This window comes from Arthrobacter mangrovi (assembly GCF_026011795.1).
GTDB lineage: Bacteria > Actinomycetota > Actinomycetes > Actinomycetales > Micrococcaceae > Crystallibacter > Crystallibacter mangrovi.
On record NZ_BRVS01000009.1, the window covers coordinates 56,217 to 113,887 of the forward strand.

At 65.1% G+C, this 57,671-nt stretch carries 53 protein-coding genes (2 of these 53 cut by a window edge); 24 read left to right on the plus strand and 29 right to left on the minus strand.

From position 1 onward, the window contains the following. The 6 genes in view from AHIS1636_RS11520 to AHIS1636_RS11545 are tightly spaced (at most 27 nt apart) and all read right to left on the minus strand, a layout consistent with a single transcriptional unit that may run on beyond the window. Positions 1-617 carry the 5' portion of an aspartate/glutamate racemase family protein gene (locus AHIS1636_RS11520; RefSeq protein WP_264795972.1) on the minus strand. It extends 40 nt beyond the left edge of the window, so 617 of the gene's 657 nt are visible here — the first part of the coding sequence; the start codon lies at positions 615-617; the stop codon falls past the left edge of the window. A gap of 3 nt (positions 618-620) precedes the next feature. Beyond that, on the minus strand, positions 621-2,132 hold the full coding sequence (locus tag AHIS1636_RS11525) for a TRAP transporter large permease subunit (RefSeq protein ID WP_264795973.1): 1,512 nt from the start codon (positions 2,130-2,132) through the stop codon (positions 621-623). 27 nt (positions 2,133-2,159) lie between these two features. Beyond that, on the minus strand, positions 2,160-3,332 hold the full coding sequence (locus AHIS1636_RS11530) for an NAD(P)/FAD-dependent oxidoreductase (RefSeq protein WP_264795974.1): 1,173 nt from the start codon (positions 3,330-3,332) through the stop codon (positions 2,160-2,162). Then, positions 3,323-4,543 (minus strand): NAD(P)/FAD-dependent oxidoreductase, encoded by a 1,221-nt coding sequence (locus AHIS1636_RS11535; protein ID WP_264795975.1) that lies wholly within the window; start codon positions 4,541-4,543, stop codon positions 3,323-3,325. Before AHIS1636_RS11535 ends, AHIS1636_RS11530 begins: the two co-directional genes overlap by 10 nt. Then, positions 4,540-4,851, minus strand: coding sequence for a (2Fe-2S)-binding protein (locus AHIS1636_RS11540; RefSeq protein WP_264795976.1), 312 nt, complete (start codon positions 4,849-4,851; stop codon positions 4,540-4,542). Before AHIS1636_RS11540 ends, AHIS1636_RS11535 begins: the two co-directional genes overlap by 4 nt. After that, entirely contained in the window at positions 4,839-5,141 is a 303-nt protein-coding gene (locus AHIS1636_RS11545; RefSeq protein ID WP_264795977.1) for a (2Fe-2S)-binding protein, read from the minus strand. The genes AHIS1636_RS11540 and AHIS1636_RS11545 overlap by 13 nt, the downstream gene beginning before the upstream one ends. A 158-nt stretch (positions 5,142-5,299) precedes the next feature. Between AHIS1636_RS11545 and AHIS1636_RS11550 the strand changes: the two genes are divergently transcribed. Together AHIS1636_RS11550 and AHIS1636_RS11555 are read left to right on the plus strand one after the other, a co-directional pair. Further along, on the plus strand, positions 5,300-5,926 hold the full coding sequence (locus tag AHIS1636_RS11550) for a flavin reductase family protein (RefSeq protein ID WP_264795978.1): 627 nt from the start codon (positions 5,300-5,302) through the stop codon (positions 5,924-5,926). A gap of 269 nt (positions 5,927-6,195) precedes the next feature. Continuing rightward, positions 6,196-7,089 (plus strand): LamG-like jellyroll fold domain-containing protein, encoded by an 894-nt coding sequence (locus AHIS1636_RS11555; RefSeq protein ID WP_264795979.1) that lies wholly within the window; start codon positions 6,196-6,198, stop codon positions 7,087-7,089. A 90-nt stretch (positions 7,090-7,179) separates the two neighbouring features. On the opposite strand, the gene AHIS1636_RS11560 is transcribed toward AHIS1636_RS11555, so the two are convergent. Then, positions 7,180-8,709 (minus strand): SLC13 family permease, encoded by a 1,530-nt coding sequence (locus tag AHIS1636_RS11560; protein ID WP_264795980.1) that lies wholly within the window; start codon positions 8,707-8,709, stop codon positions 7,180-7,182. A gap of 257 nt (positions 8,710-8,966) precedes the next feature. On the opposite strand from AHIS1636_RS11560, the gene AHIS1636_RS11565 reads away from it, so the two are divergent. Next, positions 8,967-9,155 carry a hypothetical protein gene (locus tag AHIS1636_RS11565; protein WP_264795981.1) on the plus strand — a complete coding sequence of 63 codons (189 nt, stop codon included), beginning with the start codon at positions 8,967-8,969 and terminating at the stop codon, positions 9,153-9,155. 128 nt (positions 9,156-9,283) lie between these two features. Here AHIS1636_RS11565 and AHIS1636_RS11570 read toward each other — a convergent pair whose 3' ends face one another. The 4 genes from AHIS1636_RS11570 to AHIS1636_RS11585 form a co-directional block, all read right to left on the minus strand. Beyond that, positions 9,284-9,490 (minus strand): helix-turn-helix domain-containing protein, encoded by a 207-nt coding sequence (locus AHIS1636_RS11570; RefSeq protein WP_264795982.1) that lies wholly within the window; start codon positions 9,488-9,490, stop codon positions 9,284-9,286. Between the two features lie 46 nt (positions 9,491-9,536). After that, positions 9,537-10,496, minus strand: a complete 960-nt coding sequence (locus AHIS1636_RS11575; protein WP_264795983.1) for an AfsR/SARP family transcriptional regulator — start codon at positions 10,494-10,496, stop codon at positions 9,537-9,539. Positions 10,497-10,628: 132 nt separating this feature from the next. Continuing rightward, positions 10,629-11,144 carry a DUF2306 domain-containing protein gene (locus AHIS1636_RS11580; protein WP_264795984.1) on the minus strand — a complete coding sequence of 172 codons (516 nt, stop codon included), beginning with the start codon at positions 11,142-11,144 and terminating at the stop codon, positions 10,629-10,631. A 78-nt stretch (positions 11,145-11,222) separates the two neighbouring features. Then, positions 11,223-12,539, minus strand: a complete 1,317-nt coding sequence (locus tag AHIS1636_RS11585) for an ATP-binding protein (RefSeq protein WP_264795985.1) — start codon at positions 12,537-12,539, stop codon at positions 11,223-11,225. Positions 12,540-12,706: 167 nt separating this feature from the next. Here AHIS1636_RS11585 and AHIS1636_RS11590 point away from each other — a divergent pair, with 167 nt between their 5' ends. From AHIS1636_RS11590 to AHIS1636_RS11605, 4 genes are all read left to right on the plus strand, one after another. Beyond that, complete coding sequence (locus AHIS1636_RS11590) at positions 12,707-13,513, plus strand: hypothetical protein (RefSeq protein ID WP_264795986.1); 807 nt, start codon at positions 12,707-12,709, stop codon at positions 13,511-13,513. Between the two features lie 93 nt (positions 13,514-13,606). Beyond that, on the plus strand, positions 13,607-14,485 hold the full coding sequence (locus tag AHIS1636_RS11595; RefSeq protein WP_264795987.1) for an aldo/keto reductase: 879 nt from the start codon (positions 13,607-13,609) through the stop codon (positions 14,483-14,485). A gap of 109 nt (positions 14,486-14,594) precedes the next feature. Then, positions 14,595-15,011, plus strand: coding sequence for an ester cyclase (locus AHIS1636_RS11600; RefSeq protein WP_264795988.1), 417 nt, complete (start codon positions 14,595-14,597; stop codon positions 15,009-15,011). A 511-nt stretch (positions 15,012-15,522) separates the two neighbouring features. Next, positions 15,523-17,439 carry an Rv1352/Rv1906c domain-containing protein gene (locus AHIS1636_RS11605; RefSeq protein WP_264795989.1) on the plus strand — a complete coding sequence of 639 codons (1,917 nt, stop codon included), beginning with the start codon at positions 15,523-15,525 and terminating at the stop codon, positions 17,437-17,439. 69 nt (positions 17,440-17,508) lie between these two features. On the opposite strand, the gene AHIS1636_RS11610 is transcribed toward AHIS1636_RS11605, so the two are convergent. Then, positions 17,509-18,432 carry an Lrp/AsnC family transcriptional regulator gene (locus AHIS1636_RS11610; RefSeq protein ID WP_264795990.1) on the minus strand — a complete coding sequence of 308 codons (924 nt, stop codon included), beginning with the start codon at positions 18,430-18,432 and terminating at the stop codon, positions 17,509-17,511. 238 nt (positions 18,433-18,670) lie between these two features. Between AHIS1636_RS11610 and AHIS1636_RS11615 the strand changes: the two genes are divergently transcribed. From AHIS1636_RS11615 to AHIS1636_RS11645, 7 genes are read left to right on the plus strand one after another with little or no spacing between them, the layout of a single operon-like run. Next, a complete protein-coding gene (locus AHIS1636_RS11615) occupies positions 18,671-19,519 on the plus strand; it encodes an ABC transporter substrate-binding protein (RefSeq protein WP_264795991.1) in 849 nt (282 codons plus the stop codon). A gap of 60 nt (positions 19,520-19,579) precedes the next feature. Then, positions 19,580-20,314, plus strand: coding sequence for an amino acid ABC transporter permease (locus AHIS1636_RS11620; protein ID WP_264795992.1), 735 nt, complete (start codon positions 19,580-19,582; stop codon positions 20,312-20,314). After that, entirely contained in the window at positions 20,311-21,114 is an 804-nt protein-coding gene (locus AHIS1636_RS11625; protein ID WP_275116377.1) for an amino acid ABC transporter ATP-binding protein, read from the plus strand. The genes AHIS1636_RS11620 and AHIS1636_RS11625 overlap by 4 nt, the downstream gene beginning before the upstream one ends. Continuing rightward, complete coding sequence (locus AHIS1636_RS11630) at positions 21,104-22,117, plus strand: C-terminal binding protein (protein ID WP_264795993.1); 1,014 nt, start codon at positions 21,104-21,106, stop codon at positions 22,115-22,117. Before AHIS1636_RS11625 ends, AHIS1636_RS11630 begins: the two co-directional genes overlap by 11 nt. A 36-nt stretch (positions 22,118-22,153) precedes the next feature. Further along, a complete protein-coding gene (locus tag AHIS1636_RS11635) occupies positions 22,154-23,875 on the plus strand; it encodes an amidohydrolase (protein ID WP_264795994.1) in 1,722 nt (573 codons plus the stop codon). A gap of 9 nt (positions 23,876-23,884) precedes the next feature. Further along, a complete protein-coding gene (locus AHIS1636_RS11640; RefSeq protein ID WP_264795995.1) occupies positions 23,885-25,519 on the plus strand; it encodes a thiamine pyrophosphate-binding protein in 1,635 nt (544 codons plus the stop codon). A gap of 33 nt (positions 25,520-25,552) precedes the next feature. After that, positions 25,553-27,163, plus strand: coding sequence for a zinc-binding metallopeptidase family protein (locus tag AHIS1636_RS11645; RefSeq protein ID WP_264795996.1), 1,611 nt, complete (start codon positions 25,553-25,555; stop codon positions 27,161-27,163). A gap of 108 nt (positions 27,164-27,271) precedes the next feature. Here AHIS1636_RS11645 and AHIS1636_RS11650 read toward each other — a convergent pair whose 3' ends face one another. From AHIS1636_RS11650 to mfd, 3 genes are all read right to left on the minus strand, one after another. Continuing rightward, entirely contained in the window at positions 27,272-28,192 is a 921-nt protein-coding gene (locus AHIS1636_RS11650) for a hypothetical protein (protein WP_264795997.1), read from the minus strand. Beyond that, complete coding sequence (locus AHIS1636_RS11655) at positions 28,189-29,403, minus strand: AAA family ATPase (RefSeq protein ID WP_264795998.1); 1,215 nt, start codon at positions 29,401-29,403, stop codon at positions 28,189-28,191. Before AHIS1636_RS11655 ends, AHIS1636_RS11650 begins: the two co-directional genes overlap by 4 nt. 146 nt (positions 29,404-29,549) lie before the next feature. Next, positions 29,550-33,149, minus strand: a complete 3,600-nt coding sequence (gene mfd / locus AHIS1636_RS11660) for a transcription-repair coupling factor (protein WP_264795999.1) — start codon at positions 33,147-33,149, stop codon at positions 29,550-29,552. 696 nt (positions 33,150-33,845) lie between these two features. Between mfd and AHIS1636_RS11665 the strand changes: the two genes are divergently transcribed. From AHIS1636_RS11665 to AHIS1636_RS11695, 7 genes are all read left to right on the plus strand, one after another. Further along, positions 33,846-34,868, plus strand: a complete 1,023-nt coding sequence (locus AHIS1636_RS11665; RefSeq protein ID WP_264796000.1) for a UDP-glucuronic acid decarboxylase family protein — start codon at positions 33,846-33,848, stop codon at positions 34,866-34,868. A 69-nt stretch (positions 34,869-34,937) separates the two neighbouring features. Then, a complete protein-coding gene (locus tag AHIS1636_RS11670; protein WP_264796001.1) occupies positions 34,938-36,257 on the plus strand; it encodes a UDP-glucose dehydrogenase family protein in 1,320 nt (439 codons plus the stop codon). A 45-nt stretch (positions 36,258-36,302) separates the two neighbouring features. After that, positions 36,303-37,352 (plus strand): UDP-glucose 4-epimerase GalE, encoded by a 1,050-nt coding sequence (gene galE, locus AHIS1636_RS11675; RefSeq protein ID WP_264796002.1) that lies wholly within the window; start codon positions 36,303-36,305, stop codon positions 37,350-37,352. Next, the gene (locus AHIS1636_RS11680; RefSeq protein WP_264796003.1) at positions 37,349-39,181 is read left to right on the plus strand and encodes a glycosyltransferase family 2 protein; all 1,833 of its coding nucleotides are present in this window, start codon (positions 37,349-37,351) and stop codon (positions 39,179-39,181) included. The genes galE and AHIS1636_RS11680 overlap by 4 nt, the downstream gene beginning before the upstream one ends. A gap of 27 nt (positions 39,182-39,208) precedes the next feature. Beyond that, positions 39,209-39,823 (plus strand): PIG-L deacetylase family protein, encoded by a 615-nt coding sequence (locus tag AHIS1636_RS11685; protein ID WP_264796004.1) that lies wholly within the window; start codon positions 39,209-39,211, stop codon positions 39,821-39,823. Further along, a complete protein-coding gene (locus AHIS1636_RS11690) occupies positions 39,820-41,019 on the plus strand; it encodes a glycoside hydrolase family 53 protein (RefSeq protein WP_264796005.1) in 1,200 nt (399 codons plus the stop codon). Before AHIS1636_RS11685 ends, AHIS1636_RS11690 begins: the two co-directional genes overlap by 4 nt. Positions 41,020-41,134: 115 nt before the next feature. Then, entirely contained in the window at positions 41,135-42,391 is a 1,257-nt protein-coding gene (locus AHIS1636_RS11695; RefSeq protein WP_264796006.1) for a nucleotide sugar dehydrogenase, read from the plus strand. A 54-nt stretch (positions 42,392-42,445) separates the two neighbouring features. On the opposite strand, the gene AHIS1636_RS11700 is transcribed toward AHIS1636_RS11695, so the two are convergent. The 8 genes from AHIS1636_RS11700 to AHIS1636_RS11735 form a co-directional block, all read right to left on the minus strand. Beyond that, a complete protein-coding gene (locus tag AHIS1636_RS11700; protein ID WP_264796007.1) occupies positions 42,446-43,318 on the minus strand; it encodes an LssY C-terminal domain-containing protein in 873 nt (290 codons plus the stop codon). Positions 43,319-43,365: 47 nt separating this feature from the next. After that, positions 43,366-43,812, minus strand: coding sequence for a hypothetical protein (locus AHIS1636_RS11705; protein WP_264796008.1), 447 nt, complete (start codon positions 43,810-43,812; stop codon positions 43,366-43,368). Positions 43,813-43,872: 60 nt separating this feature from the next. Further along, on the minus strand, positions 43,873-44,448 hold the full coding sequence (locus AHIS1636_RS11710; RefSeq protein WP_264796009.1) for a hypothetical protein: 576 nt from the start codon (positions 44,446-44,448) through the stop codon (positions 43,873-43,875). Between the two features lie 86 nt (positions 44,449-44,534). Further along, a complete protein-coding gene (locus tag AHIS1636_RS11715; RefSeq protein WP_264796010.1) occupies positions 44,535-44,978 on the minus strand; it encodes a hypothetical protein in 444 nt (147 codons plus the stop codon). A 92-nt stretch (positions 44,979-45,070) separates the two neighbouring features. Beyond that, positions 45,071-45,439 (minus strand): hypothetical protein, encoded by a 369-nt coding sequence (locus AHIS1636_RS11720; protein WP_264796011.1) that lies wholly within the window; start codon positions 45,437-45,439, stop codon positions 45,071-45,073. Further along, positions 45,432-46,127, minus strand: coding sequence for a signal peptidase I (locus tag AHIS1636_RS11725; RefSeq protein ID WP_264796012.1), 696 nt, complete (start codon positions 46,125-46,127; stop codon positions 45,432-45,434). Before AHIS1636_RS11725 ends, AHIS1636_RS11720 begins: the two co-directional genes overlap by 8 nt. Before the next feature lie 100 nt (positions 46,128-46,227). After that, entirely contained in the window at positions 46,228-46,839 is a 612-nt protein-coding gene (locus tag AHIS1636_RS11730) for a TasA family protein (RefSeq protein ID WP_264796013.1), read from the minus strand. Between the two features lie 186 nt (positions 46,840-47,025). After that, complete coding sequence (locus AHIS1636_RS11735; protein WP_264796014.1) at positions 47,026-47,451, minus strand: hypothetical protein; 426 nt, start codon at positions 47,449-47,451, stop codon at positions 47,026-47,028. Between the two features lie 193 nt (positions 47,452-47,644). On the opposite strand from AHIS1636_RS11735, the gene AHIS1636_RS11740 reads away from it, so the two are divergent. Beyond that, positions 47,645-49,366: a sensor histidine kinase gene (locus AHIS1636_RS11740; protein WP_264796015.1), complete on the plus strand. Its 1,722-nt coding sequence runs from the start codon at positions 47,645-47,647 to the stop codon at positions 49,364-49,366. On the opposite strand, the gene AHIS1636_RS11745 is transcribed toward AHIS1636_RS11740, so the two are convergent. After that, the gene (locus AHIS1636_RS11745) at positions 49,359-49,853 is read right to left on the minus strand and encodes a PepSY domain-containing protein (RefSeq protein WP_264796016.1); all 495 of its coding nucleotides are present in this window, start codon (positions 49,851-49,853) and stop codon (positions 49,359-49,361) included. The genes AHIS1636_RS11740 and AHIS1636_RS11745 overlap by 8 nt on opposite strands. A gap of 290 nt (positions 49,854-50,143) precedes the next feature. Here AHIS1636_RS11745 and AHIS1636_RS11750 point away from each other — a divergent pair, with 290 nt between their 5' ends. After that, positions 50,144-50,428 (plus strand): DUF1540 domain-containing protein, encoded by a 285-nt coding sequence (locus AHIS1636_RS11750; RefSeq protein WP_264796031.1) that lies wholly within the window; start codon positions 50,144-50,146, stop codon positions 50,426-50,428. 14 nt (positions 50,429-50,442) lie between these two features. On the opposite strand, the gene AHIS1636_RS11755 is transcribed toward AHIS1636_RS11750, so the two are convergent. From AHIS1636_RS11755 to AHIS1636_RS11765, 3 genes are read right to left on the minus strand one after another with little or no spacing between them, the layout of a single operon-like run. Beyond that, positions 50,443-52,587: an iron ABC transporter permease gene (locus AHIS1636_RS11755; RefSeq protein ID WP_264796017.1), complete on the minus strand. Its 2,145-nt coding sequence runs from the start codon at positions 52,585-52,587 to the stop codon at positions 50,443-50,445. Between the two features lie 11 nt (positions 52,588-52,598). Further along, a complete protein-coding gene (locus AHIS1636_RS11760; RefSeq protein ID WP_264796018.1) occupies positions 52,599-53,567 on the minus strand; it encodes an ABC transporter substrate-binding protein in 969 nt (322 codons plus the stop codon). Then, a complete protein-coding gene (locus AHIS1636_RS11765) occupies positions 53,564-54,421 on the minus strand; it encodes an ABC transporter ATP-binding protein (protein ID WP_264796019.1) in 858 nt (285 codons plus the stop codon). Before AHIS1636_RS11765 ends, AHIS1636_RS11760 begins: the two co-directional genes overlap by 4 nt. A gap of 177 nt (positions 54,422-54,598) precedes the next feature. On the opposite strand from AHIS1636_RS11765, the gene AHIS1636_RS11770 reads away from it, so the two are divergent. Beyond that, positions 54,599-55,366, plus strand: a complete 768-nt coding sequence (locus tag AHIS1636_RS11770) for an SGNH/GDSL hydrolase family protein (protein ID WP_264796020.1) — start codon at positions 54,599-54,601, stop codon at positions 55,364-55,366. Positions 55,367-55,652: 286 nt separating this feature from the next. Here AHIS1636_RS11770 and speB read toward each other — a convergent pair whose 3' ends face one another. Further along, positions 55,653-56,651, minus strand: coding sequence for an agmatinase (gene speB, locus AHIS1636_RS11775; protein ID WP_264796021.1), 999 nt, complete (start codon positions 56,649-56,651; stop codon positions 55,653-55,655). A gap of 43 nt (positions 56,652-56,694) precedes the next feature. After that, on the minus strand, positions 56,695-57,671 hold the 3' portion of the coding sequence (locus AHIS1636_RS11780; RefSeq protein ID WP_264796022.1) for an MFS transporter. Its footprint extends 397 nt past the window's final position; the window shows 977 of its 1,374 coding nt (coding positions 398-1,374); its start codon lies off the right edge, out of view; it ends in the stop codon at positions 56,695-56,697.

Sequence of the window (57,671 nt, forward strand, 5' to 3'; positions counted from 1 at the left end):
GAGTCGTAGACAGGCAGGCCCGAGACCTCGCGCACCATCGCCGCATAGGGCGGCAGGTTAGTGCATTCCAGCACGATGGCGCCCAGCCCTCGATGTTCGCGCAGCAGCGATGACGCCACCTCCGCCACTTCCCGCTCCACCGCCTGCTCGTCCAGGTCAGCGGTCCCTTCGACAATCGCGGAAGTGAAGGCCGGACTCGTGTCCATACCCGCGACGGCGGCAGGAAGACCACGGCAGCCGGCACCCAGGAAGTGGGCCCCGGTCAGGCTGGCCCTGCGGGCCGTCAGCACTCCGACCTGGCCGTGCCGCCGCTCCGCCTCCGGGACTTGCAGGAGGCTCGACGCGGCGAAGGGCACCGAGAGCTGCGCCTGGATCTCGGACTGGAAGAGTGCCAGGAAGCCGCAGCTGGTGGAGATGGCCTTCGCGCCGCGGCGCTCCAAGAGGCGGCCCGCCGCCACGAACTCGTTGATGAGCAGGCGGTCGGGTTCCTTGACGACCCTGTGCACAGAGGCTTTTGGCACCGTTTCGTAGAGGACGGGGAACGGAAAGGTCAGCGGGTTGCCGATATCCCCCACCGGGCGCCGGAACGACGTTGCCAGCATGAGTACGCCGAGCATGGGTCAGATAAACCAGACCAGCAGGCCAACGGCGAGGAAGTACAGCGAATTGGGCAAGGCCAGGATCATCACCCTGACCGGATCCACCTTGGTGTTCAGGGCGGAACCGACGAGGCCACAGACTACGAATGCGGTCAGCCCGACGGGCGGCATGTTCTGGCCTGCCGCAGCGATATGCGAGGCGCCCAAGGCAGCGTTGACCGGGTCCATGCCGAGGTTGACGAGGATAGGTCCGAGGAAGGTGACCAGGACGGTCTGCGCCGCGGTCTGGGATCCGGTCAGCATGCCGATCGCGACGATGCCGGCCGCTCCGCCGAGCTTGAGTCCGGGCCCCGACAATGATTCCGCGGCCGCCGCGACGATGTCGATCGCCCCCACTGCATAGAAGATGCCGATCATGGCCGCGGCGCAGAGCTGGATCTGGACGGTGCCACTGACCTTGCCGAGCCCTGTGGTGACCGTTCCCCGGGAATCCCGCCTCACGCTCTTGAAGAAGAAGCTCACCAGGATGGCAACGATGATCGCAAGCACCACGGGGAAGGCGATGCCTTTCAGCACCGGCACCGACCCCATCCAGGCAACGGCGGAGCCGAGCACGGGAGTTTCCGTGAAGACGTCGAAACCGAACCCTGCCTTTGCAAGCACGATCACCACCAGCACCGCCAGGGGGATCAGGGTCTTCCACCGCTCGCGCATGAGTCCGGCGAACGCTTTGAATCCGGTGGCATCCAGCGGCGCAGCGTCCGGCCCCGCCGGACCGCTTCCGAATCCGGCCTGGCCATCCGTGTTCCCGGCCCGGCCTGACGGAGTGCTGACTTTCCCGGCACGGCCGGACGGCGCACCCGCCGTGGGTCCACCGGCCGTCTGGACTGCCGGAACCAGGCTGCTGCCCAGACCGCGCTTGGCCCTGACAAACCGGAAAGATTCCAAGATGGCGAAGACTGCACCAACGCCCACGGTCAGGTAGGCAAGACTGGTGACGGGCGTCGGATCAATACCTACGAGGGAAGCCGACAGGAAGACGCCCTGCGAGATGGGCGGCATGATCGAGCCGATCGACGCACCGAGGAGGATCATCATGCCTATTTGGACAGGCTTGATCCGCAGTTCGCTCAGCGCGTGGATCACCAGGAAGCCGATGACCGTCGCGGCGGCGATGGCATCTCCGAGCAGCGACCCGGCAAGGATCAGGGTCACGAAGACGGCGGCAATCAAGCCTTTCGGCGACTTGCCGAACAGCGCACGCAGTCCGAAGAGCGTTGTTTCCATAGCACCCAGGCGGACCTGGGCTTCGGCGTAGATACTGCCGAACAGCGATAGGGCAATGACCCAGGCCAGGCGATCCACGCCGTCGACAATCGCCAGGGCCCACTCCGCCGGAGCCAGGCCGCCGATCAGGCCGGCGGAGACGGCAGCGGCCAGCAGCGCGGCGCGGATGTCACCGCCGATCCAAGGGATCTTCTTGATGAGGGCGATGGCGAACAGCAGCACCAGGGGGACGATAACTACCAGCATGTGTTGGACTCCTCGGCCTGAGTGATCTTACGCGGGGATGGGCACGGCAAAGCGGTTGACGGTCAGCGCGTGCAGGAACGGGCCGGTTTTTCCGTCCACCAGGTCGCGGACCAGTATGCCGGTGATGGGTGCCAGCGCGATCCCGTCGCCTTCATGTCCAGCCGCAATGACGTAACCCCCAAGCTCCGGGGCGCGGTCGATGATGGGCAGGCCGTCGCCGGTGTACGGGCGGAAGCCGGTCATGGAACGGATGATCCGTATCTTGGCCAGCGCCGGCACGATACGAATGGCGTGCCCGGCAATCGCGGCCATGACGTCCGGCCCGGAAGCCTTCTCGAAGCCGGCGAACTCCCTGCTGCCGCCGATGAGCAGGTTGCCCGACTCGGTCTGCCCCAGCGAGAGGCCGATTCCGTACGGCGGCACGTTCCCGGAGCCGACGGCGGCAAGGTGCTTGGCGGCAATGTACTGGGCGCACAGCATGCTCCCGTTGACCATCGGCTCCACGGCCTCGGAAATCAGGATGGTGCCCCGGCGCGGCTTGACCGGCACGTGCACACCGGCCAGCTGGCCGACCTGTCCTGCGAAGGGACCGGCGGCGTTGATCACCAGCGGCGTGGAGATGCTGCCGCGGCGTGTTTCCACAGCGGTGACCCGACCGGCGGAGGCGCGGATGCCTGTGACCTCGCAGTGCGTCATTGTCTGTGCTCCGTGCCGCGCCGCCGCGCGGAACAGGGCCGTATTGAGGGCCAGCGGGTTGACCTCGGCGTCGTCGGGGCTGAAGGAAGCGCCGAGCACGTGCGGGGACAGGCACGGCTGGCGCCTTCTGGCCTCGTTCCCGTCCAACAGCTCAACCGCAATGCCGGCGTCCCGCTGCTTGCGGACGAAATCCCGCATGAAATCCAGATGTTCCGGCGTCTCGATGGCGACCATTCCGCCGTCGTTCTTCAGTTCCAGGTCCGCTTCCAGTTCCGCCTCGAGCGTGTCGTACATGCGCCGGCTAGCGAGCGCCAACTCCATGTGGATGCCGGGGCGCTTCGACTGCAGGAAGATTGCCTTGTCGCACGAGCCGGAGGCGCCTGCCCCGGGGCCGGCCTTCTCGACGAGGACGACCTTCCGCCCCTGCTCGGCCAGCCGGAAGGCGATCGATGAGCCGATCACGCCGGCACCGATGACCACCGCGTCCGCTGTTTTTATGCCCATGCCTGTGCCTCCGCCTGCTGGTGGGTGCCCGCCGCGGCCCACAGCTCCCCTGCCTTGCGCCGGCCTTCGCCGACGTTCGGCAGGAAGGTGATCGGGCTGGTGCGGCGCACGTCGTCGACGGAGGCGATGGCGTCCCTGAGCCGCGCCGGTTCGGCCAAACCCAGCCGTGCCGCCACGGCCAGCCCGGCGACCGTCCCCTGTGCCATCGCGACCTTCGCGCCCTCGATACCGGTCACGTTGCCGGCCACGAACACGTTCTTCAGGGTGGTTTCCATTTCCTCGCTGTGCAGCGGCACCTGTCCCCCCAGTTCATCGATCCGGGCCGCGGCGCACCCTCCCGTCAGCTCCTGCACCGGATAGAGACCACCGGAGAGGCAAACGCAATCCACCTCCAGCAAACGGGTACGGCCTTTCGGCCGGCCCTGCGCGTCGATGTCGGTCACTTCGACCGCCCGGACGCGTTCATCGCCCTCGATGGCGGTGATGCTCTGCTTCAGCTTGAGCGGGACGCCGAGCACGGGAACGCCCGATTCCGGATACAGCCGGGCCGCTGCCTTCCGGGCGACGGGGTTCCGGACGAGGCCGGCAGCCGCGCGCAGGAACGCATTGGGAGCCAGACTGGCCAGGCCCGACAGGTAGCCGAGGTTGTGGCCGGGATGGCCGCCTTGCCCGCTCAACTTACTGAGCGGCGGCAGGAAAATGCCCACGACGTCCGCACCTGCCATCTTCAGCTCATGCGCGACGGTGAGCGACAGCGGGTCCACCCCGACGACGGCGATCCTCTGCCCGGGGCGCACCCGGTAGAAATTCGTGAGGGTCTGCGCAGCGCCGACGGTCATCACGCCGGGGAGCGTCCAGCCCGGAATAGGCATGGCCCGCTCGGCAGCGCCGGAAGCCAGCACGACATGCGGCGCCGAGATAGTGTCTCCTCCGTCCAGGGCCAGGAACCACCCGGGGTGCATACCCCACACTTCCCGTCCGCAGAACAGCTCCACTCCGGCAGCGGCAGCCCTCTCCCCCAACCCCGCGGCGACCTTTTGGCCGATCCACCAACTGTCCTTGGACTCCTGGTGCAGCTGGCCGAGGAGGCGGCCTCCAGGCACGCGGTTCTCGTCAACGACGGCAACGCGTCCACCGGCTTCTGCCGCCGCGATCGCCGCGGACAGACCCGCCGGCCCGGCCCCGACGATGGCAACGTCGAACGCCGTCACGGGCGTGCCTCCGCCGGGGCCGGCCCCGGCTTCACCACCATGCCGTCCGCCACCGGCGTGATACAGGCCCGGACGCTGGACTTCCCGTCCACGGTGACCCGGCACTCGTAGCAGTGGCCGATGCCGCAGTAGATGCCCCGGGGTTCGCCTGCCTGCTTGGAACGGCGCAGGGTGCGGATACCGCAGGCCAACAGGGCGGAGGCAACGGAGTCACCCTCGATTGCGGGATAGACGATGCCGTCGAACTCGAAGGAGATCGGTTGCCCGCCAAGCGGACCCAGGACGGGATGTTCGGTCAGCCGCTGCACCGGGTTGCCTCCCCTCCGCCATTGGACGCGAAGCGGGCCAAGTCTGCCAGGACAAGGGGCCGGACCGGCTGGTTCCTCACCAGGCCTGCGTCCTGCGGCAGTCCGCGGCCGGTGGAATCGACGAGGGCTGCCAGCAGGGGCAGGCAGGTACGGCCTTGGCAGATCCCCATCCCGGCACGGGTCTGCAGCTTCACTTCCCGCAAGGACACCTCGGTGCCGCCGGCCGCGAGGCAGTCTTCGAGCTGGCGGAGGGTCACGTCCTCGCACCTGCAGATCGTCGGATTGTTCATCGGGTCTACCGTTCCAAGAAGTTGAATTGCTCCAACACATTTCCAGCATTCAACATGTGCGGACAATAGCCCGAGTTACAGAACCCGTTCACTCCCCATCCAGCAAAACTATTGCTCGGCTGCTTTGGCCTGACCACCTTTGATGGTGCGCTATAACCATGTCCCGTCCAGCCACACCGAACCCCGAGGACCCCGCCGGCAGTTTCGGCGAGCGCGTGGAGCTCGGTCCCGGCGACTGGCTCGCTGTAACCAGGCCGACGTCTGCGCTTTCCATCGTCACGACCGTCGATGCCGATGGCCGTCCTAACGCCGCTCCCTTCGCCACCGTCGTCCGCGTTAGCCAAGAGCCCCTGCAGCTTGCCTTCACCTGCACCGAGGGCAGCGATACCTGCGCCAACGTCCAGGCAACCGGGCAGTTCATGCTGAATCTCGTGTCCCACGGCGAGGACCTGCTTCGGCGCGTCGTCATCACCGCAGAGCCCCTGCCCTCCGGAATCGACGAAGCCGCCCACGCCGGTCTGACGCCCTTGCCCGCAATCAGGATCCGGCCGCCCCGCCTGCTTGAGTGCTATGCGCATCTGGAACTGGAAACGGAATGGCTCAAGTCCTGGTCCGGCCGCTGCATGGTCGTCGGCCGGGTCGTCGCTGCCTCCGCCCGCCGTGACTGCCTCGGCCCGGACAACGAACTCGTCTGGAAAGAGGCCCGGCCAGTGCACTACTGGGGCGGTACCGGGGGCCATTCCTTCACGCCGTTGGGCACACCGATGCCGGTCGTTGCGGATTGACCGGTCGCTCTTTCGACCTTCATGCACCAGGCAAAGGGCCGGGCAGGCCCCGCCTGAACACTCGCGCCACTGCTGTCAACGCCTAGATTGGGGTGTTGGAGCCGTTTTTTGCTCGTCCTTAAAATGTCATTACCGCATCACATCTGATGGTGCGTGGGGCGAGCTTGGGGAAGCTAAATCCAGAAAACTGGAATCAATAAACAACGTTCATAGTTCATGCTCCCGAACTATCGCATCTGGTTCTTTTGGGTTCCCTAAGGATGACTGAGATGACACGTCGTCAAGGCAGTACGCAATCGTCGCTCCTCAAGGGAACGAAACCAATCCTCTTATCCGCCCTCGCACTGGGCCTCCTAGGGATCCCCACAACAGCACCAGCCGAGGGCTTTCAAAATGAACGGGCAGCCGAACCAACGGCAACCTACGACAGCGCCGTCCTGGCCGACAAACCGTCGGCCTATTGGACGATGGGCAGCCCGTTCCGATCCACCGAAAAGGACCGCACCGGGCGTGGCCACACCGGAACCTATTTCGGGCGCCCGAGTGCAGCGAAGCTGCCGAACGGCGACACCGCAGCCGACTTCGACGGCGGCCGGGAGTATCTACAGGTCGCAGACTCCGCTGCACTCAGCCCGGCCACCAGGGGTCTGCTTACGCTCGAAGCCTGGATGCGGCCGGACACTGTGACCTTCCCGGGCGAGGGCGGCAGCAGCCACTATGTGCACTGGATGGGAAAAGGCGAGCCCGGCAACCACGAGTACGTGGCACGGTTCTACTCAAAGGATGATCCGGACCGCCCCAACCGCATCTCCGGCTATCTGTTCAACTCCTCTGGAGGCAAGGGTGCAGGGGCCTACTTCCAGGAGAAAGTCAGCGCCGGCAAGTGGATCCATTACGTCTTCGTGATCAATGCAAACGCAAAGTCCGACACGTATCCGAACGGCTACAGCAAGATCTATCGGGACGGAGTGCTCAAGAAGACCGTGGATCTCAGTTACCGCGGCAGCGCGGTAGTGCCGACGAAAGGCAACGCGCCGCTTCGGGTAGCCACCAGGGACGGCGGTTCATTCTTCAACGGTGCGATCGGAAAGGTTGCCGTCTACACCAAGGAGCTGTCAGGCAAGCGCATCGCTGCCCACTACGATGCGATGACCCGGAAATAGGGTGCCGGCCGGAGGGCCGGACACCAACTGCGGGTGGCCGCGTTACGCAGCCACCCGCCGTCGTCGTTCTACTCCTGGGGATCAAGCAGGCTACAGCCCCACGCCGAAGACCAGCGGCACCAGCGTCATCAGGACCACCGGGATGGTGACGATGCTGATGATGTTCAGCCACAGGCCGCCGCGCATCATGTTCCGCATCGAGACGTCGCCCACCGCGAAGGCCACGGCGTTCGACGGCGTGCCCACCGGCAGCATGTAGGAACCGGAGACCGCCAGCGTCACGGCGATGGCCATGACCAGCGGGTCGATGCCCAGGCCTACGCCCACCGCGGTCATGATCGGCAGGAACGCCGCCGCCGTCGCGGTGTTGCTGGTGAGTTCGGTCAGGATGACCAGCAGGATGATCGCGATGACCATCAGCAGGAGGGTCGGCACGCCGGCGAGGCCGCCCACGCTGTCGCCGATCCACTCGCTCAGTCCGGTGGAGGTGAACTGGTCGGACAGAGAGAGGCCGCCGCCGAAGAGGATCAGCAGGCCCCACGGGACCTCCTTGGTCGCGCTCCACTCGAGCAGCGGCCCGTTGGCGACCTTGTCGCCCGGCACGATAAAGCAGAGCAGCGCCGCCGTGATGGCGATGGACGTGTCGTTGAAGTTGACCAGGAACGGCGCCGCCGCGGCCACGGCCGGGATTTCGGCGATGAACGGCAGGAAGATCCAGCAGAACGCCGCGCCGAGGAAGATCGCGATGACCCGCTTCTCCTGCGTGGTCAGCCCGCCCAGCTTGGCCAGTTCCGTGCGCATGATCTCCTTGCCGCCCGGGATCTCTGCGACCTCGGACCGGAAGACCAGCTTGGTCAGCACCAGCCAGCTGGCGAACATCATGAACGCGGCGAACGGAACGCCCACCAGCATCCACTGGCCGAAGCCGATCTCGACGTTGTAGTTGTCGCCCAGGTAGGCCTTCATCAAAGCCATCGGCGGCTGGCCGATCAGTGTCGCCATCGAGCCGATCGTCACGGAGTAGGCGATGCCGAGGAGCATCGAGGCCGCCAGCTTCGGCGTGACCTTGCTGCCCTCGAGCGAGTTGATCAGCGCGAGGATGGCGCCGCCGATCGGCACCATGATGACGGCCGTCGCGGTGTTGCTGACCCACATGGTGATGAACGCGCTGGCCAGCATCAGTCCGAAGACAATCTGGCTCGGCTTGGTGCCGACCGCCAGGATGATCAGCAGCGCCACCCGCCGGTGCAGGTTCCACCGCTGCGTCGCCAGCCCGAGGACGATGCCGCCGAGCACCAGGTAGATCACCGAGTTGGCGTACGGCGCGGCCGCCTCGCTGATCGGGGCGATCCCCGTGACCGGGAACAGGATCAGCGGCAGCAGCGACGTGGCCTCGATCGGCACCGCCTCCGTCATCCACCAGAACGCCATAACGACGCCGATGCCGACTACCCCGCGGCCCTCCAGCGAGAGCGAATCCGGGAACAGGAAGAAGGCGGCCAGCCCCAGGATGATGCCTGCGGCGACCATGGACCATTTGATCCTGGTGACCTTGGCGGTCTTCTCCTGCGGCTGCACCTCCATCGGGGCAGCAGTCTGGGCACGGTTTTCCACCGTCATGAAATCTCCTTTGGGGGGCCCGCGGCGCGGGGTGCGCGCACGCTGCAACTCATCAAAGGCCCGCGAGTGATCGGGCGAGCCGAGTCACAACGGTATGTAACTTGAGCCACCCTTGGGAAATACAGAACGGCCATTTATTTATATGCGCTCGATATGGAATGCGCCGCGATCGGATCCCGCCGCGGCCGTAGACAGTCCTCCGGCGGAGGTGTTTAGCTGAACGCATCCGGCTCTGCTGCCCCACGAAGGAGACCACCATGAGCACCGGCAATGACTACACCGACCCGTCCGAAGAGGAATCGGTCCACCCCCGGGAACCGGAACCGGCGGAGGAGCCGGAGGCGGAGAATCCCATCCCGTCCGGCGCGGACGGTCCCGACTCCAAGGACGTGAAGGGCGAGGCCGAAGCGGAGAACGCCAAGGAGACCGGGGGCTACGGCTACTGATCCGGGTTCCCCTTTAACTGCCCCAGTGAACGACGGCGGCGGCCGGCTGAGTGCCGGCCGCCGCCGCGCTGTTTCTGGTCACCGCCCGTTATTCCGGCGCGAGGCGTCGGGGCGTCCGAATGCGGCCGCTATTGGGCATCCGCCTGGACCGCCCCTTCTTCCAGGTACCGGGTCATGGCGTCTTCGGCCACCCGGTATGTGTGCCCGATCCGTACACACGGCAGCTGCCCCGTGTGGACCAGGCGGTAGATGGTCATTTTCGATACGTTCAGATGTTCGGCGACCTGTGCGACAGACAGAAATGCGTGGTCCCGGTCGGTGCGGTTCTCCTCCATGAGAATCGTCCTCCTGTGCCTTGTTCGAGAAGTGTCCGGTTGCGGATCAGGCGACGGTCTGCGCCTTGTCGAGGAAGGAATGGATGACCCGGCGTGCCGTGGTCGTCCGTGACGGCGAAGCCTGCGGCCGCTTGCCCGGTGCATGGATGCCCGGATGCCGCGACTGGCCGCGCAAACGGTCGTTCAGGTAGAACAGCGCCTCCAGGACCTCGTACAGCTCGCCGTCGTCCTGTGCGGTCTTCTGCAGCAGCCGCATATGGGCGGCCCGCAGGTCCGGCGCCGGAGCGCAGCCAAGTTCGCGATCCAGCACGCGCCTGCACTTGTCATAGGACTGCAGCGCCTCCACGTAGCGGCCCGCGGACTCCAAGGCGAGGACCTGGGTGCACCAGGCCCGGTCGTTCAACGGTGCTGACGTCACAGCCTGCCCGGCCCAGTCGAGCGCCTCCTGCGTCCGGCCCAGCTGCTCCGCAATTTCGGCCGCCCGGATCTGCACCGACGTGACCGTGGACGAGTGCTGCGCACGCGCTTCCTCGGCCCAGGCGGTATCCAGTTCCTCCGCCAGCAGCGGCGCCGAACCCAGCTTCAGCGCCTCCACCAGCAGCGGGTAGGCCTCCTCCGGAGCGGCCCCTTCGGACTCCGCGACGAGGCCGTTGAAGCGGACCAGGTCCACCTCCACCAGGTCGGGATCGAGCAGGTAGCTCCCGGTAGCGGTCCGCAGCGGGCCCGTCTTGGCGACCCCCGGCTGGAGGCTGCGCCGCAGCACGCTGACGTAGCTTTCCAAGGTGGCCTGCGCCTTCAGCGGCGGCCTGCCATCCCAGAGCAGCTCGATGAGCTCGCTCTTGGAGACCCGCGCCCCCAACCGCAGCAGCAGGATTCCAAAAATCTGCCGCACCTTCGGGCTGCCCAAGGCTTCCGAGGTCATGACGGTGTCGCCACGGCGCACTTCGAGGTTGCCGATCATCCGAACGGAAATGGGCTCGGCGTACCCGGCTGTTAATTGCTTCATACATCCCCCTTGCATCTCACGTTCCCCAAAAGGCATCCCCCATAAATGCTTCCTTTCATCATGAGGGGTTACTCGCGGGTTTCGCGGTGGCGGGATGGCATGTCGGCACCCCAAACTTGGGGGTTGCCGCCGTCACACTACAGGCGTAGAGGCCTTTGTTGCTGCGGGCCCGTTGGGCCTTCGCGCCCGTCCAAGCAGCACTGTTCCGGCGACGGCGAACCCCGCGGTCAGCAGGATGCAACCCGCCCAGAGAGCCAATCCCGGCAGGTCGTTCACGGCCATCTGCGGGATCCTCCGGTCCGGCACCGCGACGACGCCGACGAACGCGCCGAGGACACCGAAGTAGCTGCCGGCCATGTAGGACCGGTGCGCGGGGATCCTTGCGGTGCGGGCGGCCCAGAGCCCGATACTGACGGTGAAGAACGTGAAGACCGAAAGGCCGTGCAGCCAGGTAAAGCCGCCGTTGAGCGTGCGGATGCCGAAGGAGGTCAGGATGACCACGTACATCGCCGCCACCCAGATCCGCCCCACCACCCGGTGGATGGCCCCGCCCTTCGTCCGCCGCAGCAGCTGGAAGGCGCCGAAGAGGATCGAGTACGCCGCGGCCATGGCGTGCACGGCGATGAGGACTGGCCATTCAGGATGCACGGAAGCAGTCTAGCCGCAGGTCAGGCGCTTCTTGGGCCACTTGCGACGGCGGGCGCTGACCTCGCGCGACCGCGGTGCCTACACGCGGCCCAGCACGTCGATGTCGTCGAGGAACTCCCGGTACACGTCCTCGCTGACCGTGGTTCGGGTGTCGCCGACCGCGTCGAGGTAGTCCTGGGTGGACGGTCCCCTGCGCTCCCCCGCACCGAAGATGCCGGCGTCCGCGTGGCCGGTCCCGCCGTCGTCGTACACCGCCTTCTCCAGCGCCCGCTGGGACGCACTCCGCGCCGCGAACTCGATGTCCGCCGGCGAAAAGCCCTCGGTCCGCTCCACCAGCAGCGCGATGTCCACGTCCCCCACTACCGCCTCCGGGATGAAGCGCCGCCACATCGCCTCGCGCGCCTCGCGGTCCGGCAGCCCGATCGGGATGACGTAGTCGAACCGGCCGTGCCGCAGGAACGCCGAGTCCAGGGCGCGGATGAAGTTGGTGGCGCAGACCAGCAGCCGGCCGGGCTGCTCGCGGAAGGCCGGGATGATCTTGAGCAGTTCGTTGGTCACGCCCTGCAGCGGCGACGGCGGATCCCCGGCCCGCTGCGAGGCGATCTCCTCCACCTCGTCGATAAACACCACGGCGTGCTCCAGCTCCGCGATCTCCAGGAACGTCTCGCGCAGCGCACCGGCCAGCCCCTTCGGGTCCGAGGCCAGCCGCGAGGGGAAGACCTCCACGAACGGCCACTCCAGCCGGGACGCGATCGCCTTCGCGAACGTGGTCTTGCCGGTGCCGGGAGGCCCGAACAGCACGACGGCGCGCGGCGGCACCACGCCGTATTCGTCCGCGAGGTCCGACTCGGCCAGCGGCAGGACCAGGCGCCGCTCCAGCAGCTCCTTCTCGCGCCGCATGCCGGCCACGTTCTCCCACAGGTCGCGGGCCAGGATCCGGCCGCCGAGCAGCCCCAGCGGCTCCAGCTCCTGGCGCTGGATCGGGATGGTCCGCTCGAAGTAGCGCAAGTTCTTCTTCAGCACGAAGCCGCGGTCCAGGAAGGCGTCCATCCGCGTCTCGGACTCCGGCATCAGCGCGGAGAGCTTGTTCAGCCCGTGCGGCGCCATCCGGTTTTCGACGGCGGCGAGCAGCGAGGTGCCGATCCCCCGGTTCCTGTACTCGGGCAGCGTGGCCAGGAAGACGATCCAGCCCTGGTCATGCGCGGCCCGGCCGACGGCGGCGCCCACCACCTGATCGCCCATCACCGCCACCACCGCATGGTCCTTCTCGCAGGAAGCCATCACCTCGGACAGCGCGTACACCGGTTCGACGTTCGTGGCCTTCAGCGACTCCCAGAGGTGCAGGATGCCGTCCAGGTCGGTCGAATGGAAATCGCGGATCCGCCAGTGCGTCACGAACTGCCTCCTGTGCTCCGGGCCACGCGTCTGCGCCGCCTGCTCCCAAGATAGCGGCCTTCGCCCGAGCGGCCGCTTCCGTGACAGCGCGTGAATGCGGGAGAGCGCTGTCCGGTCCGTCTTGAGACCTTCAGCCCGTAGCTGCCGGGGCGCGCGCCGAGTAGTCTGTGGCGGAGATCAAGCACTCCGTCCCCTTGCGGGATCGCGACTACACAAGGGTGGGAGCGAGGATGTCGCCGACCGGGTATCCCGTGGAAGGCAAAGTGAACGTGGCGGGGCCCCCGGAGGACGCATTGTCGGCTCTAGGGCTTACCGGCGGATTGGAACGCAGTATCTGGTTCTTCGAGGACCTGACCCCCGGCATCGAGCCGGACCTGCCTCTGCTGTCGGGTGGAGTGGTGCTCCGGGCACGCAGCGGCAAATCCGGCGACTTTACGCTCAAGCTGCGGCCCTGCCGGCGAACGCAGTTGACTCCCGAATGGGCCGCTGGATTCACGGACGGCAACGGCTTCGAGTACCGCGTTGAGCAAGACTGGACCGGGCAACGGCGGACGCTGGCCGCCTCATCCGTTATCGAATTGGACCCCGATCTGATTGCCAGCGTGGTCTCGGAGGGGGCCGACGCCGACACTCTCCTAGCCGGTAAACAGCGGGAATTCCTTCATGATTGCGGCACTCTTCGGATAGCTTTCGCCGGGCTGACCCCGCTCGGTCCGATCCGGGCAACCAAATGGAAGAACGTCCCGGTCGGGAAATTCGACACGAACATCGAGCGGTGGGAGGTCGCCGATTTGGACTTCCTCGAAGTCTCCATCCGTTCTGAGACCGACGCCGAACGCCGGCAGCAGGGCCTCGAGACCGCGGTCCGAGCCTTGGGGCTCTCGATCGACGACGACCAGGAATCCAAGACGCGCCGCGTCCTGGCCAAACTGGCCCGTTTGGCCTCGGAGGATGCCGCACCGGGCAGTTCCTAGCAGGTGCCATATCCTTTGACTGGGTCGGCCATGTAGGTCAGGGCCTAAGGGGGAATAATGAAACAGCGAGCGCTCGGACAAACCGGGCTATCAGTGTCAGAGATCAGCTTCGGTGCCGGCGGATACTGGGGCATGAAGGCCTTCGACGAACGTCAGGCTGCACGGCTGGTGGAACAGGCGCTCGACGGCGGGATCAACCTTTTCGACACCGGCCCCAATTACAGCCGTGGCAACGCCGAAGCACGGCTGGGCCGGATCCTCCGCGGGCGTGCCAAGCACCTGGTCATTTCCACCAAGGTGGGCTCGCTCTGGTCAGGAGGGCGGAATGCAAAGGACTATTCGCCGGCTTCGATCGAACACAGTCTGCGCAACAGCTTGCGGCGACTGCACCTTGACCATATGCCGCTGCTGCACTTTCACGGCTATCCCAGCCCCGCCGACCCGGCGGTTGAAACCGTGCTCAGGCTCAAGGAGAAGGGCATGGTCGGCGCCCTGGGCATATCGACCGGGCCGGGTGGCGCAAAGCGCGCCCTGAAGCTGGGGATCTTCGACTGCCTCATGGTCGAGTACAACCTGGTGGACCGCTCGCTGGCGCCGGTCATTGCGGCCGCGGGGAAGGCCGGGACGGGCATCATAGTCAAATCGCCGCTGGCACAGACTCTCTACTCGCGCGACATCTTCAAGATCTCCGCCCCGAGCGACGTCTGGTACCTGCTGCGCGCCCTGAAGAACCACCGGCACAAGTTCATCCAGGGCCGTAAATTCCGTTTCATCAACGACGTCGAAGGGCTCAAGGCCAGCCAGGTCGCCCTTGCCTACGTGCTCAACAACCCGCATGTCACCAGTGCCGTGGTCGGCACTGTGCGGCCGGAGCACCTGCAGACGAACCTCGAAACCTCGGCCATCAGGCTGCCGGCAGACCTGCTGCACCGGATCGAGCAGGCCGGAACCGCAATAAAGACAGCCGTCTGAGCACAATCCAGTTGGCGGTAGAACACAGAACCCGGAGAGGCGGCGTGTCGCGATACCGGCGGTGGGAGCATCGAGTGTGGGGGCATCTGTGCAGGGGAAGGAGCCGGAGATGGCTGGTGGAGCGGGAATCATCGAGCGGTTCTACCGGGAAGTCATGGAGGGAGGCAACCTGGACCTGATCAACGAGCTGGGCAGCGAAAGCTACACGGAACACGAGGAGCCGATGCCCGGGCAGCCACCCGGCCTGGACGGGATCCGGTTCTACGTCAACACATTCAGATCAGCCTTCCCGGACATCAAGGCGAAGGCAATCGAGCCGGTTATCAGCGCCGGGGACATGGAAACAACCCGGGTCGTCCTCACCGGTACGCACGATGGCGAATTCCTAGGCATCGCACCCACGGGAAAGACTGTCGAGTTCAACACGATGGACATGATCCGCGTAGAGAACGGAAAGGCGGTCGAACACTGGGGCGTGACCGACTTGCTGAAGTTGATGCAGCAGATCGGAGCCGTTCGAACCTGAGTCACATACACCGAAGCCCCGTCCAACGCCGGACGGGTTTCCTGCCAATTCGGCACTGGTCGCCAGAGCAGAGATTGCGTTTGTCCATCATTTGGATAAACGTTTCTTCCATACCGTTGAAGCCCTAAGATATTCGCGGCCGGAAGCACCGGCCGTCAGTTGGGGGAGGGCATTTTTCGTGTCTCTTGATTTCATTTCCGCAGAGCCACCGCGCGTCCGTGCGCGCGGCTTCCGCTCTGCCGCAGTCATGTTCGGCGCCGGGGCACTTGTTCTCGGCCTTTTCTCCGGGCCGGCGGCAACCGCCGCCCCCATTGAGCCGCCACCATCGCCGGAAACTTCCGCTCCGGCGACGGCGGAGATTCCTGACAGCGACTTCACCGCTACCTGGGACGGTGTCGTCGCCGGAAAGCCGACGGTCGGACAGAAGCTGTCCGTAGCAACCCCGGTGCTATCCCCCTCGGGAACTGTCGCATACCAGTGGTATCGCGGCACCTCCGCGATTAGCGGCGCGGTGTCTTCCAGCTACACTCTGACTCCGGCCGACGCGGCGCAGACACTCTCCGTCACCGTCACTGCAACGGGGACCGGCATGAACCCGCTCACCCTGGCGTCCAAGTCGATTGTTGTCGCCAAGGGCACGTTTACCGCTGCTCCTGCCCCCGCCATCGCCGGGACTGCCAAGGTCGGGTCCAAGCTGACGGCAAACCCGGGCACCTGGTCCCCGAGCGGTGCCACCCTTGCCTACCAGTGGTACCGGGGCAGCAGCGCGATCGGCGGCGCCACCGCACGCACCTACACCCCGGCTGCGGCGGACAACGGTCAGTACCTGAAGGTGCGGGTCCGCGCCACCCGGACCGGATACACAACCCTGGACCGCTGGTCGGTCTCCCGCAAGGTTGCCGCGGGCTCCATCGTCGCGACGAAGACCTTGTCCATCTCCGGAAGCGCCCGCTACGGGCAGACCTTGAAGGTCAGCCAAGGCTGGACCGCCGGTTCGAAGATCGCCTACCAGTGGTACAGCAACGGCAAGGCCGTCAAGGGCGCCACGAAGAGCTCGCTCTACCTCGGCTCCGGCTATGTCGGCACCAAAATCACCGTGCGGGTCACGGTCAGCAAGGCCGGCTACATCACCCGCAAAGCCACATCGCCGACCGTTACGGTAGGCAAGGCCTCCATGGCTACCAAGTCCGTGCCCACCATCAGCGGCACCAAGAAGGCCGGTTACACGCTGACCGCCAGCAAGGGCACCTACTCCGCCACGCCGTCGTCGTACACCTACCAGTGGTACCGCAACGGCGCCGCAATCAGCGGAGCCAAATACCGTACCTACAAGCTGACCACCGCCGACAACGGCAAGAAGATCACGGTCCGCGTCACGGCCCGCAAGACCGGCTACCACAACCGGGCCGCCACCAGCGCTGCCGTGGAAATCCCCGCTCCGCCGCGCACCGTGATCAGCAGGGACGGCACCTACCGGGTGGGCACCGACATCAAGCCCGGCCTGTACAAGGCCACCGGCACCGGCAATGGATGTTATTGGACGACCATGAGCGGTTTCTCAGGCAGTTACGACGACGTCAACGGTAGCTACTACGGGTCGGCACGGACCTACGTGCAGATCACCTCGGCGGACCGCGGCTTCGAAACCAGCGGGTGCGGCAAATGGACCACGGTGCCGAAGACGGGGGCCAACGCATCCAAGATCACTGCCGACGGAACCTACCGCGTTGGCATTGATATCAAGCCCGGCCTCTACAAGGCGACGGGATCCGGCGACGACTGCTCGTGGACAACCCTCACCGGCTTCACCGGCCATTCCGACGAAATGAAAAACCTCTACTACGGACCCGCTCGGACCTATGTACATATCACTTCGGCGGACCGCGGCTTCGAAACCAGCGGCTGCGGCACGTGGATTCTTGCACCGGCAACCGGCGCCAACGCATCCAAGATCACTGCCGACGGAACGTATCGCGTTGGCATTGATATCAAGCCTGGTCTCTATAAGGCGACGGGATCCGGCGACGACTGCTCGTGGACAACCCTCACCGGCTTCGCCGGCCATTCCGACGAAATGAAAAACTTCTACTACGGACCCGCTCGGACCTACGTACATATCACTTCGGCGGACCGCGGCTTCGAAACCAGCGGCTGCGGCACGTGGATTCTTGCACCGGCAACGGGCGTCAACGCATCCAAGATCACTGCCGACGGAACGTATCGCGTCGGTGTCGATATCCGTCCGGGTCTGTATCAGGCCTCCGGTACCGGGAACAGCTGCTACTGGACCACTCTGAGCGGCTTCACCGGTGATTTCGATGACGTCATCGAGAACTACTACGGTTCCGCCCGGACTTACGTGGAGATTCCTTCCGTGGCCAAGGGCTTCGAGGTGGAGGACTGCGGGACGCTGACGCGTGTCTCATAGCAACTGCCGAACCCTGAACCGCGTTTCCTAGCGCCGGCCAAATGAGGTCGTCCGGTTCTCCGGGCGCCCTCAGCCGTCCCTGTCGGCGATGGAGTCGACCAGGGTATCGAGGGATTTCTCGTAACGCTCCCTGACAATTTCGGCGTGGAGCCAGGTGTCGACGGTGTTCACTGAGTCCAGTTGGCGGAGCCCCGAAGTGACGCGGTTGTACTCCCCGACGGAGGCGACTCCGACCGTTGCGATGAGGTTGTAGCGGCCCAGGCATTTGGCGATGAACTCGGTGCCGGCGACCTGCTGGAGGTAATCCACCGCCTGGTCGACGTTCCCTGAGGTGCTGATACCGAAGCCGAAGGCCATTGCCTGTGACGTTTCCGCGCGGCGCCGAATGGCTCCGATCTGCATGACGTTGGCGTCGATCAGCCGGAGAACCCTCGTCCGGCAGGCGCTCACGGACAGACCGACTTCTGTCGCCATCTCGGCGAAGGATGCGCGCCCGTCGCGCTGGAGAAGCTTCATCAGGCGCAGGTCTGCGTCGTCGAACTCCAGGCCCGGCAAGCTCGGTTCCGTTCCGAGGAAAAAGCTTCGAATCACTCGCTCGTACATGGTCACGTTGACGGACGCGACCTGGGGCAGCGCGCGGATGAGCTCGGTCTGCTCGTACATCGACGCCATGGTCGGCATGCGCAGTTCCGCGGCCAGGTGATAACGGCCTGTGGTCTGCGAGATGAAAACGGGGCTCTCCATGGACTCCATCGCAGCGAGCACGGGGGTGGGGTCGCCGGCCAGTTCGACGGCGACGTGCGCCAGGCAGTTCAGCCCCAGGATGCGGGGATGGACGGCGGCGACGATGCGCAGCTGGCCCGATTCGAGCAGAGCGTTCACGTGTGCGGCGACGGTAGCCCGGGACGTGTTGAGCCCTTTGGCCAGTTCGCTGTACGGAGCCCGTCCGTCCTGCTGGAGGTGCCGCACCAGACGTTCTTCAAAATCGTTCATGCCCTTGTTTATACCAAGTTGCACCTCGGCTTTGCATCAATTTTGCTGTTGCATCCCGCACAGAAGGCGCTGGATGGAACGATAAGCAGCCATAGTTCTACAGATCGTTCGTGAAATAAAGTTGTAACGAAAAAATTGCTTGACGGGCCGTGAAACGTCCCACAGAATCGTCTCCATACCGTTCAGCGGGTGGCAGTGTCAGCTACAGCCGCCCACGACGCGCATTCAGGAGACTTCCATGTATAAAGGAATCAAGCTCACCGTGGCAGCATCGGCCGCCGTGTTGGCCCTTGCAGGCTGCGGTTCATCCGCGGCCAGCGGCGAAGAAGCCGCGGGCTCGGGGAAGGCCCCCGCCGGCCTGGTCAACGACGGGCAGGCGACGCTTTGCATCGACCCGGAGTACCCGCCGCTTGAGTACTACAAGGACGGCTCCGGGGGCGACATCATCGGTTTTGACGCCGACGCCGGCCGGGCGCTGGCCGAGCACTGGGGCGTCGAGGTCAAGTTCGAAGTCACGGCCTTCGACGGCCTGATGCCGGGGCTGCAGAGCCGCCGCTGCGACATGATCCTCGGCGGCCTCTACATGAGCGAAGAACGCCTCCAGGTCGCGGACGCCGCACCCATCATGAACGCCGGTCCGGCGATCCTCGCTTCCCCGGCCAAGGCCGAAGGGTTCAAGACCCCCACCGACCTGTGCGGCCTGAACGTGGCGGCCCAAGCGGCCTCCAGCAACGCGGCGCGGATCAAGGCACTCGCCGAGGAATGCTCGGCGGCGGGCAAGGAAGCCCCCAAGCTGACCGAGTACCCGAAGACGGCGGAAACCGTCCTCGCCGTGCTCAACGGCAAGGCGGACGCCCTGATCGAAACGAATGTGGCGGCGTCGTACATGGAGACCCAGAACGCGGGCAAACTCCAGGTGGCCCCCGGAGTCTTCGAGACGGACACCCAGTTCGGCGTCTTCACCCGCAAGGGCGACGACCTGAGCCCCGCGGTCGCCGAGGCCTTCAAGGCACTCCAGGCGGACGGAACCCTCAAGACCATCGCCGAGAAGTACAACCTCGATCCGGAAATCCTGGAAGTCAACTAAGGCCAAGGCAGGGGCGCCGTCTCCGTTCAGGCGGCGCCCCTGCTCCTAGGAAGTGAATCCATGCTGTTTGATCCCGAGATCTTTTTCCAGCAACTTGTCAGCCCCGAGTACATGTGGGGCGCGCTCATCTCCGTGGCGGTCGCCGTCCTGTCGCTGATCCTCGCCACGCTCATCGGCTTCTTCGTGGCCCTGGGCCGGACCTCGCGGAAGAGGTCGTTCCAGGCGCCGGCCAACGTTTACGTCTGGTTCTTCCGCGCCATCCCGGCGCTGCTGGTCCTGCTCATCATGTGGAACGCGCTGCCCCAGCTGATCCCCATCTTCAGCCAGGACTGGTTCACGCCCTTCATTGCCGCCTTCATCGGCCTGGGCCTCGTGGAGGCCGCCTTCATGGCCGAAATCATCCGCTCAGCCCTGCTGAGCGTGGACGAGGGCCAGTCGCTGGCCGGCCGGGCGCTGGGTATGTCGCCGACCAAGGTGATGCTCAAGATCACCCTGCCGCAGGCCATCCGTATCGCCCTGCCGCCCACAGGCAACGAGTTCATCGGCCTGGTGAAGTACTCCTCACTGGCGTCCGTGATCTCGCTGCGGGAGCTGCTGACCACTGCCCAGGTCGGCGTGAACATCACCTTCCGCTACGCCGAGTACTACGCCGCCGCCATCATCTACTACCTGATCATCGTCACGATCCTGACCCTGCTGCAGAGCATGATCGAGAAGAAGTTCGCCTGGACGTCCAGGGCGACCGTGAAGAAGAGCCGGGCGCTGGCTCCCGCCGCGAAAGCAGGACTGTCATGACCCAGAGTGCAGCTGTAGCCCAGGAGGCTCCCGCCGTGAACCAGCCGATCCTGCATGTCGAAAACCTGCAGAAGGCCTACCATGGCCAGGAAGTCCTCAAGAGCGTCGACTTCGAAATCCGCAAGGGCCAGGTCAAGGCAGTACTGGGACCGTCGGGTTCGGGGAAGTCTACAATGCTCAGGCTGATGGCGCTGCTGGAACCCTCGGACGGCGGCAGCATCAAGCTGCGCGGCGAGACCATCGGCACCAAGGAGCACCGCGGACGCACGGTCCATCTTCCGGAACGCCTGCTGGCCAGGCAGCGCCAGGACATCGGCATGGTCTTCCAGAAGTTCAACCTGTTCCCCCACCTGCCGGCGGTGCGGAACGTCATGCTCGGGCTCACGTCGGTCAAGGGCGTGTCCCATCATGAGGCCCGGGAACTGGCCATGGAGATGCTGCAGCGCGTGGGCCTGGAGAACCGGGCCGAACACTATCCGTCGGAGCTCTCCGGCGGCCAGCAGCAGCGCGTCGCCATCGCCCGGGCGCTGGTGCTGAACCCTTCGGTCATGCTCTTCGACGAACCCACCTCCGCCCTGGACCCGGAACTGGTTGGCGAGGTCCTGGACGTGATGGAGAACCTCGCCGCGGACGGCATGACCATGATCGTGGTGACCCACGAGGTCCGCTTCGCGAGCCGGGTTGCCAGCGAGGTGAGCCTGTTCGACGGCGGCGTGATCGTGGAGCAGGCCGCCCCGGACCAGTTCTTCAACAATCCCAAGCATGAACGCACGAAGAGGTTCCTCAGCCATGTCCACTAACATCCCGAGCCGGGACCGGCCCCTTGCGGTCTACACGGACATGGACGACACGGACTTCGCTCCCGGCGTCGCCCTGCTCGAATCCGCCGGGTTCGAGGTCCGCTACCTGGACAGCCAGGACCCGGAGGTCATCGCCCGGGAGTCGGCCGGTGCCGAAGCACTCCTGGCCGGCTACGCGCAGATCACCGCTGAGGTCATCGCGGTGCTGCCGCACCTGCGGATCATCGCCCTGATGTCGGTCGGCTTCAACAACGTGGACATCGAGGCCGCCCGAAACCGCGGAATCTGGGTGACCAACATCCCCGCGGCAGCGACCGAGGAGGTGGCCACGCACGCGTTCGCGCTGGCACTGGCCGTCACCCGCGACATGCCCTTTTACGCCGGGCAGGTCCGCCGCGGAAACTGGAACGTCCGCAACGGCATCCTCCCGCCGCGGCTCAGCGAACGGCGCCTCGGGCTGGTCGGCCTCGGCCGGATCGGGCGCAAGCTCGGCACGCTGGCAGCTGCCACCTTTGGCGAAGTCGTCGGCTACGACCCGATGCTGCCGGACACCACAGAGACCGCCGCTGACCTGCGGGCTGCCGGTATCCGCCGGGCGGACCTGGACGAGGTGCTCCGGACTGCGGACGTCCTCTCGCTCCACGTGCCGCTGACTCCCGAGACCGAGCACTTCATCGACGCAGACGCGATCCGCAGGATGCCCGCGGGCAGCTACCTGGTCAACGTCAGCCGCGGGCAGCTCCTCCATGTCCCGGCCGTCGTCGAGGCCCTCGACAGCGGGCACCTCGCCGGCGTAGCCGTGGACGTCCTCGACCAGGAGCCGCCGGCCGCGGACCACCCGCTCGTCGCCCATCCGCGAGCTTTGGTCACACCGCACGTGGCCTACCTGTCGGACCGCACGGATTCCGAATACGTGCGCCAGCAGGCCCAGAACGTCGTCAGCTGGCTCCGGCACGGAACGCCGGACACTCCCCTGTTCCCGCTGGAATCCGTCCAGGCCTGATCCCCTTCCTCCGCACCACTTTCCCAGGAGCACGACTTGCGCAAACTCCAGAGCTTCCACCGGCAGTCCTTCGGCCACGTGCCCGTGATTGTCACCGCCCGGACCATCCATACCCTGTCCGACGGCGATCCCTCCCCCGAGGCCTTCCTCACCTTTGGTCCGGACATCGTCGCCACGGGGACCGTGGCCCAGTGCCGCGGGGCGGCCGCCCGCCTGACCATGGCGGAACCGCAGCTGCAGGACTTCGGCGATGCCGCCGTCGTTCCCGGATTCGTTGACCCGCACGCCCACCCGCTGATGCTGGGCCAGATGATGAGCTGGGTGGACTGCGGCCCGGGCAAGGCTGCGAGCATCCCCGAGATCGTCGCGCTGCTGAAGGCGGCGGCGGAAACGACGCCGCAGGGGCTGCCGGTGCGCGGCTACGGCTACGAGCACCGCAACCTTGCCGAAGGGCGCCATCCGACCCGGCAGGAACTGGACCAGGTCGCGACTGACCGCGAGGTCTACCTGATGAACGCGTCGGGCCACGGCGGCGTAGTGAATTCCTTCACCTTCACTTTGCACGGCGTCACCCGGGACACGCCGGACCCGCAGGGCGGTGTCTTCTTCCGTGACGCGGACGGCGAACTCACCGGCGAACTCTCGGACGCCGCCTGCAACATCCTCACCGGACTCGACGGGGTCAAGGTCGGCCACCACGGCCCGAACTTCCACTTGGCGGACGAGCCGGACGAGCACCTGCGGCAGCTGCAGGCCGCGCAGGAGAATTTCCTGGCCGGCGGCGTCAGCACCATCGGCGACTGCCAGGTGTCCAGGCGCGAGTTCGACATGTACCTGCGGCTGGCCGAGCAGGACCAGCTCAAGACCCGGGTCAGCATGTACCTGCTCTCCCACCTGCTCGACGACGCGCTGGAGATGGGCCTGCACGGCCAGTTCGGCAACGCGCACCTGAGCTTCGCCGGCATCAAGTTCTACGCCGACGGCACCCTCGGCGGCTGGACCGCGTACTTCCCCGACGGCTACGTCGGTGATCCCTGCCGCACCGGCCAGCTCTACCACGAGCCGGCGGACTATGCGGGGCTGATCCGCAAGGCCCACCTCGCCGGGCTGCAGACCGCCACGCACGCCCAGTCCCCCACCGCGCTCGAAATGGTCATCTCCGCGATAGAAGCAGCGCAGGCTGAACGCCCGGATCCGGACGCCCGCCACCGCATCGAGCACTGCGGCCTCCCGACCCCGGAGCAGATCCGGCGCATGGCCGCCGCAGGCATCTACCCGGTCAACCAGCCGCAGCACTACTACAACTGGGGCGAGGGCGTCACCGCGGCCATCGGTACCCCCGGCGAGCGCTTCAACCCGCTGGGCGAATTCGTTGCCGAGGGCGTGACCGTGACGCTGAGCTCGGACGCTCCGGTTGCCGAACCGCGTCCGCTGGAGGCCATCCAGGCCGCCGTCACCCGCGTCACCCGGCTGGGCCACCGGCTCGGGTCGGACAACCTGCGCATCTCGGCCCGCGAGGCACTGATCGGCCACACCCTCAACGGGGCCAAGGCTCTTGGCCGCGAGCACGAGCTCGGCTCCCTGGAACCGGGCAAGCGCGCCGACTTCGCCGTCCTGGCCGCGGACCCGCTCGCCGCAGCCCCTGAGGAGATCGGCAGCATCCGCGTCCTGCAGACCTGGATCGACGGCGCCTGCCGGTTCACTGCGGACCAGACCACCGAACCGGCGGCCGCCTTGTCCGCCGCGAGCGCGCGTTAGGAGCCCGGCATGGAAACACTCGGCCACGTCGAGGCCCCGCCCGTCCTCATCCCGACGGACAACGCGGGCCTCGCCATCATGACGGTGCTGCGCAACTACGGCATCGACACCATCTTCGGCATCCCCGGCACCCACAACTTGGAGTTCTACCGCCATCTGCAGCCGCTGGGCATCCGCCCGGTCACCACCCGGCACGAGCAGGGCGCCGGCTACGCGGCGGACGGCTGGTCGCAGCAGACCGGCCTGCCCGGCGTCGTCATCACCACCTCCGGGCCCGGCCTGCTCAACGCGCTCTCCGCCGCCGGCACCGCCTACTGCGAATCGCGGCCGCTGATCGTGCTCTCCCCTGGCGCCCCGGAGGGCGAGGAGTTCGCGGACATCGGCGCCCTGCACGAAACCAAGGACGCCACTGCAGCCGCCGGCGCCATCGTGGAGTGGAGCCGCCGCGTGCACAGCGCCCGCGAAGCGGTGGAGGCGGTTCACGACGCGTTCGAGCTGTTCCGCTACGGCCGGCCCCGCCCGGTCCACATCGAGGTCCCGCTCAACGTGCTGGAGACTTCGCACGGCTGCCCGGCCGAGCTGCTCGATGACCGTCACCGCCGGGCACCCGCAGGGGCGGACGACGGCGGCGTGCTGGCCGCCGCGGACATCCTGCGTTCCGCTGAGCGGCCGGTGATCCTGGCCGGCGGCGGTGCGCTCCCGGCCGATGCCGGCGTGCGGCGGCTGGCAGAAATCCTGCAGGCCCCGGTCGTCACCTCGCTCAACGGCAAGGCCGCGATTCCGGAAGACCACCCGCTGTCCCTCGGCTCCAACATCCGGCTCCCCGGCGCGCAGGAACTCTGCAACGGGGCTGACGTGCTGCTCATCATCGGTTCCAAGGTCGGCGAGGCGGAAATGTGGGGCGGCGCCGTTACCCCGAGGGGCACCGTCGTCCGGATCGACATCCTCGAATCCCAGCTGCGGAAGAATGTACAGGCGGACCTTGGGCTGGTAGGCGACGCCGCCGCCGTCGTACCCCAACTGGTGACGGCACTGGACGGGCACCAGGCCCCGGCCATAGACCTCGCTGACCTGCGCGCCGGGCTGGAGCAGCAGGCCCGCGCGCTCTCGCCCGAGCTCGCCGCCATCGCGGAGACCATTGGCCAGGCGGTCGCGCCGGAGACCATTATCGGCGGCGACTCCTCGCAGATCACCTACTTCGGCACGTCCACGTTCATCCCGCAGCGCCAGCCGCACAGCCTGCTGTACACACCGGCCTACGCCACGCTCGGTTACGGCCTGCCCGCGTCCATCGGCGCCAAGATCGCCGCCCCGGAACGGCCGGTGGTCTGCGTCGCCGGCGACGGCGCCCTGATGTTCGCTATCCAGGAGCTGGCCACCGCCGTCGAACAGAGCCTGGACCTGACCGTGGTCTGCGTGGACAACGGCGGCTACGCCGAAATCCGGCAGAACGAACGCGACCGCGGCATGCCCGAAGTCGGCGTCAACCTCCACCAGCCCGACTGGGCCGCCCTCGCCACCGCCTTCGGCGGGCACGGCCGCCGCATCGAAACGCACCAGCAGCTGGCCGACGCCCTGCGGGACGCCCAGTCCGCCGGCGGCCTGCAGCTCATCCACGTCCCCCTCGCCCGGCTCGCCAGCTGAACCGGCACCGCAAGATTCCAAGGAGCACTCCCCATGACCGACGTCCTGCCCGACGCCGCCACCGCCGGCCTGACCGGCGCAGCCAAGTCCACCGCACGCGCCTGGATCGAAGCGAACATGCCGCGCCTGTCCGAGTGGCACCGGCACATCTGGGAACTGGCCGAACCGGCCTGGCGCGAGTACCAGTCCGCGGCCTGGTACGTGGCCAAGCTGCGCGAGGAAGGCTTCGAGGTCGAGGCCGGCAGCGGCGGCATGCCCACCGCCTTCAGCGCCAGCTGGAGCAACGGCGACGGCGGCCCCGTCCTGCTCACCTACGCCGAGTACGACGCGGTGCCCGGCAACTGCCAGGCCGCAGGCCATCAGGAGGAACCGCGCCAAGGGCTCAGCGAGTTCGCTCCCGGGCATACGGACCCGCACTCGGCGCTGGGTATGTCCACCCTCGCCGGCCTGCTCGCCACCAAGCATGCCATGGAGGTCCACGGCATCGCCGGCACCCTGAAGTACACCGGCGAACCAGCCGAGAAGGTGCAGGGCTCCAAGGTGGTGCACGGCCTGTGCGGCTATTACGACGACGTGGACGCGATCGTCAGCTTCCACCCCTTCTACATGCTGCCGCTGTGCAACACCGCCCGCTGGGACACCCAGTGCGGCAGCTACTACAGCAAGGTCTACACCTTCGTCTGCGACCAGCCCGAGACCTGGCAGCTGTCGGCCAACCCCAACTCACCCATCCCGGCCTCGCACTCCGCCGCCCGGGCGCCCGGAGCCAACGTCGCGCTGATGAGCATGTACAGCTCGTCCCGCATCATGCAGGACGCCATGTTGCCGAGCTTCGGCGGCTGGTCCCTGTCGGATGCCATCTTCACCCACGGCCAAGCTACCGCGGACAACCTGCCGGCGCGGATCGCGCAGATCCAGTACTCCTGGCGCTGCCCCACCATCGAGATGGCCGAGCACGTCCTCGCCGTCCTCGACCGCAACGCTGAGCACGCAGCCGCCATGGCGCACTGCCGGCTCGAAACCACCTGGGTCGCCCGCAACCGGCCCGGCCGCACCAACCACGTCCTCGCGCAGAAGCTCTACGACAACCTCGCCGACGTCGGCGCGCCCGTCTATGGCCCTGAAGCTATTGCCGCCGCCCGGAACATCCAGCGGAACCTCGGGCTCGAGCCCATGGACAAGCCCTTCCTTGACGAGTGCCAGCAGCTCATCACGCCGCAGGATGCCGAGGCAGCACTGCGCGAGCACATGGCCCCCTGGCAGAAGAACTGGACCAGCGACGACTACGTCGAAATGACGCACTACGCCCCGACCGTCCGCTTCTACGTCTCCCGGCCCGCGCTCAAACCCGCCCCCGGCAACGGCGCCTACCCTGGCTGGGTCATGAACGCCCTCGGCGGCATCCCCGCGACCATCGACCCCACCATCGAAACCGCTGGCAAAACCATCGCCGGCACCTTCGTCGACCTGCTCACCCAACCCGACGTCCTAGCCGAAGCCCGCACCGAATACGATCGCCGCGTTTCGGAAGATCCCATGCCACCACTCCTCGACCCGGACTTCATGCCGCCCACCGAACTCGCCTGGCCCGACTACGCCACGGACCAGACCGGCTCCCGCACGTGGCACCCCAAGTCAATCTGACATGCAATGAGGAGCATAGCGGTCTACGTCCATTCCATAAGTTGAGCGCGGGCAGAATCCCGCCCAGAACTACACAGTGGCGTCGATTTACTGCAGTCTCTAAGTCAGCTACTTGATAATAGACTGCACTGCTCGAACATAATGATCAGTCCACGCGCCTGAATAAGAGAGGGTTTCCAAGCACGACGCAATTATCTCGCGGTCAGAAGTACCAGATTTTATGATTTCTTCGGCCAAATGCACACGCACTAGATGCTTTAAGTACCCGGCGATCCATTTCCCGTGTAAAAGGCTGGCAGCCTCGCCATTCTCAAGCCTGTGCCCGATATACTGCTCAGCTAAAGACCATTCAGATGCCCAGTTATCGGCGCCAACATGCGAGATCACGGCTTCTTTCAATTCCTGTAGACTCGACTCATCGAGCGCCCCATAGGTGTCCTCATTAATCTGAGAGACGGAAGCAAATCGCGGGCTCGATGGCAAACCAGTCCGAGCCGCTACCAGTCGCAAGAGAATCCACTCACGCCATAACATGGCTAGTGAACTGAGCGGGTCACCCAAGGCGCGGAAAAGAGGCCGCAGATGCTCGCGCCCTAGCCCATGAGAGGATCCCAGGGCACGCATAAGGTCTCCATTTGCGAGTATCTCTGACTCCACGTCCATATTTTTCGTGTAAACCACGTGGACGTCATTCTCGCAGGTGCCAAGGAAGTCATCGATGTCGCGATCTAAGAAGAATGCAGCAGCGACTGCCCCCTTCCGGTTCCTGTGAGTCAGGGCATCTTCTGACTTCAAATAATGGAAAATCTTAAGAAGGTGCTTCTTTCCTCCAGCACTGATTCCATCAACTGACAACTGCTCGGCAAGTCGAATAGAAACAGATGCGTGCTCAAGTTCTGGAACAGTCTCAAGAAGCCTTTCATAGAAGGCTCGATCGTAGTCTCTGCCTTCTACCATCACCCATAGTCGCGTCCGCCCCATCTGCATACGTCGACGAAAAGCTTGTATGTCTTGTGGAATCTTGGTCATAGCTCAAAAACGTATCTGTCCTGGATGTCCATCATCACTTCCGGCGAATGCGTCGCCAGTAGGAGTTGAGCTTCGGGATTGACTCTCTGCATGGACAAAATGAGCGACTGCTGCCAATCAACGTGAAGGGATAGTTCTGGTTCGTCGATCATTATAGTTGAAGGACCTATGGCCAAGACCTCCAATAATACGTGGAGCAACTGCTTTTCACCTGAAGAAAGCGAGCTAAGAGGAATTACTTTGTCTGCAATGCGCACTTCCAATTGAGAGGAAAATCCACGCTCGCGCTTATCAAGGAATAGATGTTTATTCCCAAGATACATTTCACCTATGACCGATTGGAGTTCAAGTTGGGGCCCCAACGCCTCCTCCACTTCACGGCGAACCTGCTTTATCTCCGCAACAACTCGGCGATGCTCCTCCGAAAGATTGTACTTTTCCATGAAGTCTCGTTTAGATACTCGCAGAGACAGCCTCTGCTCGCTCAAGAAAGTACGAACTAATTCATAGGCTTCTTCCGCCGAGCCGTGCTCCATACCCTCTGGACGGTTCACACCTCCCGCACCGAACGCTCCACCGAAAAGCATTGCGAGGACAGATGCTAAGCCTTGTTGCTGAATCTCACGAATTCGTGAACTGCTCAACGCACTATAGTGCAGCCAAACATTCTTCACTTGCTGAACGAAGCGTTCATCGGCAGAGACCTGCTCTTTTATTGCAGCAGCCGAATTGGACCGGCCAGAAGTGATTAGTCGCCTAGCAACCACACGAGAGATGGGTAGGTATGTGTGTGCATACCGCGCTGAATAAGCACGGTCAGGAATTTCCCCTTGCATCTCTATCGTTGTTGACCACGATTCTTCTTTATGAGAGAACCAGTCCGTGTCGTCTAAAGTTGACACCTCGGTAACAAAAGAAAATTCGACGGGGTCCTCTTCCTCGATTTCGAAATCTGATTCCTTTTTCGAAAAGACCCGACGAATGACAGCATTGTGCTTCTCGCTGTAAAAAACAACGTCAGCGTGATCGAATGGAAGCTGCTTAAGGGGGGCTGTTGAGTTACTCAATGCGCAGTCCAAGATCTGAAGGAGGGTAGTCTTTCCCGATCCATTCAATCCCCAAAAAACGTTTACGTAGCGATCGAGTTTTCGGCTTATCACGTCGCCGCGACCCGCCAAGTTGGTTACGGTAAATTCAATTATATAGGTCACGGTCGTCCTCATTGAAAGATTTGCTGCGAGTTAGCTTATCTCATGTGGTACATCGCGCTGCAGTACTTCAGGAGTTCACTCTATTGAATGCTCAGGCGTGTGCACACCAAACCATGCATCGCGTTTATAGAAAAAAGCTACAGTGCTTACTCCTTGAAAATCGCGTCGATGACCTGCTGCGCCCAGTCGAGGATGGCCTGATCCGCGAGATCCTTGCCGCCGATGCGGGCGGTTTTGGGCTTCGGGATGAGGATGAAGTCCAGGGCCGGCTTGACCTGCGAGCCGGGGTACATCCTGTTCAAGCGCATGACCTTCGATTCGGGCAGCGCCGCCGGGGCGAACTTGATGAAGTTGCCCTGGACGGCCACGTCGGTAAGGCCGGCGGCCCGGGCACCGACCCGGAACCGGGCGACCGAGATGAGGTTGGTGACCGGCTCGGGCGGGGTGCCATAGCGGTCGTTGAGTTCCTCGACGACCTCGTCGATCGCCTCGTTGGTCAGCGCGGAGGCGAGCTTGCGGTAGGCCTCGAGCCGCAGCCGCTCCCCCGGGACGTAGTCGTGCGGCAGGTGGGCGTTGACCGGCAGCTCGATCTTCATCTCGGCGGCCTTCTCCTCGGCCTCGCCGCGGAAGTCAGCCACAGCCTCGCCGACCAGCCGGATGTACAGGTCGAAGCCGACGCCCTGGATGTGCCCGGACTGCTCGCCGCCCAGCAGGTTGCCGGCACCGCGGATCTCAAGATCCTTCATGGCCAGCTGCATGCCGGCGCCGAGCTCGTTGTGCGAGGCCACGGCCTTCAGCCGCTCCAGTGCGACCTCGCCCAGCGGCTTCTCCGCCGGGTAGAGGAAGTAGGCGTAGGCGCGTTCCCGCCCGCGGCCCACGCGGCCGCGCAGCTGGTGCAGCTGGGAAAGCCCATAGTTGTCCGCCCGGTCCACGATCAGCGTATTGGCGTTGGAGATGTCCAGGCCGGTCTCGATGATGGTGGTGCAGACCAGCACGTCGAACTTCTTCTCCCAGAAGTCCACGATGATCTGTTCCAGCCGCGCCTCGGACATCTGCCCGTGCGCCACCTCCACCCGGGCCTCCGGCACCAGCTCGCGGATGTGCGCGGCCTGCCGGTCGATCGAGGACACCCGGTTGTGCACGAAGAACACCTGGCCCTCGCGCATCAGCTCGCGCCGGATCGCGGCCGAGGTCTGCTGGTCCGTATACGGGCCCACGTAGGTCAGCACCGGGTGCCGCTCCTCCGGCGGCGTCGCCAGCGTGGAGGTCTCCCGGATCCCGGTCAGCGACATCTCCAGCGTGCGGGGAATCGGTGTCGCCGACATCGCCAGCACGTCCACGTTGGTGCGCATCTTCTTCAGCGCTTCCTTGTGCTCCACGCCGAACCGCTGTTCCTCGTCCACGATGACCAGGCCGAGGTCCTTGAACTCCATCTCCTTGGACAGCAGCCGGTGCGTGCCGATCACCACGTCCACCGAGCCGTTCTTCACGCCCTCGAGCGTCTCCTTGGCTTCCTTCGACGTCTGGAACCGGGACAGCGGCTGCACCCGCACCGGGAATCCGGAGAACCGTTCCGAGAACGTCTCGTAGTGCTGCTGCGAGAGCAGCGTCGTCGGCACCAGCACGGCCACCTGCTTGCCGTCCTGCACCGCCTTGAACGCCGCGCGCACCGCGATCTCCGTCTTGCCGTAGCCGACGTCGCCGGAGACCAGCCGGTCCATCGGCACTTCGCGCTCCATGTCCGCCTTGACCTCGTTGATCGTGGTCAGCTGGTCCGGCGTTTCGATGTACGGGAACGCCTCCTCCAGCTCGCGCTGCCATGGCGTGTCCGGTGCGAACGCGTGCCCCTTCGATGCCATCCGCGCCGAGTACAGCCGGATCAGCTCGCCGGCGATCTCCTTGACCGCCTTGCGCGCCTGGCTCTTGGTCTTCGCCCAGTCCGAGCCGCCCATCTTGGACAGCGCCGGCGTATCGCCGCCCACGTACCGGGTGACCTGGTCCAGCTGGTCCGTCGGCACGAACAGCCGGTCCCCCGGCGCCCCGCGCTTGCTCGGCGCGTACTCCAGCACAAGGTATTCGCGCATCGTCTTGGTCGGTCCGGCACCGGACGAGCGCTGCACCAGCTCCTTGAACTTCGCCACGCCGTGCTGTTCGTGCACCACGTAGTCGCCCTCGGTGAGCTGCAGGGGGTCGACGGCGTTGCGCCGCTTGGAGGGCATCTTGCGCATGTCGCGGGTGCCGGCCGCGGTGGTCCGGCCCAGCAGGTCCGCCTCCGTGAGCAGCCCGAGCTTCAGCCCGTCGAACACGAATCCCTTGCCCGCGGTCGCCGTCGTAATTTCGATGATTCCGGGCTGCGGCTCCTTCTCCAGCGACTCCACGCGCGCGGCGGGAATGTTGTTGTCGTGGAAGAGCTCGGCCAGGCGCGAGGCCGGGCCGGGGCCCTCGGTCGCCACCACCACGCGCCACTGGTCCCGCACGCGCGAGCCGATGAAGTCCATCATTTCGGCCACGTCGCCCTGGTAGCCCCGCGGTTCGCGGGCCGCGAGCGTCAGCGTGTCGATGTCCAGCACGGTCTCGTCGTCCGGGTTGAAGGACGTGATGGACCACCAGGAGACGCGGTGCTCGAGCGCCGTGCTGCGCGTGTCCGCGAGCGAGCGGAACCCCGCGGTCTCCAGGTCCCCCTGCAGCGCCAGGTCCAAAGGCGCGCTCCCGCCGTCGGACGCGGTGGCCCACGCCGCGGCGAGGAACTCCGCGTTGGTCGCCTCCAGGTCGTGCGCGCGGGCGCGCACCTTTTCCGGTTCAATAACGACGGCGATGCTCGCCTCGGGCAGTTCGCCCAGGAACGGGACCATCGCCTCCACGAGCACCGGCGCGAGGGACTCCATGCCTTCGACCGCGATGCCGCCGGCGATCTTCTCCAGCATGTCCGCCGCGGCCGGCATCTGCGCCTTCAGCTTCGCGGCCTTGCTCATCACGCCCGGGGTGATCAGCAGCTCGCGGCACGGCGGGGCATACAGCGCCTCCGGATGCTTGATGTGCTCGCCCGAGAGGGAGCGCTGGTCGGCCACCGCGAACCAGCGCATCTGGTCCACCTCGTCGCCGAAGAAGTCGATGCGGATCGGGTGGTCCTCGGTGGGCGGGAAGACGTCCAGGATGCCGCCGCGGACCGCGAACTCGCCGCGTCGGGACACCATGTCCACCCGCGCGTAGGCCGCCGCGGCCAGATGCTTCACCACGTCGGTGAACTCGACCTCGTCGCCGACCTTCAGCGAGACCGGCATCAGGTCGCCCAGGTCCTTCACCAGCGGCTGCAGCACCGCGCGCACGGGAGCGACGACGACGTGCAGCGGCACCGTGCCTTCCGAGCCGTGCTTCAGGCGGCGCAGCACCGAGAGCCGCCGGCCCACCGTGTCCGAGCGCGGGGACAGCCGCTCGTGCGGCAGCGTCTCCCAGCTCGGGAACTCCTCGATCGACTCCGCCGGCAGGTAGCAGCGCAGCCCCGCCGCCAGGTCCTCCGCCTCGCGGCCGGTCGCGGTCACCGCCAGCACCACGGGTGCCTGCCCGCCGTCCGCCGCGATACCTTCCAGCCCCTCGACCATCTCCGCCAGCAGCGCCGCCCGCAGCCCGGGAGGCGCCCCGATCTGCAGGTCCTCGCTGCGCTCCCCCGCCGGCCTCGACGCCTGGGTGCGCACCCGTCCAAAGGACTTGTCCTCGGCCAGCGCGGTCCGCAGTCCATTCAGGCTCATCTTCGTCATCTCCGGGGTGCTCGGGAGTTCAGGCAACACGAGAACCCGAAGTTCGTCAGAACCCCGGGATCACGGACATGAGTTTACCGCCTGCCTCCGACAGTCATGCGGCTCAGCGCCGACTGCGCGCGGCAGCAGGAGAGGAGCCAGCGATCGCGAGATGGTGGTTCGGAAAACCTTGACTGCCCGGAATGTGACGAGGACTCACGGACTGTTACGGGTGATGAAACCGTTGAATGCGATTTTTCTGAAAAGGACTTGGACACAAAAACTTTCAGAAATTAGGAAACACTTTGCTTCCTTAAGATGCTAACCGTGCTTACTTATACGTTTCATGGTCTTCAGGGCAAGTAGCTTTCCGTGAGAAAGCCCCGACCTGCGGCCTAGAATCAAGGTTCTTCCAAGAAGTCAAGACTAAAAACACCCCTTTACGCAGCCCTCGTCTCTCGGCAAGATTCTGCTCACGGAACCCGTGTAGTTCCGGTTGGGGCAGGTAGTCAAAACTGGTTACAGTTTGAAGCTACAAATATTGGGGAATGTGAGGTAGGCAATCGGTGATCGGTCTTTACCGAAACCGAATTGAAGCAGACATCGTCTCGGATGTCTCATTTGGGGAGATCGCAATAGGAAGCCTTATTCGCTGCGCCTTCATGTACTGAATGGCGCAACGGCTTCCGTCTGAATTAGGGGTCAGTTATGCGTGTATTGATTACTGGGGGCTGCGGATTTCTCGGATCCCACCTTGCGGAAAGATTGCTCGAAAGAGGCGATACAGTTATCGCTATCGATGACCTGTCGACCGGTCGGCTAGACAATATCGATGCCTTTTCGCTGAATCCGAACTTCTCGTTCATCCAAGCCGACGTCAGCACGGCCGTGGATGTGCCTGGACCGTTGGACGCCATCGCACATCTAGCAAGCCCTGCCTCGCCGCCGGACTATCACAGGCTACCGTTGGAGACCTTGGCTGTGGGCAGCAGAGGAACCGAAAACGTCTTGGCAGCGGCCGAAAAGAATTCCGCGCGCTTCGTGCTGGCGTCAACCAGTGAAGTGTATGGAGATCCCACCGTCCATCCTCAGACTGAGGACTATTGGGGGAATGTAAATTCCGTCGGGCCGCGAAGTGTCTATGACGAGGCCAAACGCTTCGCCGAAGCCATTTCCATGGCGTACGCGCGTACGCGGAATGTCGATGTCGGCATTGTCCGCATCTTCAATACGTTCGGCCCCCGAATGAGGGCCGAAGACGGACGAGTGGTCTCAAGTTTTATCTCGCAGGCCCTCAATGGCGACGCCCTTACGATTTACGGGGACGGGAGCCAAACGCGCAGCTTCTGCTACGTCGATGACTTGGTCGACGGATTGATCGCCATGCTTGACTCTTCGGAGGCCGGACCTGTGAACCTTGGTAACCCCGTGGAACGCACGGTCCTCGAGTTTGCCCAGCTCGTACTCCAGGCAACAGGGTCGAGCTCAAGCATCGAATTCCATCCCCTGCCGAAGGACGATCCGACCCGGCGCCGCCCGGACATCAGTCGAGCACAAGAACGGTTGGGCTGGAGCCCTCGTGTGTCCACAGAAGACGGCCTCCGCGCCACCATCGATTACTTCAGGTCCTGCCCTTCTGAAGTATCTGCGGCTGCTGATGCCCTTGCCGGCGCCCAGTTCGAAGGCAACGCAGTCAATCGGCAGGAAGCAATCCTGGCCGAACGGGTTTAAGCCCTCCTCTCTTTTTCCTGCACAGCACGTTTGAAAGGACTGCTGTGCCTTGTTCCAGCTGGAGTTCTCATGCGCATCACAGTTATCGGCACCGGATATCTCGGTGCAGTCCACGCCGCCGGCATGGCCGAATTTGGTCATGAAGTTCTCGGCGTTGACATCGACCCGGTAAAAATCGAACGGTTGAGCCAAGGCCAGACGACTATTTTCGAGCCAGGTTTCCCGGAACTTCTCCGGAGAAATATCGACGCTGGCCGGTTGAGCTTTTCCACATCGCTGGAGGAGGCAGCGGCCTTCGGTGATGTTCATTTCATCTGTGTTGGCACTCCTCAGAAACCCGGGACCAACGCGGCAGATATGAAGTACATTGACGCCGTAATCCACGGATTGGCTCCCCACCTTCATCGTCCATGTCTGGTGGTCGGCAAATCCACGGTTCCCGTGGGGACCGCCCGTCGGCTGGCCAGGTTGATTTCGGAACTGTCCCCGGTCGGTGCCGAAGCGGAAGTGGCTTGGAATCCGGAGTTCCTGCGCGAGGGCTTTGCAGTGCAAGATACGCTGCAGCCGGACAGGCTGGTCACAGGAACGGCTTCCAGCCGCGCGGAGTTGGTGTTGAAAGATGTGTACTCCTCCGTGATCGACGCGGGAACACCGCACATCGCCACAGATCTCGCCACGGCGGAACTGGTCAAGGTCTCGGCAAATGCCTTCTTGGCAACCAAGATTTCGTTCATCAACGCCATCTCGGAAGTATGCGAAGCAGCCGGGGCTGACATCATGCCGCTCGCGGCGGCCTTGGGACACGATTCCCGTATCGGCCCTCGCTTCCTCGTACCGGGAGTAGGATTCGGCGGCGGCTGCCTCCCCAAGGACATCAGGGCATTCATGGCGCGCGCGGAAGAACTGGGCGTCAGCGAGGCCCTCGATTTCCTCCGTAATGTCGATCGGGTCAACACCAATTCGCGACATAACGCCGTGGACCTGGCCGAAACCATGCTGGAGGATTCGCTCACAGGGAAGCGCATCGCCGTCCTGGGTGCCGCTTTCAAGCCCAACAGCGACGATGTCCGGGACTCCCCTGCCCTGCATGTCGCCCAGGCCCTTCATGAACGCGGCGCCAATGTCCGGGTGCACGACCCCGAGGCCATCGATAATGCACGGGCTGCGCACCCTGCACTGAACTACGCCTTGGACATCGACAAAGCGATCGAAGGATCTGAACTGGTAGTTCACCTCACGGAATGGCCCGTTTACCGCCAACTCGATCCGGTGAGCGTGGTCGGATTGGCCAGCGTCCCCAGAATCCTTGATGCACGAAACGCTCTGGACATCGACCGGTGGCGCGACGCCGGCTGGAAAGTCCGGGCCATGGGTCGACCGGTTCGATAGTCGGTTTCCGAACACAAACGAACTTAACCAGCTTTGGAGGGCACCATGGGCAACCCCACCGCATTAGTAACGGGTGGCGCAGGATTCATCGGCAGTCACTGCTGCGTAGATCTCTTAGCAAACGGGTTCGATGTCGTAGTAGTAGACAATTTCAGCAACAGCTCGCCGGCTGCCTTGGATCGTGTACGGGAGATCAGCGGGGCAGGACATCTGACTTCCCTAAAGGTGGATCTGCTGGATCAGTCGGCGCTGCAGTCGGTTTTCGACTGTTACTCGATCGACGTCGTTATTCACTTTGCTGCTTACAAGGCGGTGGGCGATTCTATGAACCGTCCCCGTGAGTACTACACGAACAACGTAGCGGGAATTCTTGACCTCGTAAACGCAATGAACCTGGCCGACGTGAAACACCTGATCTTTTCATCTTCGTGTTCCATCTATGGCAATGCCACCGAGATCCCGCTCACCGAGTCCTCCGCCCCCGGGCCCACAAATCCGTACGCGAAAAGCAAGTGGATATGCGAGCAGATACTGGAAGACATCTGCGCCACTCACCCGGATTGGTCGGTGACAGCCCTCCGGTACTTCAACCCGGTGGGGGCTCATGAAAGCGGCCTGCTTGGCGAAGACCCCACCGGCATCCCAGGAAACATCATGCCTCTGCTGTCACAAATTGCCGCGGGACGGCTGAGCGAATTAAACGTCTTCGGATCCGATTACGCCACTCCGGACGGAACAGCCATTCGAGACTACATCCACGTGATGGATGTCGTTGAAGGGCATCGCTTGGCGCTGGAACGAGGAAAGATCTCGGGGTTCCGCCGGTACAACCTGGGCACGGGAGTCGGCACATCAGTATTGGATCTCGTCTGCAGGTTTGCAGCCGTCAGCGGCGTAGAGATTCCTTACGAGATTGTCGGGCGCCGCCCCGGCGATGTGCCGGAACTAGTTGCCTCCCCCGACCTCGCCGCTGCCGAATTGGGCTGGCGGGCGAAGCGAAACCTCGACGACATGTGCCGGGATGCGTGGCACTTCCAGCAACTGAATCCTTTGGGTTACCAGCAGGCGGTCACCGGCGAAAGGGCTCCGGCATGAGTTCCACCATCCAGGAAGGCGAAGGCCGCGGCAGCTTCGAGACCGTCGTCCCTCAAGGCCCCGGCTCAAGCGAGATTATCGGCCTAACGCCCGGCGGACCCGTGCTATCAGGAACCAAAGCTCCAACGCAACAAGCTCGAAAAGGCACTTTCATCCATACCTTGGACAGCACGGACCGTCTCGTACTTGGTCTGTTGACTGCAGGCTGGATCGTGGCTTTCGCTGCTTTCTGGGCCTGGTGGTTGCAGCCGGAACATCGTGTGGGGTGGGCGGGTTTGGTCGTGAACTCGGTCCTTCTCTTCTACCTCTCCTATCTGCCCAGCTATTTCCTGGTGGTGGTCAGTCGCTTGCGGCGGATAAATCCAGATCTCCCTATCCCTGATGTGAAGACGGCATTCATCGTGACCAAGGCGCCGTCAGAGCCGTGGGCCGTAGCAGAACGCACTCTGACCGCCATGCTTGGCCAGAAGTTCCCCCATCCCTACGACGTCTGGCTGGCAGATGAAGATCCCACGGACGAAGTGCTGGTGTGGTGCCGCGGGAACGGCGTCAACGTCTCCAGTCGCAAGGGCGTCGATGCCTACCACCGCGCGGAGTGGCCGCGCCGGACTAAGTGCAAAGAAGGAAACCTTGCCTATTTCTACGACAATTGGGGTTACGACCTCTACGACGTCGTAGTGCAGTTGGACTGCGACCATGTTCCCGCCCCAACGTATCTCGCCGAGATGGTCCGGCCATTTTCGGACCCGTCTATCGGCTACGTCGCCGCGCCGAGCGTGAACGATTCGAATGCCCGCGAGTCCTGGTCTGCCAGAGGGCGCCTCCACCGGGAGGCCACCTTTCACGGACCTGTCCAACTGGGACATTCCGACGGGCTCGCGCCATCCTGCATCGGCTCGCACTATGCGGTGCGTACAGAGGCATTGGCTAGCATCGGCGGCCTCGGACCCGAGCTCGCCGAGGATTTCTCCACCTCGTTCCTGCTGACGTCTGCAGGGTGGAGATCAGCCTTCGCATACACCGCCGAGGCACACGGCGACGGGCCAACCACGTTTGCCGCGATGGTCACACAGGAATTCCAGTGGTCGCGCAGCTTGGTCATGCTCTTCTTCAATATGGTTCCGGCCCACCTGAGGCGGTTTTCCTGGCCGCTACGGATCCGATTCCTCTTCGCGCTTTCGTATTATCCGTTGCTCGCTGTTACGACGGCGGCGGGGCTGGCTTTGCCCGTGATCGCCGCGGTTAGCGGAACAGCTTGGGTCAACGTCAACTACTTTGAGTTCCTGGCGCGTTGGATGCTGCTTAATGTCTTCATGCTGGCCATCACGGTCTATATCCGCAGGAGAGGGCTGTTGAGGCCCGTCGACGCGCCAATCATCAGCTGGGAAAACTGGATCTACGCCTTCGCTCGCTGGCCCTACATCGCCTGGGGTGTGGTCGCTGCTGTCATTCAGCAGTTCCGGCCGAAGCCCCTTGCCTTCCGGGTGACGCCCAAAGCCCAGAAAGGATTGGAACCTCTGCCAACGCGTCTAGTAATGCCATACATAACGATTGCGGCCGTTATGGCTTCGGCTGCGTTGATTGGAGAGGCAAAGACGCAGGCCTACGGATACGTCTTCCTATGTCTGCTCGGTGCCACTTGGTACGGGATCGTCAGCCTTGCAATCCCTCTGCTGCATGCCGCAGAGGCAGCCCGGGCCAACGGAACGGTTTTCGTGGAGGGCCTGCGGGCCACTGCCGCAGCGCCAACCCTCATGGCAAGTACCAGTGCTGCCTTGGTCGCAATGGCCATAGCCATTTATCCCAGCTACGTGGCGCCGTTTCTGTAGAACGCATTATTCGTCGAAGGAGGACAAATGAGTCGCTTAATCCTTGCCCCGCATGCAGACGATGAAGTCTTGGGCTGCGGAGGAATGCTGGCCAAATATCCGAACGATTGCGTCGTCGCAGTCTGCTCCATACCGACATCGATACGACGTGAGGAAGCTGCCCGGGCGAAGGCAATCCTTGGGTACCGCGAGATGCATTGGCTCGAACTCGAGGAGGCCTACGGTGGCCGCGAGTTGGTTGACGAATTCGACAGCGTACTCGCCAAACACCAGCCTTCCGAGCTCTACTTGCCCTATCCCGACCTTCACCAAGATCACATCGCCGTCTACGAGGCTGGCCTGAGAGCAGCTCGCGTGTCGATGAAAAAGGACCACTGGTACGTTCCCAACGTCTTCGTTTATCACGTCGCTGTATATACGACGGAGTTGGCTCCCACGGGTCTGAAATTCGACACCTTCGAAGACATCTCAGGTCCACCAATCGTTGCCAAAGCCAAAGCGATGGATGCTTACGAGTCCGAAACCGCGCCCCCGCCGAGTCCCTCGAACGGCGATGCTTTGGTCACTCACGCTCGTGCTCTTGGCTCGGTCCACAGGCTCGAGGCTGCTGAGCAGTTCGCCACCATCCGGACCATACGATGACCTCACAGGAAAAGCCTCCCAACCGTTCCTACCGCCGTCGACGAGGGTTAGGACGCACCGCAGCCCTGGGAATCGGAATTTCGGTCGCGCTCGCAGCGCTGGTTGCTGCATCTGTCCAGATGACCAGTAACGCGCCTGCGGCGACGCTACGAATCCGCGGAGCCGACATGTCGTTTACCCTTCAGGAAGAAGCCATCGGGAAGAAACTGACGGACAACGGCCGGGTCGCCCCCATTGAGAAGATCCTCGCCAGCCACGGAGCGAACTACTCCCGCATCCGGCTGTGGGTGAATCCTCAGGCCGGCACCAGCGATCTGAAAAGTGCCCTGACCTTGGCTCGGCGGGCGAATAGTGCCCGGATGCAGATAATGCTCGATCTGCACTACTCGGATTCATGGGCAGACCGGACTACGCAGCAGACTCCCGCGGCATGGCAAAACCAAAACACCCAGCAATTGGCCGCTACCGTCAAGAAGTACACCCGCGACGTTATCGCCAAGTTCGCATCCCAGGGCACCCCCGTGGATATTGTCCAGATAGGGAATGAGGTGATCCACGGGATGATGTGGCCCGTGGGCCAGGTCTATCCGGTTGGCGGCGAGGAGTGGTCAGGGTTCACGGAGTTACTCAAGGCCGGTGTAGCCGGCGCCAAAGAGGGTAATCCGCAAGATCCACCGGCCATCATGATTCACACGGATACCGGCGGCGATGCGGAGGAATCGGCCTACTTTTTCGACCAGGTTAAGGCGCATGGAGTGCCCTTCGACTTGATCGGCTTGTCCTACTACCCGTTCTGGCACGGCTCGCTGGATGACCTCCGCAACAATTTGAAGTCCCTGTCGTCAAGGTTTGGTAAAGACATCATCGTCGCCGAAACAGGCTACCCTTGGACCCTCTCGAGCGGGGACGACTGTCCTAGTGTTGTCACCGATATCGATGCCCTTCCTGACGCGGCGAAGTATCCCCCCACGCCCTTGGGCCAAGCCGACTTTTTTGAAGCACTAAACCTGGTGCTACGCGAGGTGCCCGGTGGACACGGCGTGGGATACATCGTGTGGGAGCCGGGCTGGCTGCCGGGCGTGAACGCAACTCCCGAGGTTTGCAATGGCCACTCGAACCTCACCCTATTTAACTGGTCAGGGCATGGGCTTCCTGCCCTCACAGCCTTTGAACCGACCGGAAAATCCGGGCGCTAACTCACCGCACACTGTTGCCGCCCGCCTCGGGGTCTGACATCCCCTCTCTTCAGAATGGAGCCCTCAGTACGGGGTTCCTCCATCATCAGCATCAAGCTATGCAAGGAATCAAGATATGACTCAGCTTGTAGTAGTGGGACAAGGATATGTAGGGCTGCCGGTGGCGGAAGGGGCCGCCTTGGCGGGACTCAAGGTGACCGGCTTCGAACTCAACCACAACACTGTGCACCACCTGAATGCTGCCCAGTCTCACATTGACGATGTAAGCAATGATCGGCTCGCAGAGATGCGCCGGCTGGGGTATCACGCAACTTCGGATCCGTCCGCATTGGGGGCAGCCGACGTCATCGTCATCTGCGTACCGACCCCCCTCGGTGATGCAGGAAGTCCGGACTTGTCCGCCGTGATCTGCGCAGCCAAGTCCATAGCTGACAACCTGACCCCGGACACCCTCGTCGTCTTAGAATCGACCACCTACCCAGGTACGACTGAAGAGGTTCTCCGACCTATCCTGGATGGGTCAGGATTACAGTTGGATGTTGACTATTTTCTCGCTTTTTCGCCCGAACGCATTGACCCGGGCAATTCGAAGTACGGCCTTGCCAACACACCGAAGATCGTCGGCGGGGTGACACCAGAATCAGGCCGCCGCGCAGTTTCTTTCTACTCGAGATTTGTCGACATTGTTGTACCCGCAAAGGGTGCGCGGGAAGCCGAGACGGCCAAGCTCTTGGAAAACACTTACCGGCACGTCAACATCGCTCTCATAAATGAGATGGCGCGATTTTGCCATGATCTGTCCATTGACCTTTGGGATGTCATTGAGGCTGCCAAAACCAAGCCCTTCGGTTTCCAGGCCTTCTACCCCGGCCCCGGAGTCGGGGGCCACTGTATCCCTATAGATCCCAATTATCTTGGCTATCAAGTCAAGAAAACACTCGGTTACCCGTTCCGCTTCGTAGAACTGGCTCAAGAGATCAATGCCAATATGCCAACATACGTTGTAAACCGAATAGCAGACCTGCTCAACGAAGATACAAAGTCGCTGAAAAACTCGAAAGTGCTCTTGCTCGGGGTGACATATAAGCCCAACATCTCCGACCAGCGGGAATCTCCGGCTGTGCCCCTAGCTAACATCCTGCTCGACAAGGGAGCGGACGTGGCGTTTCATGACCCCCACGTCAAGGATTGGGTGGCACCCAATGCGAAGCTGCGGTGCGTCGAGGATCTTGAAGCAGCTGCCTCCGTCGCAGACGTTGTTGTCCTGCTTCAAGATCACCGTGAGTACGCCGACGATACCGTCGCCAAGTCCGCCAAGAGATTCCTCGACTGTAAGGGGGCCAGCAGGAACCTCCGCGCCGTTCGTCTCTGACCAAGCTGAGCCAAGTATGTTTTGTTGACAGGGCCCACATGGACCCGCCGTTACCTAGCTTAATTCAGCCGACGGTGCGGACGACGGCGGGGCGAGGCTGATCATGGGCAGGTCGCCGTCGGTTTCGATCGCGTCGCCGCCGCCGTTGCGGGCATGGTAGCCGGTGGAGAAGTGCCGGAGCATGTGGACGGTGGCTCCGGAGCTGGCGAGCGCTGCGGTGACGAGGTCGCGTTCGGTGTCGGTCTGTTCGGCGATCTTGTGCGTGATCTGGAAGGTGAAGAGCGACAGGCCTACGCGCCGGTCGAAGGTGGCGGCGCCGACGAAGTCCACCTTCCAGCCGCCGGGCAGCCTCCATTCCGGCGGGCAGGCCCAGAACCTAACGTGGTGCCGCTGCGCCGGGCTGCCGGCCACCTCCAGCTCAAAGGCCAGCGTCTCTTTCTGGCCGAACACGAAGAGCGGACTGACCGGGGCCGAGGGGTAGCTGCGGCGCAGCAGGGAGTCGCGGACGATCCGCCAGCTGCTGGACAGCGTGACCGGGTCCGCCTCGATCCAGCCCGCCCCGAGCATCGCTTCCCGCAGGGAGTCCGCGTCCCCGATGACGGCCAGGTTCACCGGGTCGCCCAGCAGCCCGTCGACCGTGCGCGCCCGTCCGATGAAGTAGTTGGGCACGTAGATCCGAGTCAGGAGGCGGTTCAGCCGCGGCAGCAGGATGTAGGCCGCGAGCACCCAGACGAAGAAGAAAGCCCATGGCAGGCGGGCGTCATCGCTGAGTCCGTCGATCAGCAGCTCGTAGACCGCCCATCCCGCCAGGACCGTGACCAGCAGGTAGCCGATCCGCTGCAGCCAGAGCACGACGGTGCTTGCCAGCCGGCTGTACCAGCGCGGCGGCGGCGTGCTGTCCCGGGAACTTGTCCCCGAGCGGTTCATCGTCCCATTATGGCCTCGCCCGCGGACGGCGCCGGCCCGGGTTCGGCTCAAGGGCTGGGGGATCCGCTCGGGGCCGGGGAGACAGGTTGCGCCGTCACGCTGGGCTGGCATTCCAGCCCGCTGGAGCTGCTGGTGGCGACGGTCGGGAACGCGACGTCGACAGACTCCCCCGGTTCAACCGTGAAGTCTTGTTTCTTCACGCCGATCACCTGCGAGTCCGCGGTGCGCACCACCGAGAACTGCACTGTGTAGGTGTTGGGGCTGCTGCCGACGTTGCGCAGCGTCGCTTTGCCGCGCCACACGCCGTTCTCGTCGGGGGCGCATCTGAAATCGGACAGGACGCCGAGCCCGGCGGACGGGGACATGCTTCCCGTCCACGACTGGCTCGGCGACATCGCCGGGCGGGTTTCCGGGGGTTCCCCTCTGGGCTCGGAGCATCCGGCCAATGCGGCGGCCAGTACCGGGATGGCGGCGAGGATAAGGATAGGTCTCACGTCCACAGGGTAGGTCCGGGTGCGGCCGCGGGTCGTCATCCGTTCCGGGTGATCAGTGTTTCAGCGCGGCGGGCGGGAGGCCGCGTCCGCCTTCCCGTCCGGAGCGCTGACGGACGGCGCCCGTTTCGGCCAGACGGTGTAGGACAGGGCGATGATGCCCCAGATGCCGAGGACCAGGCCGATCCGCGGGAGCCACCCCGCCAGTTCCGCCGTCCGCGAGGCGTCGCCGACCAGCCAAATGCAGGCCAGCAGCACCGCCGCGCTGATCGCGCCGGCCAGGATCGCCTTGCCGAACTCCCGCCACTCCTGGCGGGCACGCTCCCACCCGTACAGCTTCGGCCGGGCCGGTGCGCCGTCGAACCGCTGCGCGAACTTGGCATCGAGCCAGCGGACCAGGCTATGCCCGAACGCCACGGAGATCCCGAGGTAGAGTGCACCGAGCCCGTGGCTCCAGTCAGCAACGGCACCGCCGCGGAGATCGATGACAATCAGGGCCAGCAGGACGACGTCGATCAGCGGCACCGCGATCAGCAGGGCCCGTGCCGTGCGCGGCTTCCGCAGCACATACCGCGCCACGAGCGCCAGCACGAGCACGACCCAGAAACCAATCTCGCAGGCAATGATGGGCAGCAGCATCGAATCCCCCTGTAGATATGGCTGCGGTCGGTTCCAGCGTAGCCAGCCCGGGGCGCGCTACCCGTCATCCTTCCGGAGGAGAAATCTCAGGTGCAGGTGACGGTTCCGGGCAACGGCGCGCCGGTCCAGGTGTTGGTGGTGCCGGGGACGTCATAGTAGCCGCGCAGTTCAAACTTCCAGCCGCTGTATTGACCACGGCCGCCAGATAGTTGGATGTCTCCACCGTCAGGACCGAGGAGGTTCTTCTTCTGTATCAGCTTATTGTTGACATCGAAGAGCTGGATCTCATGACGATTGGCGAATGCAACCGGCGTGTAAGGACTCACGTCAATGCTGACCGTGCCCGCCTGGCATATAACGGTGACGGCGGTGGTGGGAGCTGGGATGGTGGCTGTGCTGACGGGCATCGCGGCGCCGGCGTAGGCGGTGAAGGCGGCCTGGGCCATGGCGGGAATCCCGAGGAGCGTGAGGGTCAGGGCGAGGACGACGGCGGCGCGGAGCCTTAACCGGTGGGTCACGGTGAGTGCCACGTCCGTTGCTCCCTTCTCCTCGTCGTCGTACTTCAGTGTGGGGTAAGCGGCTCAAGGTTCCCGGAGACGGAGCCTCAAGAAACGCGCAATTCCTACGCCGCCCTGGGCACCGGCGGGAGGCCGGCGGCGGCGAGGACCGAGCGCATGGCTCCGGTGAGCAGCTCGCCGGCGGGACCGGGGCCGGGCACCAAGCCGGCGCGGAGCTCGGCCTCCAGGCCGCGGCAGTGGTGTTCGATCCGCAGGGCGCCGGCCATGTGCGAGGAGACCTTCAGGCTTAGGACGGCGTCCATCGAGTCCTCGGCGTTGCCGCGGCGGAGGGTGTCCAGCACGCGGCAGACCCGGGCCGGCAGCAGCTCCAGGTAGCTGCGGAGGAAGGTCCGCATCGCGAGCTCCTCGAGGGAGTCGTCCGCGAGGCTGAGGGGACGGTCGGAATCCAGGTCGGGAATGTCGGTGTCAGCCATGGTACGCCGGTTCCGTGTCGGTATGTATGGTGGCTGTGCTGTTGGTGTGGACGGGGGCTGTGATGTCGGCCGACCCGGCTGAGGCGGCTTCGGCCGAACCGTCGCTGGGCTTGCGCCAGATGCTGACGAGCATGCCGGCGACTAGCAGCGCCGGCGCCCCGTACATCAGGACGTTGCGCACCAGGGGTTCGCGCAGGGCACGTATGACGGTCCCGAGGTGCGGGATGGTGAAGGCGTGCCGGTAGACGGTGTCGCCCTGCAGCGTCGCAGTCCACGGGTCGGCGCCGTTGTTGGCGTCGCCCTTGGTGCGGACGGCCGTGGTGCCGTCGGCGTTGGTGGTCACCTCGATGATGCGGTGGGTTTCCACCCGCTGGTCCTCGACCGGGATGTGGTAGGTGATGATGTCGCCCTCCGCGACCGAACCGACCGGCACGGGCACGGAGACGACCACGTCACCCGGATTGATCAGCGGGGACATCGAGCCGGTCAGCATGGTTGAAGTCTGGTACCCCAGCACCCGCGGGCCGATCGCCAGGAAGAGGAAGGCAGCGGCGGCAACGATAAGCACCGTGGATGTCAGCACTTGGGTAGCTATCCGACGGCGGCGGCCTCTCTTGCCATCCTCGCCGAAGGAGGTTGCTGCGGGCTGCGGCGAACCCGCCTGTCCATGCGCGGAAATCGTTGTCATCTCAGTGCGCTTCCTCGTGATGCCGGATCTCGATGCTGATCGGGCGGCGGCTCCCCCAACAGAGCCGCCGCCCTTATGGATGGTGGTTCGGTAGGAGCGTTTACTTCAGGGATCCGGCCTTCTGCGTCGCGGTGAAGGCGAACGTCAAGTTGTTGCCCAGACCTTCGAAGGTGTCGTCAGCATCCTTAGGCAGGGAGAGCGTGAGCCGAAGGTTGTCGCTGTTGTTATGAGTCAGCGCCGCGAGCTGGCCCAGATCAACCCCCTTCCGCACAACCGCACCCGGTACCACCACGGAGGTGACCGTGCCTCCGTCCGCGCACGTGTAACCGCCGCTGTTGGTCCCGCTCCAAGAGGTGGAGCACCTGTCGATCGTCATCTGCAGCCCGTTTGCGGTTCCATCGACGAGGGCGTTCTGAGTTGAAGCGCTCGTGGTCAAATATAGTCCGCCCAGGTCCGATGTGCCGTCGTTGGTGACGGTGGCTACGCGCTGCATCGAGTCGCCCGGCAACAGACCCGCGGCACCGACCTGCCAACCGCTCTGGGCACCGTTGGCCAGACTGATGTTGACCTTTCCTGTTCCGACGTCTGTGCTTGCGTTGGTGGAACCGGAGAATTCACCGAAGGTGCCGAGGCCGGCGACGGCGGCGGCGGTCGCGACGAGTGCGGCGGAGGCGAGGAGCTTGCCGGAAGTGGTCTTCATGCTGATGCCCATGTCATCTGTCCTTTGAACGGTGCTGCGGGTTTCGGTGGGCCGCTCTTCCGGCCTGATGACAACGACTATCCGGGGGCACCCTCAAGGATTCGGCCGCTTTTGATTCAAGCTTTCGGCAAGTTTTGCCCCTGTGTCTCAAGCCGGCTCAAGCAACTCAAGGCAGGCTCAAGAAGCCAGCCCGGAAGCTCAAGGCGCGGCCGGCTCTCCCCTCATCACGGCGGACGGTGCCATCATCTTTTCCCCCGTCGCTTGATGGAAGGGACTCTTCCCCGCCAACAGGCGGTTCAGCGGGCTCTTTTGCCCCTTCGCTCCCGCGGGCCAGACAAGCCAGAAGACGAGTTCCTCGGGCTGGATGCCGCGCCGGTGCGCCTCGCGGAGGAGAGACGGGAGGCCCGGGATGACCCGTCCGCCGTCGTCGAACTGGAACCCCGGGTAGCGCCGCTCCCCATTGACCCGGACCTCCAGGATACGGTCGGCCAACACGAGCCGGTGGAGGGCCTGCGGCGTGACCTGCAGGATGGCGGCCGCGTCGGCCGCCGCGAACAGCCCGTACGCACGGTTGATGGACCGCCAGCAGGCGGCGCTCGGCCGAGGCCAGACAAACGGGTCCATGCTCGCCTCCGGACCCACAGAACCGGATGGGAAACAACCCCCCAGCTTTAGGTTCCCGCCAGCGCGGCGGCGCCGCCAGAGCCGAACGCCCCGTAACGTGCCCGGCGCGCGCCAACTTCCTGCCGGGGCGCTATTCTTGCCGTGGATTACCGTTCAACCTGCCGGCCTTCCCGTCATCCTGGAAAGGAGGCGCATGCCCCAGCTGCGCGCCCAGCTGCCCTTCGCCAGGAACTTCCACAGCCTCGGCCTCCGCACCCGCGTGGTGCTGTGCCAGCTGCCGCTGGTCTCCTGCATGCTCGTGGTCACTTCGGTGTTCGCGCTGGCGGAACCGGCGATGTTCGCGAACCCGCTGTTCACGCTCTGCCTCCTGCTGCACGCGGTGCTGCTGGCGGCCTGCGCCGTGGTGCCTTGGGAACGGCTGCCCGAGCGCAGTTTCCAGATCGTCCCGGTGCTGGACTTCGTCCTGATCGCGCTGCTGCTGCACGCTGTTGGCCGCACCTACTCAAATCTGATGCTGCTGCTGGTCTTCCCCGTCATCTGGCTCTCGGTCAGCAAGTTCAAGAGCCGGATCCTCGTCGCCTTCGCCGGGACGCTGGCTACCGCCTTGGTGCCGCTGCTGGCGCCAGGCGGCCTGGATGCCGGCCACCTGCTGCGCCTGGTCCTGCTGCCCTCGGTCATGCTGGCGATCTCGATCTCCGTGCACATCATCGCCAACAACATGGACTTCCAGCGGGACCAGCTCGCGGTGAAGGAGGCCGAGGTCCGCCGTCTGCTGGCCGCCAGCCGCGAGCGCGAGCAGCTGCTGCACGCCGTGGTGGACAGCATCGACGTCGGCTTGGTCGCCTTGGACGCGGAGGGCCGGGTCACGCTCACCAACCGGCAGCAGGACGCGTTCGCCGTCCGCGCGGGCACCAGCAGGGATGCGGCGCCGGACCTGCAGCAGGGGCGGCAGAGGATTTACGACGGCGACGGCGTCACCTTCCTGGCGCCGGAGTCCCGTCCGGTGCGGCGGGCCGCGGAAAAGCAGGACGTCGCCGGGCAGCTGCTCTGGCTCGGCGAGGAGCCGCAGCGCATCGCGGTCTCCGCCACGGCCCGCAGCATCGAGGGCCAGGACGGCGACTGCCCGGGCGGCTCGGTGGTGCTGTTCAAGGACGTCACCAACCAGCTGGCGGAGCTGGCTGCCAAGGACGACTTCATGTCCGGCATCTCGCACGAGCTGCGCACCCCGCTGACCTCGATCCTGGCCTACCTTGAACTGGCCCTCGAGCACCCGGACCTGCCCGCCGAGGTCGCTGCCCACCTGGAGGTGGCGGACCGCAACGCCGAGCGGCTGCTCACCCTGATCTCCGACTTCCTCTCCGCCTCCGCCGGCACCCTGGAAATCCGCCCCGAACCCACCGACCTCGCGGACGTCGTGCGGGCCGCCGTGCAGTCCGCCGCGGCCACCGCGGCCGCCAAGGACATCGCGCTGGATAACCAAGTGGACCACGAGCTCGTCGCGGCCGCCGACCCGGCCCGGATGGGCCAAGTGCTGGACAACCTGCTCTCCAACGCCATCAAGTACTCCCCCGCCGGCAGCACCGTCAGCATCCGCGGCTGGCAGCACGCCGGTGCCTCCGTGCTCGAGGTCGCGGACACCGGCTACGGCATGGACGACGCGGACCGGCTGCGCGTCTTCGACCGCTTCTTCCGCTCCAGCTCGGCGCGCCGCTCCGGCATCCACGGCACCGGCCTCGGCCTGGTCGTCACCAAGGAAATCGTCGAGCGCCACGGCGGCACCATCGACGTCGCCAGCGCCCTCGGCGAAGGCACCACCTTCACCGTCACCCTGCCCGCGGCCGAAGGCCGGTCCTCCAGCGCAGCCACTAAGCCGGAAGCCGGCTCTGGCGGCCTGCGCAACAGGGCAGCTACTTGACGGTCTCTCCGCTAACGGCATCGATCAAGACATCCGTGCTCTGGCCGTCGGTGCTGGTGACCTCGATCTTCCACACGATCTTGCCGTTCTCCTTATCCAATGAGGCCTCGCTAACCTGACCGCTGGCTTGTTGCTGCGCGGTAGCCATCGCCTCGGCCATCGTGATCTTGGCCTGCCCCAGCTGCGAGCGGTCCTCCGGATCAGCCGCCCGGGAATGCTGCTCGAGCACTTTGCTGCCGTCGGGTGAGACCAGCACCCGGTAGTCGGTGTCGGCCCCGACCACGTCCACGCGCCAGGCCTGGGTCCCGTTCCGGAAGTCCAAAACCATGGCGTCGCCACCCTGGACCGCGGCCAGGGCGGTCAGGAGCGCGGCGCTTGCGTTGGGTTCTCCTTGGGCAGCCGGACTGCCGCCGGCTCCGCCTTGCCCGGGTGCCGAACCTCCGGGTGACATGCCCGGCGAGGTGCTGGGCATCGTGCTCGGAGCCATCTGGCTCTGTGTCGGCCCCGCTGTCGTTGGAGACCCCGGTTCCGACGAATCGCAGGCGGCCATCGACAAGGCCAAACCGGCTGCGGCGGCAACAGCGGATAGATTCCTACTTAAATGCACCATGCCTCATCGTCCCGCCGCTCCGCCAACGGCAACCAGAGCCTTCCGTACCAAATCAATCCCGAGGCTTTAGGTCATGCAAACGTGCCTTTTTGAATTACGTCAGCAGGCATACCGTAATTAGAGGCGCCGCCGAAAGGGCGGCCGAAGACGGAGGAATCATCATGACCGTGACCTCGCATGTAGGTGACTGCACCGTAACGAACTGCTCCTTCAACGACCACAGCGAATGCAATGCCGCCGCGATCACCGTCGCCGGGGGCGAAGACCACGCGGCCTGCGCGACCTTCATCGACACCGGCTCCCACGGCGGACTGCCCAAGGTCCTGGCGAGCATCGGCGCGTGCCAGCGCTTGGAATGCACCCACAATGACAACCTGATGTGCCAGGCACCGACGATCCATGTCGGGCCCGGCAGGGACAACGCGGACTGCCTCACCTACAGCCACAGGTAGGGCCGGTACCTGGCTCAGGCCGTCCGGTCCACCCGTGACCGCCAGAGCAGGTAGATGAAGTAGGGCGCTCCCACTAAGGACGTCATGATGCCGGCCGGGATCTGGGCCGGCGCGATCACCGTGCGCCCGATGGTGTCTGCCAGCACCACCGTGCAGGCACCGAGCAGGGCGGCGACGGGCAGCACCCGGGAGTGCCGCGCGCCGACGAGGGACCGGGCGGCGTGCGGCGCCACCAGGCCGACGAACGCGATCACCCCCACCGAAGACACGGCCCCGGCGGTCAGCAGCACCGCCGTCGAAAGCAGCAGGACGCGGGATGGTCCCAACCCGATCCCGAGGACGCGGGGCGAATCGTCGTCGACGGCGATCAGGTCGAGGTCGCGCCGCAGGCCGGCCAGCACCGGCACCGCCAGGAGCAGCGCCACCAGCGGCGGCAGCACCGAGGCGAAGGTCCGGCCGTACGTGGAGCCGGAGAGCCAGGTCAGCGCTTTTGTCTGGTTGTAGGGGTCGGTGGTTACCAGCAGGACGGAGATGATCGCCAGCAGCCCCGCCGAGACGCCAATGCCGATCAGCACCAGCTTGTTCTGCTGCAGCCCGCTGCGGAACGCGAGTCCGAACACCAGCAGCGCGGTCAGCGCCGCACCGGCCAGCGCCGAACCGGTGACCAGCCAGGCACTTGCCATCGGAACGCTCGTGAGCACGATGATGGCCGCGAGGCCGCCGCCGCCGGACACGCCGATGATGCCCGGCTCGGCCAGGGAATTCCGGGCCACGGCCTGGATCAGGGCACCGGCGATCGCCAGCGCCGCGCCGGCGAGCACCGCGGCCGCGACGCGCGGCATCCGGGTGCCCAGGACGGCGCTGACCCGGTTGCCCGACTGCCCGGTGAGCCAGTTGGCCAGGTCCCCGAGCAGCAGTTTGGCATCGCCCAGCAGCGCGCCAGCCACCAGCAGCCCGGCCAGCAGCACGATCAGGCCCAGCAGCACGCCCAGGTAGGTTCTGCGGGAGCGGAGCCGCGCCAGTGCATCGCCGGCGGCGCTCAGCCCCGCGTCGGACATCCGCAGCGCCAGGACCACCAGGAACACCGCGCCGAAGACCGTGGTGACGGCCCCGGTCGGCACTTCCACGCCGACCTCGGCCCCGAGCACCACGCGGACCACCACGTCGGCGCCGATCACCACCACCGCACCGGCCAGCCCGGACAGCGGCAGCAGCACCCGGTGGCGCCCCAGGCCGCGGACGCGGGACGCCAGCAGCCGCACAATCGCCGGCGCGCACAGGCCGACAAAACCGATCGGTCCGGCGACGGTCACGGCGCAGGCGGAGAGCAGCACGGCCAGCACGACGGCGCCGGTGCGGGCCAGGCGCGGATCCGCGCCGGCCAGCCGGGACGCGTCATCGCCGAGCCGGAGCAGGTCCATCCGCCGGGCCATGAGCAGCAGCCCGGCGATAGCCAGCAGGATCACCGGCGCGAACTGCACCAGCTCGTCATTGCTGGTCTGCGCGATGCTGCCCTTGCCCCAGGCATACAGGCCCGTGGTTTCCTGGCTGAACAGCAGCAGCAGCCCGCTGGTGGCCGAGTGCAGGCCCAGGGCCAGCGCGGTGCCGGCCAGCACCAGGCGGATCGGACCGCCGTTGCCGTTGGCGCCGGCACCGGACAGGGCGAGGACCAGCAGGGCGGCGGCGAGCCCGCCGGCGAAGGCCAGGCCGCCGGACAGCAGCGCGGGCAGCGTGATCCCGAACGCCGCCACGGCGACAATCGCCAGGTGGGCCCCGGCGTCGACCGCCAAGGTATCCGGCGAGGCGAGGACGTTGCGGGTGGCGGACTGCAGCGCAGCGCCCGCCACGCCCAGCGCCACGCCCACCAGCACCCCGGCCAGCAGCCGCGGAATCCGGGACGCGGCCAGGACCGCGGCCTGCTGGTCCGAACCGCTGCCGGTGAGCAGGCCGAGAAGTTCGGCCGGACCCACAGCAGCGGTTCCCTGGGTGAGGTGGACGAGCGCGAAGAGGAGCAGGAGCACGAGCCCGCAGCCGGCAACCAGCCCGGCACCGGACCGGCCCCGTGTCTCCGCGCCAGCCGGATCCGGCGCACCCGCAACCGAAGTACCGGCAACCGAACTACCGGCGGCCGGGGCGGGCCTCTTCGCAGTCTCGGTCATCGTCGCGGGCGCTACTTCGTCAGGGTCGAGACGAGGGCGTTGACGTACTGGGTCATCGAGGCCGGTCCGCCGAACATCCAGATGCCGTCGTCGAGGCGGTGCACCTCGCCGGCTTCCACGAACGGCAGCGACTTCCACACCGCGTTGTCGGCCAGCTCTTCGGTGAAGTCCTTGTCGGCCTTGTTGGTGATGTAGACGAAGCTGTCCGCATCGAGCGTGGTCAGGCCCTCGACGTCGGTGGACGCCAGCCCGTAGGCGGCGTCGCCTTCCATCTCCCACGGGGAGACCAGGCCGAGTTCGGTGTTGATGTCGGTCATCAGCGATCCCTTGGCGAAGGGCCGGATCGAGACCTGGCCGTCCGCGACCCAGCCGTCGGCGAACGCCACGCGGGAGCCGGCCAGGCCGGCCTTCTCGAGCGCCGCCTTGCCCTCGGCCACCGCGGCATCGTATTCGCCGATGGCCTCTGCGGCCTTCGACTCCGTGCCGGTCGCCTCCGCGATGAGGTTCAGGTTCTCCTTGGCCTGGTCGATCTGGCCGCTCGCATCGGCGGATTTAACGACGACGACGGGGGCCAGGTCTTCGAGCTGCGTGATCACGTTCTCGGCCAGGTCGGTGGTGGCGACGATCAGGTCCGCGTCCAGCGACGCGATGGTGTCGAAGCTGGGCTCCCCGCGGGTTCCGATATCGGTCACGTTGCCGTCGAGCGGTACGGAGGAAACCCACGCACCGTAGCCCTCGACGTCGGCCGCGCCCACGGGCGTGACGCCCAGGGTGACCAGGTTTTCAACCACGTTCCATTCGGTGCCCACCACGCGCTTGGCCGGGCCGTCGAGTTCCACCTCGACGCCGCGCGAGTCCGTGACGGTGAGGCCGGCGCCGCCGGCAGCAGCTGCCTGTTCGGCCGGCTCTTCGGTCGTGCCGCAGCCAGTGAGCAGCAGCGCCAGCGCGCCGACGGCGGCAAAGGCCTGGGTGATCTTCATGAACGGGTTGTCCTTTCGGGTTGGTCATGCTGACGGTCGGTGTGCCGGCCGACCGCGCGGGTGCGCAGCCTGCCGGTCAGCGGATCGGTATGGGTGACAATCGGGATGGCGTAGACCCGGCTGAGCAGGTCGGATTCCAGCACTTCATGGGCAGGGCCGGCGGCGGCGATCTTTCCCTCGGACAGGACGACCACCTCGTCGGCAAGCGCCGCAGCTTCGTCGAGGTCGTGCAGCACGAGCCCCACCGCGACCCCGTGGAGGCGCGCCAGGTCGTAGACGAGGTCGAAGATTTCCACCTTGTAGCGCAGGTCCAGATGGTTCGTCGGCTCGTCGAGCAGCAGCACGGAGGTGTCCTGGGCCAGGCAGCTGGCCAGCCAGACCCGCTGCAGTTGGCCGCCGGAGAGTTCGTGCACTCCGCGGCCGGACAGTTCGGTAATACCGGTAAGCGCCATCGCGCGTTCGACGGCGGCTCTCCCCTCGGGATCGGCGGCCCGCCAACGTCCGCGGTACGGGTGGCGGCCGAACTCCACCACGTCACGGACGCTCAGCCCGTGCGGAACCGGACGGCTCTGCGACAACAAGGTCACATGACGGGCGAAGTCGCTGCGCTTCATCAGCAGCGCGTCGGCATCTTCGCCGCCATCCGTGGAAACGGACACGCTCCCGGAAGACACATCGTGCAGCCGGGCCAGGGCACGCAGCAGCGTCGACTTGCCGCTGCCGTTCGGCCCCACTAGCGCCACGATCCGGCCCCGCTCGAGCCGCAGCCCGGCACCGTGGACCACGTCCCTGTCCCCGTACCGGAGCACGAGTCCGCTGGCGTCAAGCCCGGCGCTTCCCCTGTAGTGATTCACGAAGGATAGAGTAGCTTAGGCTTACCTAATCACCCTACTTCACGGTCCCACGCCGTAAATATGACTCAATGGCAGCGCCGTCCCGGACTCCGACAAGTCTTCTGGCTGAGCCGACTGGAGCACGGAACGGCGGGTTAGAATTTGCCAGTCCTTGGGGGAACTTTGTGGGGGTCTGCAATGCCGAACGTCTCGAAGCACGGGAATGACAGCGGGAAATTCCGGGTCATCTGGCTGGGCGTGCTGTCGCTGCTCATCCTGGCCCTAGCTGCCTGCACAACGCCGCCGAGCGCTTCTTCCGTTTCCTCCAGCCCCGCCGGGACGATGTCCGCTGCCGAGCCGGCCCCGATTGCCTTGGTCATCGGCGACTCGCAGGCAAACGCCGGCAACGCCGTCCCGACGAGCAAGTCGTGGGTTTCCCAGGGTCTCGCCCGGGCCGGTTACGTGCCCCGGATCGAGGGCTACGGCGGAACCGGTTTCCTGAAGGGCCGCCCCAAGGACGGCCACCCGTCCTACTTGGAGTCGCTGAAGAACGGCGTCTACGACCTGCCCGCCCGAAACGTCGGCCTCGTCGTTATGCAAGGCGGCGGAAACGACCTCAAGTATCCGGACGGCAAGATCAAAGCGGCGGCATTGCAGACCGTGGAGATCTTGAAGTCGAAGTACCCGAACGCGCGATTCGCCGTCGTCAGTCCCCTGAACCAGGGCGGCGACCCGGCCTCGCGGCGCATCGAAGTCGCCCAGGTTCTCGCCCGCGTCGCAGAAGCGGAGGACGCGCCCTTCATCGACGCCACGGGCTGGGTGGCAGAAAGTAACCTCACCCGGCACCTATACCCGGACGGCCTGCATCTCACCCCTGAAGGGCATGACCGCCTCGCCCCGGTGTTCGCCAAGGCGCTGGCGGATGCCGGACTCGCTGCTGTCGTGCCCGCCGTCCGCTCCAGCTGAAAGGCCGCTGGTGAAGCCCGGCTGCCCCGTGCCGGAACTTCCGCTGACGGACCCTAGATGGCCGATACGATCCAGATGATCAACGCAATGGCTATCAGGATGCCGACGATGGTCCAGATCAGATTGCTGCCGCGCATGGTGCTACCTCCCTTCACTGCGAGGACTCCATTCTGCGCCCACAGGCGCGCTTTCGTCTCCGAATTCAGGAAAAATTGAGGTTCAGCTTCACCTGACGGCAATGACCCCGGGGCCAGCGGAAGCCCCGGGGTCACGCTTCGAGCAATGGTCAGACGGCGGCCGCTTCAAACTCGCCCTCGTCGAGAGCCGAGACGCCCTTGTCCCGGTTGACCATCAGCGCCAGCAGGTCGAAAACCACCGTGGCCGCGGCGAGCGTGGTGATGTCGGCATGATCGTAGGCCGGTGCCACCTCCACCACATCCGCGCCGACGATGTTGATCCCGTTCAGCCCGCGCAGCAGGGACAGCAGCTCCCGCGAGAGCAGCCCGCCCATCTCCGGAGTCCCGGTCCCCGGCGCGAAGGACGGATCCAGCACGTCGATGTCGATCGACACGTACACGGGAGTATCCCCCAGCCGCTCCTTGATCCGCTGCACCGCGGCCGGAACGCCGATCACGTCCAGGTCCGAGCAGCGGATGATCTGGAAGCCGAACTCGTGGTCCCGCAGGAAGTCGTCCCTGTCGTACACCGGCCCGCGGATGCCGATGTGCATGGACTTGTCCTCCACCAGCAGCCCCTCCTCGAACGCCCGGCGGAACATCGTGCCGTGCGTGACCGGCTGGTCGAAGTAGGTGTCCCAGGTGTCCAGGTGCGCGTCGAAGTGCAGCAGTGCCACCGGCCCGCGGGCCTTGTTCAGCGCCCGCAGCATTGGCAGGGCGATGGTGTGGTCGCCGCCGATGGAGATCAGCCGCTTGCCCTCCCCCAGCAGCGGCAGGGCCTGCTCCTCGATCTCGCGTACGGCCCGGGTGATGTCGTACGGGGTGCAGGCAATGTCGCCGGCGTCAACCACCTGGGTCTCGTTCACGGGTTCGACGTCGAGCTCCACGTGGTAACCGGGGCGCAGCAGCCGCGAGGCCTCGCGGACCCCTGCGGGACCGAACCGGGCGCCCGGGCGGAAGGAGGTGCCGCCGTCGAACGGGACGCCGACAATGGCGATGTCGTAGTCCGGAACGCGGTCGATCTGGGGCAGCCGGGCGAAGGTGCCGAGTCCGGCGTAGCGCGGAACCTTGGTGGCGTCGACGGGGCCGATCGGCTGGTGGTTGGTCATGACGGTGCTCCTTTGCGTGGCGTGGGTGGCGGTAGTGCGGGTGTTACTTGACGACGGCGGCCGGTGCGGCAGGCACGGCCGTCGGCTCGTCGGAGGTGAGTTCGTGCAGGGTCTTGTTGGCGGTCTCCGGTGCCAGCAGGAAGGTCGCGGCCAGGCCGACGGCGGAGATCACCGCGCCGATCAGCAGCGAGCCGGCGGCGCCGAAATTGAGGATGGCGAGCGGCATCAGGTACGTGCTCGCCGCGGATCCCACTCGGCTGATCGCGGTGCCGAAGCCGACAGCCGTGGCCCGGACCTCCGTGGGGAACAGCTCGTTCGGGTAGACGACCTCCAGGAAGCTGGACGCGCCGGACGCCAGCGCGAACACGGCGAGCGCCAGGAACAGCGGACCGGCGTGGACATCCGGAATGAAGGCCGGGATCGCCAGCGCCACCGCGATGATGCCGAAGCTCCACAGCAGCAGCCTCCGCCGGCCGATCTTCTCCACCAACCACAGGCCCGGCACGCCGCCGACCACGAACAGCATCGAGATCAGGAAGGACCCGCCGTAGAGGTTCGCGTCGCCGGTCATCCCGAAGGAGGTCAGCAGGTCGGGGGCGAAGGTGTAGACCGCGAAGAGCGGGATCACCTGCGCCGTCCAGAAGATCGAGACGAACAGCGTGCGCTTCCAGTACCGGCCTCTGAAGATGTCGGTGAAACGGCCCTGCTTCGACTCCGCGCCGCCGTCCTGCGCCACGTCGCCGACGCCGTACTGCGCGCCGTAGACCTTCTTGATGACCGCGTCGGCCTCGTCCACCCGGCCCCGTGAAAGCAGCCAGCGCGGCGATTCCGGCGTTCCCAGCCGGCACAGCAGCGTGATGATCGCGAAGAGCGCGGGGCTCGCCACCATGATGCGCCAGGCATCCGGCCCCGTGTCGCGCAGCAGGAAGCCCACGGCATACGCCACGGCCGCGCCGACCGCCCACACCACGAACGTCGCGCCGAGCAGCCGCCCGCGCACCCTCCGCGGCAGGAACTCCG

Coding starts and splice junctions, on each gene's coding strand:
- AHIS1636_RS11525 (WP_264795973.1), bottom strand. CDS start 2,132: ATGCTGGTAGTTATCGTCCCCCTGGTGCTGCTGTTCGCCATCGCCCTC.
- AHIS1636_RS11530 (WP_264795974.1), bottom strand. CDS start 3,332: ATGGGCATAAAAACAGCGGACGCGGTGGTCATCGGTGCCGGCGTGATC.
- AHIS1636_RS11545 (WP_264795977.1), bottom strand. CDS start 5,141: ATGAACAATCCGACGATCTGCAGGTGCGAGGACGTGACCCTCCGCCAG.
- AHIS1636_RS11550 (WP_264795978.1), top strand. CDS start 5,300: ATGTCCCGTCCAGCCACACCGAACCCCGAGGACCCCGCCGGCAGTTTC.
- AHIS1636_RS11555 (WP_264795979.1), top strand. CDS start 6,196: ATGACACGTCGTCAAGGCAGTACGCAATCGTCGCTCCTCAAGGGAACG.
- AHIS1636_RS11560 (WP_264795980.1), bottom strand. CDS start 8,709: ATGACGGTGGAAAACCGTGCCCAGACTGCTGCCCCGATGGAGGTGCAG.
- AHIS1636_RS11565 (WP_264795981.1), top strand. CDS start 8,967: ATGAGCACCGGCAATGACTACACCGACCCGTCCGAAGAGGAATCGGTC.
- AHIS1636_RS11570 (WP_264795982.1), bottom strand. CDS start 9,490: ATGGAGGAGAACCGCACCGACCGGGACCACGCATTTCTGTCTGTCGCA.
- AHIS1636_RS11575 (WP_264795983.1), bottom strand. CDS start 10,496: ATGAAGCAATTAACAGCCGGGTACGCCGAGCCCATTTCCGTTCGGATG.
- AHIS1636_RS11600 (WP_264795988.1), top strand. CDS start 14,595: ATGGCTGGTGGAGCGGGAATCATCGAGCGGTTCTACCGGGAAGTCATG.
- AHIS1636_RS11610 (WP_264795990.1), bottom strand. CDS start 18,432: ATGAACGATTTTGAAGAACGTCTGGTGCGGCACCTCCAGCAGGACGGA.
- AHIS1636_RS11615 (WP_264795991.1), top strand. CDS start 18,671: ATGTATAAAGGAATCAAGCTCACCGTGGCAGCATCGGCCGCCGTGTTG.
- AHIS1636_RS11620 (WP_264795992.1), top strand. CDS start 19,580: ATGCTGTTTGATCCCGAGATCTTTTTCCAGCAACTTGTCAGCCCCGAG.
- AHIS1636_RS11625 (WP_275116377.1), top strand. CDS start 20,311: ATGACCCAGAGTGCAGCTGTAGCCCAGGAGGCTCCCGCCGTGAACCAG.
- AHIS1636_RS11630 (WP_264795993.1), top strand. CDS start 21,104: ATGTCCACTAACATCCCGAGCCGGGACCGGCCCCTTGCGGTCTACACG.
- AHIS1636_RS11640 (WP_264795995.1), top strand. CDS start 23,885: ATGGAAACACTCGGCCACGTCGAGGCCCCGCCCGTCCTCATCCCGACG.
- AHIS1636_RS11645 (WP_264795996.1), top strand. CDS start 25,553: ATGACCGACGTCCTGCCCGACGCCGCCACCGCCGGCCTGACCGGCGCA.
- AHIS1636_RS11650 (WP_264795997.1), bottom strand. CDS start 28,192: ATGACCAAGATTCCACAAGACATACAAGCTTTTCGTCGACGTATGCAG.
- mfd (WP_264795999.1), bottom strand. CDS start 33,149: ATGAGCCTGAATGGACTGCGGACCGCGCTGGCCGAGGACAAGTCCTTT.
- AHIS1636_RS11665 (WP_264796000.1), top strand. CDS start 33,846: ATGCGTGTATTGATTACTGGGGGCTGCGGATTTCTCGGATCCCACCTT.
- AHIS1636_RS11670 (WP_264796001.1), top strand. CDS start 34,938: ATGCGCATCACAGTTATCGGCACCGGATATCTCGGTGCAGTCCACGCC.
- galE (WP_264796002.1), top strand. CDS start 36,303: ATGGGCAACCCCACCGCATTAGTAACGGGTGGCGCAGGATTCATCGGC.
- AHIS1636_RS11680 (WP_264796003.1), top strand. CDS start 37,349: ATGAGTTCCACCATCCAGGAAGGCGAAGGCCGCGGCAGCTTCGAGACC.
- AHIS1636_RS11685 (WP_264796004.1), top strand. CDS start 39,209: ATGAGTCGCTTAATCCTTGCCCCGCATGCAGACGATGAAGTCTTGGGC.
- AHIS1636_RS11690 (WP_264796005.1), top strand. CDS start 39,820: ATGACCTCACAGGAAAAGCCTCCCAACCGTTCCTACCGCCGTCGACGA.
- AHIS1636_RS11695 (WP_264796006.1), top strand. CDS start 41,135: ATGACTCAGCTTGTAGTAGTGGGACAAGGATATGTAGGGCTGCCGGTG.
- AHIS1636_RS11700 (WP_264796007.1), bottom strand. CDS start 43,318: ATGAACCGCTCGGGGACAAGTTCCCGGGACAGCACGCCGCCGCCGCGC.
- AHIS1636_RS11710 (WP_264796009.1), bottom strand. CDS start 44,448: ATGCTGCTGCCCATCATTGCCTGCGAGATTGGTTTCTGGGTCGTGCTC.
- AHIS1636_RS11720 (WP_264796011.1), bottom strand. CDS start 45,439: ATGGCTGACACCGACATTCCCGACCTGGATTCCGACCGTCCCCTCAGC.
- AHIS1636_RS11725 (WP_264796012.1), bottom strand. CDS start 46,127: ATGACAACGATTTCCGCGCATGGACAGGCGGGTTCGCCGCAGCCCGCA.
- AHIS1636_RS11730 (WP_264796013.1), bottom strand. CDS start 46,839: ATGGGCATCAGCATGAAGACCACTTCCGGCAAGCTCCTCGCCTCCGCC.
- AHIS1636_RS11735 (WP_264796014.1), bottom strand. CDS start 47,451: ATGGACCCGTTTGTCTGGCCTCGGCCGAGCGCCGCCTGCTGGCGGTCC.
- AHIS1636_RS11740 (WP_264796015.1), top strand. CDS start 47,645: ATGCCCCAGCTGCGCGCCCAGCTGCCCTTCGCCAGGAACTTCCACAGC.
- AHIS1636_RS11745 (WP_264796016.1), bottom strand. CDS start 49,853: ATGGCTCCGAGCACGATGCCCAGCACCTCGCCGGGCATGTCACCCGGA.
- AHIS1636_RS11755 (WP_264796017.1), bottom strand. CDS start 52,587: ATGACCGAGACTGCGAAGAGGCCCGCCCCGGCCGCCGGTAGTTCGGTT.
- AHIS1636_RS11760 (WP_264796018.1), bottom strand. CDS start 53,567: ATGAAGATCACCCAGGCCTTTGCCGCCGTCGGCGCGCTGGCGCTGCTG.
- AHIS1636_RS11770 (WP_264796020.1), top strand. CDS start 54,599: ATGCCGAACGTCTCGAAGCACGGGAATGACAGCGGGAAATTCCGGGTC.
- speB (WP_264796021.1), bottom strand. CDS start 56,651: ATGACCAACCACCAGCCGATCGGCCCCGTCGACGCCACCAAGGTTCCG.